The organism is Adlercreutzia sp. ZJ473 (assembly GCF_013185065.1).
Lineage (GTDB): Bacteria > Actinomycetota > Coriobacteriia > Coriobacteriales > Eggerthellaceae > CAAEEV01.
Genome location: NZ_JAAVTO010000006.1, coordinates 1 through 57,671 on the forward strand (window position 1 = coordinate 1; position 57,671 = coordinate 57,671).

Below are 57,671 nucleotides of genomic sequence, written 5' to 3' on the forward strand. Positions count from 1 at the left end.
GCGGGCAGCTCGCCAGGCGGCCCGCAACGCCGGGACCGCCGCGGCCGACGCCGCCAAGCAGGCTGCCGAGGCGGCGCGCGAGAACGCCCTGGCCCGCCGCGAGGCTCCCCGCCCCGCCAAGCGCCCCGGCCTCCTGAGCCGCCTGCTCGGCGCCCTGGGAAGGCGGAAGTAGCGAATGCTCAGGCGCGGCGTCGGACCCAAGGCCCCGACGCCGCGTCGCGCACGACATCCCCTGACGCAGGAAGGGGGCGGAGCTGCAAGATGCGGCTCCGCCCCCTTCCTGCTAAGCGCCTCCATGCGAAGAGATCGCCTAATGCTCAGGCTTCTTGCCTTTCACCCCGATCCTGCCGCCAGGCGCCTCGAGCCTGCGCGTTGCAAGCTTGTAGACCCGCTCGTCGTCACGCTGCCCGATCGCTATGATCTCCACGACCTCAACGGTATTCTCGTCGACAATCCTGAACACCATGCGAAGGCCGGCATTGCGCCACTTGAGCTTCTTGCAGCCCGACAGCTCACGCTCGAGAGGGGTGCCGATTTCGTCAGCCCGCGTCTCCAGCTTCTTGAGCGCTACGTTGACCAGCTTCTTCGTCGAGCCGTCGAGCTTGCGGTACTCCTTGGCGGCGGCCTCGTTGTAGAAGACCACCTGGAATCTGCCGCTCATTCGAACAGGTCCTCGTCGGAAACGGAGTCAGCGTCGCAGGCCAGGTACGCGGCGTAGCCGTCTTCGCCCATGGCGTCTTCTAAGCTGACGCGCTCGCGGCCCGCGTCGACGTCACCCTCGGCGATGCGCGCGGCAGCGACGGCGAGCAGCTCGCGTTCGCGGTAACCCGCAAGCTCGCAGTACATGGCCTCGAACTCTTCATAAGACATGATGACGGAGTCGACCGCATTGCGATCCGTTATGAACTGAGGCTCCTTCTTCGCGCGCTTGCGCACCTCGGAGAATCTCTTCGCCGCCTCGGTGGCAGAAGTGAGCTGATCGACGTTGAACCTCGGCTTCTCGAGAACAGCAGGCGTCATGTTGATCCTCCTTGTAATGCACTGTAGATTGCATACTATCTTCCGTATTTTAATATGCAATTTCAAGGAGATCAAGAAGACGGTCTGCCTATGCGAGCGTCGCCCCGACACCGCATAGCTTGCTTGCCGCGCATCTGCACCATCGATGCCCCAGAGCACAGGTGCCTCCAGTGTCATGAGCAAGATGCGCAAAAAGGGCCGGGATCGCAGATGCAATCCCGGCCCTCACGCCTTACGCGCCTTGCAGGCGCTCCGAACTCGCACGTCGAGCTGGCGTCGTGGCTAACCCTCCACGCCGGCGACCACGGCGGCGATCGCCTTCGCGTGCTCGTCGGCGGCTGCCTCGTCGAGCGCCTCCACCATCACGCGCACCACCGGCTCGGTGCCGGAGGGGCGCAGCAGCACGCGGCCGTCGTCGCCGAGCGCGGCCTCCGCCGCCGCCACGGCCTCGGCCACCTGCGCGCTCTCGCCCACCGCGTGCTTGTCCTTCACGCGCACGTTGATGAGCACCTGCGGGAACCTCGTCATGACCTTGATGGTCTCCTCGACCGGCACCCCCGAGCGCTTGACCGCGGCCAGAAACTGCACGGCCGTCATGAGGCCGTCGCCCGTGGAGTTGTGCTCGAGCAGGATCATGTGCCCCGACTGCTCGCCGCCGATGGCGTAGCCGTGCTCGCGCATCTCCTCGAGCACGTAGCGGTCGCCCACCTTGGTCTGCACCACGTCGATGCCGGCGTCGCGCATGGCGTGCACGAACCCGAGGTTGCACATCACCGTCGACACGGCCGTGTTGCCGGCGAGCACGCCGCGCTTCTTCATGTCGAGCGCGCACACGGCCTCCACGATGTCGCCGTCGATCTCGTCGCCCGCCGGCGTCATGAGCATCACGCGGTCGGCGTCGCCGTCGTGCGCGATGCCCACGTCGGCGCCGCTCTCGGCCATGAGCTCGCGCAGGGGCTCGAGGTGGGTGCTCCCGCACTTCACGTTGATGTCGGTGCCGTCGTAGTCGTCGTTGATCACCACCACGTCGGCGCCGAGGCGCTTCAGGGCCGCGGGGCTCGTGAGCGAGGAGGCGCCGTGCCCCGTGTCGAGCGCGATGGTCATGCCGGCGAAGCTGATGCCCTGGCGCTCGATGGAGCGCACCGCGTGCTCCACGTAGATCTCGCAGGCGTCCTCGACCTCGACGGCAACGCCCAGGTCAGGGCCGGAGGGCATCGCGGCCTCCTCGTCGCCCGCCGCGCGCGCGGCCGCCACGCGGCCCTCGAGGCCGCCCGCCGTGATGAACGCCTCGATCTCGTCCTCCACCGCGTCGGGCAGCTTGAAGCCCTCGGCGTCGAAGAGCTTGATGCCGTTGTACTCCGGTGGGTTGTGCGAGGCCGAGATGACCACGCCGCCCGCGGCGTTGAGCTCGCGCACGAGCAGCGCCACGCCCGGCGTGGGGATCACGCCGGCGAGCAGCGCCGTGCCGCCCGCGCTCGTGATGCCGGCCACGAGCGCCGCCTCGAGCATGTCGCCCGACAGGCGCGTGTCCTTGCCCACCACGATGGTCTTGCCGAGAAACTCGGCGGACGCCTGCCCCAGGCGGTAGGCGATCTCGTTCGTCAGCTCGACGTTCGCCACGCCGCGAACGCCGTCAGTTCCAAAAAGACGGGCCATTACTTTCCCCTTCTCACAAATTCGTCGTGCAAGCGGACCGCGCCCTGAGGGCGCTCCGCGTCGGTCATGCGGTTGTTGAGCTCGGCGGCGAACTCGTCGATCGAGACGTCGAAGCGCTCCATGACCACCATCAGGTGGTATACCACGTCAGCCGCCTCGTAGCGCAGGTGGTCGACCGCTGCGCCGCGGTCGGCGCCCTGAGCGGCGTCGGCGTCCTTCGCCGCCAGGCCCACCTCGACGGCCTCCTCGGCCACCTTCTTCAGCGGCCGGTCCAGCTCCCCGCACAGAAGCTGGTGCGTGTAGCTCTCCGCGCCCGCGCTGCGGCGCGCCGCGATGGTGGCCGCGAGCGCCTCGAGCGTCGCGCCGATCTGCGAGGCAGGCGCCGCCTCGCCCTCAGGTACATAGGTCTTGTCCGCCATAGTCATTCCTTCGTCAAACGCTTCGGCAGGGAGACGCCCCCACAGGGAGGCGGGGCGGTGCTCACCAAGCGAGTTCCGCACGAGCCGAACAGCCGAGGGCTGTTCGCGCGAGCAGGACTGTCCGAGCGACTGAGCTCTGCCCCGCCTCCCGCACCGGCAGATCCCCCCGCCAAAGCAAGGGGGCGCGCAAGCTCGCGCGCCCCCTTCTGCTAGCAGCTAGTCGTCCAGCCTGTTGGACGCCTCTTCGTCCTCCTTGCTGGTGAGGCCGAAGCCCAGGCCGCCCACGGACCCCAGGAGAGCGTCGAGCTCCTCGAGGTTGCGCTGGTAGGAGCGCGGGGGCAGCGCCTCGCCGAGCATCTCCTCGCCGTCGGTGTTGAACGTCGGGGGCTCGTCGCCGCCGATGAGGATGGTGTCGTCGGGCGAGAACACCATGTCGAGCAGCTGCGACATGTCGTCGCTCGTCGCCGCCAGGTCGTCCTCGATCACGTGCATGAGGCCGCGTTCCTCCAAGCCCTCCTTGAGCTCTTCGATGGCCTTCACGCCGATGCCCTCGATGCGCAGCAGGTCCTCCTCGGTGTGCCCGAGCAGGTCGGCCACCGTCTCGATGCCCGCCTCGGAGAACTTGTTGGCCCAGCGCTGCGAGACGCCCAGGTCGTCGTAGATGTAGAGGCGCGCGTCCTCGTCGGAGAGGTTGTGCCCGCGATGGCCCATCGACAGCGCGCTGTAGTAGCCGCCGAAGCTCGAGCCGGCGTTGAAGTACCCGTCGGCGTCAAGCGACCAGTCCTGCGGCTGCGGCAGCAGGTCCTCGATCTCGCGCAGCGCGTCGGGGGCGTAGTCGGGCAGCACGTCGCCCGCAACCGGGCTCACCGGGCGGCCCTTGTAGGTCAGGCGCACGTCGCGGTAGCGAGAGAGGCCCGTGCCGGCCGGGATCGGCTTGCCGATGATGACGTTCTCCTTCAGGCCGGCCAGATGGTCGGTCTTGCCCTCGATGGCGGCGTCGGTGAGCACCTTGGTGGTCTCCTGGAACGACGCGGCGGACAGCCACGAGTCGGTCGCCAGGGACGCCTTGGTGATGCCCAGGAGCAGCGGCTGGCCCACCGGCGGCTCCTTGCCCTCGGCGATGAGCTCGTTGGCCGCCTTCTCGAACTCGAAGCGGTTGACCTGACGCCCCGGGAGGAAGTCGGAGTCGCCCGCGTCGAGCACGGCCACCTTGCGCAGCATCTGGCGCGCGATGACCTCGATGTGCTTGTCGTTGATGTCCACGCCCTGGGACACGTACACGCCCTGGACCTGGCTCACGATGTAGCGCAGCGTGGTGTTCGGGTCGGTCAGGCGCAGCAGGTCGTGCGGGTTCACGGAGCCCTTGGTGAGCTGCTGGCCCACCTTGACCTCGCAGCCGTCGGTCACGCCCGGCAGCATCTGGGCGCGCGCCGACACCACGTACTCGCGGAAGTTGCCCTCCTGGTCGTGGATGGTGAGCGTCTTGGACGTCTTGTCGCCCGCGATCTGCAGCGTGCCGGCGATCTCCGCGAGCACGGCGAGGCCCTTCGGCTTGCGCGCCTCGAACAGCTCCTGGACGCGCGGCAGGCCGTGCGTGATGTCCTCGCCGGCGACGCCGCCGGTGTGGAACGTGCGCATCGTGAGCTGGGTGCCCGGCTCGCCGATGGACTGGGCGGCGATGATGCCGACCGCCGTGCCGATGTTGACCGGGCGCGCCGTGGCGAGGTCCCAGCCGTAGCACTTCTGGCAGACGCCGTGCTCGGCATGGCAGGTCATGATGGTGCGGATGACCACCTCTTCCACGCCCGCGGCCTGCATTTTCTTGAGGTCGGCCATCGAGGTGACGTAGGTGTCGGCGGCGAAGAGCACCTCTCCGCCCGCGGTCTCCACGTCCTCGAGCAGGCAGCGCCCGATGAGGTTCTCGTCGAGGTCGCCCTTCTCGTTGAGGATCGGGTAGGGCACGCCCTCGGGGGTGCCGCAGTCGATCTCGCGGATGATGACGTCCTGAGCCACGTCCACCAGACGGCGGGTCAGGTACCCCGAGTCAGCGGTGCGCAGGGCGGTGTCGGCCAGGCCCTTGCGGGCGCCGTGCGTGGAGATGAAGTACTCCAGCACCGACAGGCCCTCGCGGAAGTTCGCCTTGATCGGGCGGTCGATGATCTCGCCCTTCGGGTCGGACATCAGGCCGCGCATGCCGGCGAGCTGGCGGATCTGCTTGATGTTGCCGCGGGCGCCGGAGAACGCCATCATGTAGATGGGGTTGAACTTGTCGAAGTTGTCGGCCATGGCCTCGCCGACCTCCTCGTTGGCGGCGTTCCAGATGTCGACGATCTGCTTGTGGCGCTCGTCTTCGCTCATCAGGCCGAACTCGTAGTCCTCGTCGATGGCGGCGACCTTCTCGTCGGCGGCGGCCAGGATCTCGGCCTTGTTCGGCGGCACGGTCGCGTCGTACACCGAGACGGTGACGCCCGCGCGCGTGGCGTAGTGGAAGCCGGCGTCCTTCAGGCCGTCGAGGATCGGCGGCACCTCGGACAGCTCGTAGGTGTTGGTGACGTCCTCGACCAGGCGGCTGATCTCCTTCTTGTTCATCTCGTAGTTCAGGAAGGGATAGTCCATGGGCAGCACGTTGTTGAAGATGATGCGGCCCACCGTGGTCTGGATGCGGTCGCCCGCCTTGTGCTCCTCGAACACGCCGAAGGCCGTGGCCACCTTGCAGTCCACGCGCAGGCGCACCCAGATCTTGGCCTGCAGGTCGAGGTCGGCGCGGGCGTCGTAGGCGTTCATGGCGTCGTCGATGTCGATGAACGCGCGGCCCTCGCCCGGGAAGCCGTCGCGCGCCGCGGTCAGGTAGTACAGGCCGATGATCATGTCCTGGGTGGGCACGGTCAGCGGGCGGCCGTGGGCCGGCGACTTGATGTTGTTGGAGGACAGCATGAGCACGCGGGCCTCGGCCTGGGCCTCGGCGCCGAGCGGCACGTGCACGGCCATCTGGTCGCCGTCGAAGTCGGCGTTGAAGGCGGTGCACACGAGCGGGTGCAGCTTGATGGCCTTGCCCTCGACGAGCACCGGCTCGAAGGCCTGGATGCCGAGGCGGTGCAGGGTGGGCGCGCGGTTCAGCAGCACCGGGTGCTCGCGGATGACCTCTTCGAGCACGTCCCACACGTAGCTGGCGCCGCGGTCAACCGCGCGCTTGGCAGCCTTGATGTTGGCGGCGTACTCGAGCTCCACCAGGCGCTTCATGACGAAGGGCTTGAACAGCTCCAGGGCCATCTGGCTCGGCAGGCCGCACTGGTGCAGCTTGAGCTGCGGGCCGACGACGATGACCGAGCGGCCGGAGTAGTCGACGCGCTTGCCGAGCAGGTTCTGGCGGAAGCGGCCCTGCTTGCCCTTGAGCATGTCGGAGATGGACTTCAGCGGACGGTTGCCCGGGCCCGTGACGGGGCGGCCGCGGCGGCCGTTGTCGAACAGCGAGTCGACGGCCTCCTGCAGCATGCGCTTCTCGTTGTTCACGATGATCTCGGGCGCGCCGAGGTCGAGCAGGCGCTTCAGGCGGTTGTTGCGGTTGATCACGCGACGGTACAGGTCGTTCAGGTCGGACGTGGCGAAGCGGCCGCCGTCGAGCTGGACCATCGGGCGCAGATCCGGCGGGATGACCGGGATCACGTCGAGGATCATGTCGGAGGGCTTGTTGTCGGACTTGAGGAACGCGTCGACCACCTTGAGGCGCTTGATGGCCTTGGCGCGCTTCTGGCCCTTGCCCGTGGCGATGACCTCGCGCAGGTCCTCGGCCGTGGCCTCCAGGTCGATGGCCTCGAGCAGGTCGCGCACGGACTCGGCGCCCATGCCGCCCGTGAAGTAGTCGCGGTAGTTCGCGCGCATCTCGCGGTAGAGCGCCTCGTCGGGGACGAGCTGCTTGGACTCGATCTTCATGAAGGCGTCGAAGGCGTCCTGGCGCAGCGCCTTGCGCTCGTTGAACTCCTCGTAGATGTCGGCGATCTCCTCCTCGACCTCCTCGGGCGTGAGGCGCTCGTCCTCGTCGACGTCGTCGACGAAGTCGTCGTCCTCGGGCACGTAGTCGGTCGAGAGCTTGCGGGTGGCCTCGATGATGCGGTCGCGCTCGGCGTCGAGCTCCTCGAGGTCGGCGGCCAGCTCGTCGCGCAGGTCCTCGGCGTCCTCCTCGCGCGCCTCCTTGTCGACGCTCGTGATGATGGAGCTGGCGAAGTACAGGACCTTCTCAAGCTCCTTCGGCGGGATGTCGAGCAGGTAGCCCAGACGCGAGGGCGAGCCCTTGAAGTACCAGATGTGGCTCACGGGAGCTGCCAGCTCGATGTGGCCCATGCGCTCGCGGCGCACCTTGGAGCGGGTCACCTCGACGCCGCAGCGCTCGCACACGATGCCCTTGAAGCGCACGCGCTTGTACTTGCCGCAGGCGCACTCCCAGTCCTTGGTGGGACCGAAGATCTTCTCGCAGTACAGGCCGTCCTTCTCGGGCTTCAGGGTGCGGTAGTTGATCGTCTCGGGCTTCTTCACCTCGCCGCGCGACCAGCTGCGCACGTCCTCTGCGCTGGCAAGGGAGATGCGCAGGGCATCGAAATTGTTCACGTCGAATTCCGTGGTCATCTTTAAGCCTCCTCTCCCTCACCGATGAGGTCGTTGCCGGTTGCCTGGGAGACCTCGCTCATGAGCTCTCCCAGCTCCGCCGCGATGTCGTCGATGGCGCTGGTGGTCTCCTCTTGTTCGGTCTTGCGGGCGTCGGCGGCGATTGCCTCGAACAGCGCCTGGTCAAGATCGTCCTGCCCGGTCTCGTCCTCGCTCAGGACCTGGTTGTTGCGCCCCTCGAGCTCGATGTTGAGGCACAGCGACTTCATCTCCTTCACGAGCACCTTGAACGACTCGGGCACCTCGGGCGCCGGGATGTTCTCGCCCTTGACGATGGCCTCGTAGCTCTTCACGCGGCCGGCCGTGTCGTCGGACTTGACCGTGAGGATCTCCTGCAGCACGTTGGAGGCGCCGTAGGCGTAGAGCGCCCACACCTCCATCTCGCCGAAGCGCTGGCCGCCGAACTGGGCCTTGCCGCCGAGCGGCTGCTGGGTGATGAGGCTGTAGGGACCGGTCGAGCGAGCGTGGATCTTGTCGTCGACCATGTGGCCGAGCTTCAGGATGTAGGTCTGGCCGACCGTGATGGGCTCGCGGAACTGCTCGCCCGTGCGGCCGTCGTACAGCCACGTCTTGCCGGTGCGGGAGAGCTGGGGGACCAGCTCGTCGCGGGCCATGTCGCCGTACTTCTTGTGGTTCATGTTGATGAGGTTGCGGTTCGCCTTCTCGATGGCGTCCGAGATCTCGTCCTCGGTGGCGCCGTCGAACACCGGCGTGGCCACGTACATCGGGCCCTCGACCACCTCGTCGGTCTCCTCCTCGTCAGACCAGCCCCACTTCGCGGCCCAGCCCAGGTGGTTCTCGAGCAGCTGGCCGACGTTCATGCGTGAGGGAACGCCCAGGGGGTTCAGGATGACGTCGATGGGGGTGCCGTCGGCGAGGTAGGGCATGTCCTCCACGGGCAGCACGCGCGAGATGACGCCCTTGTTGCCGTGGCGGCCGGACAGCTTGTCGCCCTGCTGCACCTTGCGCTTCTGGGCCACGTAGATGCGCACGAGCTCGTTCACGCCCGGCGCCAGCTCGTCGCCGTTGTCGCGGGAGAAGCGGTAGATGCCGATGACGCGGCCGCCGCTTCCGTGCGGCACCTTGAGCGAGGTGTCGCGCACCTCGCGGGCCTTCTCGCCGAAGATGGCGCGCAGCAGGCGCTCCTCGGCGGTGAGCTCGGTCTCGCCCTTCGGGGTGACCTTGCCCACGAGCACGTCGCCCGGGAACACCTCGGCGCCCACGCGGATGATGCCGTCGGCGTCCAGGTCGGAGATCATGTCGTCGGAGATGTTGGGGATCTCGCGGGTGATCTCCTCGGGGCCGAGCTTGGTGTCGCGCGCGTCGACCTCGTACTCGGAGATGTGGATGGACGTGAGCAGGTCCTCGGCCACCACGCGCTCGGACACGATGATGGCGTCCTCGTAGTTGTAGCCCTCCCACGGCATGTAGGCGATCATGAGGTTCTGGCCGAGCGCCAGCTCGCCGCCGTCGCAGCTCGGGCCGTCGGCGAGCACGTCGCCCGCGGCCACCTCGTCGCCCTTGCGGACGAGCGGGCGGTGGTTGATGCAGCCGGACTGGTTGGAGCGCTGGAACTTCGGGATCAGGTACTCGTCGTACTCGCCCTCGTCGTTCAGGATGATGATGGTCTGGCCGTCGACGTAGTCGACCACGCCGGGGCGCTGCGCCACGAGGATCTCGCCGGAGTCCACCGCGATGCGGTGCTCGATGCCGGTGCCCACGAGCGGCGCCGTGGGGCGCAGCAGCGGCACGGCCTGGCGCTGCATGTTCGAGCCCATGAGGGCGCGGTTCGCGTCGTCGTGCTCGAGGAACGGGATGAGCGAGGTGGCCACGGAGGTCATCTGGCGCGGGGACACGTCCATGTAGTTCACGAGCTCGGGCGCCACCTCGTCGGGCTCGCCGAACTCGCCGGCGGCGTTCTTGGTGCGGCAGAGCACGCGGGCGGCCTTGACCCAGTTGCCGTCCTTGTCGAAGGAGCCGTACTCGCGCGTCTCGGGGTCGAACAGGTCGTTCGCCTGGGCGATGACGTAGTTCTCCTCCTCGTCGGCGGTCAGGTAGTCGACGATGTCGGTCACCTTGCCGTCGACCACGCGGCGGTACGGGGTCTCGATGAAGCCGTAGGGGTTGATGCGGCCGTAGGTCGCCAGCGAGCCGATCAGGCCGATGTTGGGGCCTTCAGGCGTCTCGATGGGGCACATGCGGCCGTAGTGGGAGGTGTGGACGTCGCGGACCTCGAAGCCGGCGCGCTCGCGCGACAGGCCGCCCGGGCCGAGCGCCGACAAGCGGCGCTTGTGCGTGATGCCGGCGGCGGGGTTGGTCTGGTCCATGAACTGCGACAGCTGGGAGCTGCCGAAGAACTCCTTGATGGCCGCCACGATGGGGCGGATGTTCACGAGGCTCTGCGGCGTGATCTCGTCAGGCTCCTGCATGCTCATGCGCTCGCGCACGACGCGCTCCATGCGGGACAAGCCGATGCGGAACTGGTTCTGGATCAGCTCGCCGACCGTGCGGATGCGGCGGTTGCCGAAGTGGTCGATGTCGTCGGTCGCGAAGCCCTCCTCGCCCTCGTGCAGCGCGATGATGTAGCGCATGGTGCGCACGATGTCCTCGTCGGTGAGCGTGGAGGAGACGTTCTCGTCGGGGTCGTAGCCGAGCTTCTTGTTCATCTTGTAGCGGCCGACCTTCGCCAGGTCGTAGCGCTGCGGGTTGAAGAACAGGCCCTCGAGCAGCGTGCGGGCGCTGTCGATGGTGGGCGGCTCGCCGGGGCGGAAGCGCTTGTAGAGCTCGATGAGGCTCTCTTCCTTGGTGGTGGCGGGGTCGCGGTCGAGCGTGCGCAGCACCATCTCGGAGTTGCCCAGAAGCTCGATGATCTCCTCGTTCGTCTCGGCCAGGCCGAGCGCGCGCACGAGCAGGGTCGCCGGCTGCTTGCGCTTGCGGTCGATGCGCACGGAGAGCAGGTCACGCTTGTCGGTCTCGAACTCGAGCCACGCGCCGCGGCTCGGGATGACCTTCGCGTTGTAGATGGTCTTGTCAGACGTCTTGTCGCGCTCGGCGGCGAAGTAGACGCCCGGGGAGCGCACGAGCTGGGACACGACGACGCGCTCGGTGCCGTTGATGATGAACGTGCCGCGCGGGGTCATGAGCGGGAAGTCGCCCATGAACACGTCCTGCTCCTTGATCTCGCCCGTCTCGCGGTTGATGAAGCGGATCTCCACGAAGAGCGGAGCCTGGTAGGAGACGTCCTTCTCCTTGCACTCATCGACCGTGTACTTGGGGTCGCCGAACTCATGCCTTCCGAACTCGACGCACATGTCCTTCGTGTTGTTCTCGATGGGACAGACGTCGGCGAAGGCTTGGGTCAGGCCCTCTTCTTTGAACCACTCGAAGCTATCCGTCTGGATGCCGATCAGATTCGGGACGTCCATGACGTCGGGAATCTTGGCGAAGCTTCTGCGATTCCTATAAAGGCTGGTGGAAGCGGTATTTTCTCCTTGAGCCACGAGGCTTTTCCTCCTTCACGCGCATCGCAAATCTGCAAAAAGTTGCAATTTGCTAAAATACAACGCCCCTGAGGCGCAGTCAAGAAAAATTTTAACGAGCTGTGGAAATTTGCTGGAGTTTGAGGCCGGAAAACCCCGCGCGATCAGGCAAGACGGGCGTCGTTCGCCCTCCCGGGGCGTGCTGACGGCATGCGCTTCCCCGAAGCAGACCGTCGCCACATGCCCCGGGAGGGCTGCTGTCATGAGCCTCGCTAGGGAGGCTGCTGCCACATGCCCCCGGGGAAGGCTGCTGCCATGCGCTTCCCCGAAGCAGGCTGCTGGCATCCGTCTCCCAAAGAAGATCTTCTCCATCAATCTCCCTGGGGATGCCATCCCCCCTTCGCCCTCCACCAGGGCAAGCTGCTCCCATTTGCCCTCCCTGAGGCGAGCTGCCTCCGCCTGCTCTCTCTAGGCAAGCTGCCTCCATTCGCCCTCCCCAGGGTGAATCGCCGATAACGGCTGTTTTCCATCCACCCGTTGGCGATTCTGGATGAAAAGAGGCCGTTATCGGCGATTTCCCGGAGAAAACGGCTGCAAAACCCGCGTTGTCGGCGATTTCAGAGGTTCAAACCACCGACAACGAGCGTTTTCCATCCACCTTCCCCAAACAAGTGGATGGAAAAACGCCGTTGTCGGTTCCGCAGCTTTCGGTCTCACGGTCCTCGGTTCCACGGCCTTTAGCTCCACAGCGGCCTTCGGCCCCATGGCCTCCACGGCCTTCGAGTTTTCGGTTCCACGGCCTCCGTGCTTTCGGGCTTTCGGCCCCACGGCCCCCGGGCTTTCGGGCCTTCGGCCCCACGGCCTTCGGTTCCACGGCGCTCATCAGCAGGCTGGCAGCGCAAGCAGCTATGCCCGCACGGAGAACAGGGCGCTTTGACACTGCCTGAAGTCGGCAGCTTGCGGACGAAGACGAACCCCCAGACGGCGAGCTATCGCCCGTGCGATCCGGTCCATCTCAACCAGGTTGTCAAGCTGGAGCCTCGTCACCGTGATGACCTTGTACCCAGCCGCCTCCAGCGCGCGGCGCTTCGCGGCGTCATGGGCAATCCCTGACGAGGTGAGGTGAAGGTCGGAATCATACTCAACGACCAGCTTCTTCTCCGGCCAGCACACATCGGCTACGTAATAGCCCTGGCTTGTCTGCGACCGAGCCCGAGCCCCCATGTCAATGCGAAGGTTCAGCCGCGCTCCGCCAATGCCGTAGCCTCCCCATTTTCCCGGAAGCGTTATGCGCATCGCCAGATCGGTCTCGCGAGGCGATGCGGAGCCGTCGCGAACCTGGGCAAGCACCCGTCGCGCCGACGGCAGCCCGCGCAAACCAGGGCTCCTGCTCAGATAGTCGCCGATGGCAGCCGTCGTGGTGAGCGGCGCACGTCCCGAGAGGCCCGACTCCTCGCCTGCGTCAACCGCATAAGCTCCACACAGCTCGTAGCCCCAGCTCACTGCGTTGAGGAAAGGCTCGCTCGCCGACAGCTGCACGAAGCAGAGCTCCGGGCATGCGACGTATAGGCCGTTCGCCACGCGGATGAACGAGCCCGCACCGTACCGAAACGCAGAAACATGCGTCTCGACGCCTTCGGCCTTCCTCGTATCGCATTTCGAAGGGACGAGAAGCTGGTAGGGCTTCTCCACGTAAGGCACGGCCTGCTCAAGGTACTTCAAGGAGGAAGCCGTCGGGGAGCAGCCGGCAAGAGCCTGGTAGTCGAAGGCGTTGGAGGGCAAGCCTCGCGTCTGAGCGCGCGACCACCATTGAGCTGCCGATATGCCAGCGAGGAAAAGCTTCATGCGGAAACAGTACCACGAGACCGTTTCGCACGTCTTGCAAGAAGGCTCCATCGAAGCATGACGCGAAGCCGTCGAAGAGCGCGTCCCAACCTGGCGGATATCTGGCGAATCTTCTCAGCAATCCAGCGGGAACATGGCGGGGAGTGGCGCCGCAGCCTCACTCTTCAGAGCAATCTTTGCAGCATGCCGTTGTCCTAGGACAATTCAACGGCATTGTACGCCATGAGAGCCCCTGGAGCTTGGCGCAGCGACAAGATTTCCCATTTGAGCGAAGGGAGGCATGGAAAAGGCGTACTATTTACCTGGCAAGCAAAGGCTGCGAGAAAGACCAGCTAAATGATGTCAAGGGGTTTCCGAGACATTTTTAGATAGAACTTTGACAATCGAATATGGGATAAAGGGCGCCCATCGGGCCGGCTTCGGGCGCACCTGTCCGAGCCGCGCGCTTCAGCGGCCGTGAGGGAATTCGATGCCGGAGTTGCGAACTTCAGCTAGACGTCAGCTCCTTTTGCTGTGCTTGGACGGAGGGCCGCCTCTCGTAAGGCCGTCTCTCCTTCATCACCGCCAGTATCACGCCGCATAGCTTCCTCGCAACGCCCGACACCGCGACGTAATGATGCTTGCCGCGCGCTCTCAGGGAGTCGTAGTAGTCGCCGAAGTACGGGTCGCGCATCCTCGCCTTGTCGGCAGACACCATGAGCGCATAGCGCAGATACGACGACCCGCGCTTGGACATGTGCTGCTCGGTGCCGTCGAACTTGCCGGATTGGAACTTCGAGGCGTCGATGCCCGCGTAGGCGTAGAGCTTGGAGGGCCCCCCGAAGCGGGCAGGGTCCCCGACCTCGGCCAAGATGACGGCGGCGTTCACGGGCCCTATCCCCGGGATCGTCCGCAGAAGATCGGCCATGGGGCCAGCGACGATCTCGGCTATCTTGGCATCGAGGGCCGCGATCTCCTCGTCCATGTGGTCGATGAGGGCCGTGATGTGGGCAAGCTCGAAGGCAAGCGCGTCAGTTGCCCAGACAGACCCCACCGACGCCTTCGCCGCAGCCTTGACCTCCTCGGCCTTCTCGCGTCCGTGGCGTCCATGGCTGGCTTCCCGGATCACGCGCGTGAGGGTGCGGATGTCGGTGGCCGCCACGCGGGCCGGCGTGCCGAACTCAGCCAGTACCGCCCGGCTCGTGGCGGAGTGCTTCGACGAGAAGCATCCTTCCAGCTCGGGGAACACGCGGTCGGCCGCGGCGGCCGCGCGGTTCTTGAGGGCGGTCCTCTCGGCGACGAGATGGGCGCGGTAGCGCGTGAGGATCTTGGCGCTGTCGGCGACCTCGGGCGCGATCGGCGTGGGCCCCAGGGACTTGAAGCGGGCGTACTCGGCGATGAGGAGCGCGTCGATCGCATCTGTCTTGGTCTTGCGCACCGAATCCGCCTTGCGGAACGCGTCGGTCATCACCGGGTTCACCACCGCGACGGGGTATCCGTGATCGTCGAGGAACGACCACAGCGCCAGCCAGTAGTGGCCGGTGGACTCCATGGCGACGATGCAGTCGTTTCGCTCCACCCCGAGCTCGGCGAAGCGATCGAGCAGGGATCTGAACCCGCGCTCGTCATTCGCGAACTGGAATGCCTTGCCATGTGGCGTTCCGTCCGCCATGCGCGATGCGACGACATGGGCGTTCTTGGCGACGTCGATTCCGATGTACTGCAAGGCTCGCTCCCTTCGCTCGATCCGTCCGAGCGAAGGTCTCCTTCGGCATCCGCAGCACGCAGCCTCGTTGGACATGCGACCCCTGAAACGGTCATCCAGCCTTATTCGCGTCACGCTGCGGGCCGGAGGCGCAATCCTTTCTGACAGAGCCGGACTCTAGGACAAGCGCTGCGCCCTCCGCCCATGATGCGTTCTTTATCCCATATTCGTTGTCGAGAGTAAAGAAACGCTGCCGCTGCGTTGGAAGCGGTGGGTGCCACACCCCAAAACAGTGGCAGAAAGAATATACGAGGATGAATCATGGCCGTTATGCCGCAGGAAGTCAAAGAGCTGTTCGAGAAGGTGCCCGCCGTCGCGTTCGCCACCGCGACCGCCGACGGGCAGCCCAACGCGTCGATCGTGGGCATGAAGTGGGTCATCGACGACGAGACGATCTACCTGTCCGACCAGTTCTTCAAGAAGACGCACGCCAACGTGCTGGCCAACGCCAAGGTGGCGGTGGCGTTCTGGGAGGGGCACGACGCCTACCAGATCCACGGCACCGCGCGCATAGCCGAGGGAGCCGAGCTCGAGGAGCAGAAGGCGAAGGCCGACGCGAAGTTCGCGCAGATCGGCATGCCCATCAAGGCGAAGGGCGGCGTGTTCGTGCACGTTGACGCCGTCTACACCTCGGCGGCCGGCCCCACCGCCGGCGACCAGATCGCCTAGCGCAGCGCCGATAAGCAAGGCGCCGACGGCAACGCCCCTAAACGGACATCTCGCACAAAACAAGGAGCTGCAGCAAAAGCCCCATCAACAAGAAACCCGCCGCAATTGTGGCGGGTTTCTTGCATCTCCTTTCAAAATGCAGCGGCTCAAAACGGCTGCTCAGGACTTCTGTTACAGCACCCTCGTGCATCTTGCTGCACGCCCCGCGCCCTGCAGAAGCCCCGCACCGCCCGCGCCTGCCCTCCGTCCGGCAAGACCTCAAGTCCGGCGAGGGGCAGGCGCGCTAGCTGGCGTTGAGCGCGACGCGGCCGCTTACGATGCCGAAGTCGAAGCGCGCCTTCCCGTCTCCGTAGACGTAGGTGTTCCCGCTCTGCCGTGCGTCGAAGTCACACGAGAACGAGCCCGACACCTTCTCCACGACCGCCGTGAAGCCGCCTTCGTCGGGAAGAGCCAGGTCGACCCGCCCACTCGCCACGTTGACGCGCGCGTCGCCCGGCATCACCTGCTCGCACGCCACGCTGACGTGACCGCTCGCCACGTCAGCGCGCACGCTCTGCGAGAAGACGCCGGCGACGTCCACCTGCCCGCTCGCCACGCCGAGGTCCAGCACGTCGGCTCGCACGTCGGCCACCTTGACGCCGCCCGACCCCACGTTGAGGCTCAGCGTCTCGCACGCGAGCCCCGACAGGTCGTAGGAGCCCGACGCGCCGTTGACCTTTACCGTAAGCAGCTCGCCAGCCGTGCTGCGCGGGATGACCACCTCCAGGTGCCTCACGCCGCTCACGGCCATGCAGCCGAAGAAGCCACCCGGCATGCCGTACCGCACGCTCAGCACCCCACCTGATGCCGACCACTGCATCTGCTGCGAGCGCGCGATCATGCCCGCCTGCCGCTCCACGAGCTTGACGCGGCCGTCCGTCTCGCTGTCGTCAGCCACGCGCACGATGACCGAGCCCGCCGCCCAGTCGATGTCAAGCGAGCGCACCTCGCCAGCGTCGACGTACCTGGTGGAGACTTCCTTCGTGTTCGCCGCGACCTCGCCCGCCGGCGCGGGCGCGGCCCACAGGCCCCACGGCCCCAGATGAGCCCATCCCGCCATGCAGGCGCCCAGCCCGCCGATCACGAGCACGCCGCACACCACGATGGCGATGATCTTGTTGCGTGATTTCCTCGTCAGCTTGGTCATGGCGCCTACTCCTGTCCGTTGTGCTCAGCGCGATAGTTCGGGTCATCCTCGATGATGCGCGCGATCCAGTAATACAGCGGGATGGTGAGGAACACGAGCCACCCCGGGTGCCACCATCCGAACAAGCACCCCGTCAGCAGGTAGAACAGCGCGCACGCCACCGGATAGGGAAAAGAGCGCCACGCGCCACGCGAGGAGCGCGAAGGGGCAGGGGCGGGAACAGACGCGACAGGCACCGACGCGGGCGCGAGTGCGGACACGGCAGGCACCGGCGCCCTCCCCTCTTCCCCTCGCACGAGCCTGTCGAGCGTCACCTCGTAGAGGTCGGCGAGTGCTACGAGGTTGCCCGTGTCGGGCGCCGCCTCGCCGCGCTCCCACTTCGACACGGCCTGCCGCGACACGCCCAGCTGCGCGGCAAGCTCCTCCTGACTCAGGCCCTTCTCCCGCCGCAAGCTGGCAAGGCGCGGGGCGATCTCTCTGTTCATGCGGGAACCTCTCCTCTTCGCGACTGTCATGTTGGTCTCGCCTTCCCAGATTACGGTAGCGTTCAGCCACCTGCCAGCAACTCTGATAGCCATTTTGCGCAACCGCTGGTAGCAATCGCCCCTGACCAGGTGTTTCGCGCAAAATAAAAATGCGGGCCCCCTCTGGAAGGGCCGGCGCTGAGAGGACGCATGATGACGCGAGCGCCCGCGTTCCGTGCTTGCGCTCGCATTCGCGCTCGTGCTTGCGCTCGCGTTCGCAAGCGCGTTCGCGCTCACGTTCGCGCCCGCGCTTGCGGCCAGGCCCTTCGACTCGCTTCGCTCGCTCGGGACGACCGGGGAGAAGCGGCGACGCCGCGTGCCCTACCTGCCGTCCCGGAGGGCCTTGAGCTTGGCGAGGGCCTCGGGGCTGATGCGGTCGGCGACCGTGTTCTTCCGCGCCACCTTCGGGGCCTCGTCGAGGCGCGCCTCCGTGTAGTACATGCCCACCTCGTGGGAGAACCCCTCGGCGCTCATGCGGTCCACCCCGCCGCCGAACACGGTGTCCTGGATGGTGGCGTCGGAGGTGACCACGAGCGTCTCGATCATGCGCTCGCGCGCGTCGTGCGCGAGCTTCTCGATCACCTTGTCGGCCGACTGGCCCGCCGGCGAGAACATGATCTGCACGCCGCCGACCGTCTCCACCTCGCCCTGGGAGAACTCGTTGTACGCGCCGTCGAACACGATGATGGCGCGCCACTCGCGCCCCGCGTAGTTCACCACGTCGTTGATGAGGCGCTCGCGGGCCGTGTTGAACGTGTCGTCGGTGTAGTCGGGATGCGTCGCGGAGACCAGCTTGTAGCGGCTGCCCGAGCGCAGCACGTTGTAGCCGTCGACGATCAGCAGCTTTTTGCGTTGGCGCGGCACGCTACCCTCGCAGCCCCTCGGCCGCCGTGCGGTTCTGCCGCAGCCACTCGTACATGCAGGCGGTGGACGCCTGCGCCACGTTGAGCGAGGAGATGCCGCCCACCTGCGGCAGCTTCACGCCGAAGTCGCAGTTGCCCAGAACGAGGCTCGACACGCCCTCGCCCTCGTTGCCGAGCACGAGCGCGATCTTGCCCTTGAGGTTGGCGTCCCAGATGTAGTCGGCGGCGTGCTCGGTGGCGGCGGCCACCCAGAACCCCTCCTTCTTCAGGCGCTCGAGGCAGCTCGAGATGTTGGCCACCTGCGTCACGGGGATGTGCGCGATGGCGCCCGCCGAGCTCTTGTAGGTGGCGGCCGTCACGCGCGCCGCGCGCTTGTTGGGGATGACGATGCCCGCGGCCCCCACCGACTCGGCCGAGCGCGCGATGGCGCCGAGGTTCCCCGCGTCGGTGATGTGGTCGAGCACCACCACGAGCGCGCGCCCGTCGTGCTCCTCGGCGCTGCGCTGCGCGGCCTTGAGGACGGCGGTCACGTTCACGTACTCGAACGGCTCGGCCTCGGCGACGACGCCCTGGTGGCTGCCGTGGTCGGACAGCTCGTCGAGCTTCTTGCGCGGGACGCTCGCCACCGGCACGTCGAGGTTGCGCGCCTTGCGCAGGATGTCGGTGATCAGGCCGTCGCGCTGGACGTTGTCGGCCATGAGGATGCGCTTCACGGGCACGTGCGTGCGCAGCGCCTCGACGACCGGTCGCTTGCCTTCTATGTAGTCTGCCATGGGACTGCCTCTTCGAAACATCGGGAACGGGAGCCAAACGTGAGCCGTTAGTGTAACACGCCGCCCTACTTCCGTCGCCAGATGTCGAGCACGATCCAGACCGACAGCAGAAACGCGCTCACGTAGCCGACGGCGGCGAGCACGGGCACGCCGAGCACGCGCGGCTCCATCGACGACAGCGACAGCATCGACGACCCCATGAACAGCCCCGCCACGATGAGCGCCAAGGTCACGCGCGTGAACAGCTTCGACAGTTTGCGGAAGGGCTCGTCGGAGCCGGTCATCTCCATGTTCACCTTGAGCTGGCCGCGCGTGAGCATCTTGAGCGTCTCGCCCGCGTAGGCCGACGCCTCGAGCGCCCCCTTGCCCGACGCGCGCAGCGCGAGCGCGAGCTCCTGCAGCGCCGACGCGAGCATCTCGGACTTGTCCGCCTCGCGCTTGAGGTGGTCGTTGATGATGGACACGATGTTCTGGTCGGCGATGTAGGCAGCCACCGTGCCCTCCACCGTCACCAGCCCGCGCGCCACGTTCGTCACCGAGCTCGGCAGCATCACGCGGCACGAGCGCGTGAGCGCCATGATGTCGTTGAGCATGTTCCCCACGTCGATCTGGCTGATGTCGACCGAGCCGTAGTCAGCCAGAAGCCCGTCGAGGTCGGCGAGGAAGCGCGTGTGGTCGATGACGGAGTTGTCCTTCTGCACGGCGAAGCGGATGAGCGCCTCCTTGAGCTCGGCGGCGTCGCGGTTGCCCACCGCCTTGATGATGCCCGTGAACCCCGCGCGGTCGCGGTCGCTCAGGCGCCCCATGATCCCCAGGTCGATGTAGACGATCTGCCCGCCGCGGATGATGAGGTTGCCGGGGTGCGGGTCGGCGTGGAAGAAGCCGTGGTCGAGCACCTGGGTGGCGTAGTTGTCGAGCAGCTTGACGCCGATCTCCTCGAGGTCGTAGCCCGCGGCGAGAAGCCGCGCCGACTGGTTGATGGGGATGCCCTCGACGTACTCCATGACGAGCACGTACTCGGTGCACAGCTCGGAGTACACGTGCGGCGAGCCGATGAACGCGCACTTCTCGTTGAGGCGCGCGAACTCCTCGAGGTTCTCGGCCTCGCGGCGGAAGTCCGTCTCCTCCAGAAACGTCTGCCACATCTCCTCGACCACCTCGCGCAAGTCGAGGAACTGGTCGTCCTTCATCACGCGCGAGGCCCGCCGCGCCAGCATGCGCATGATGTCGATGTCGAGCGCCATGGTGGCCTTCACGCCCGGGCGCTGGACCTTCACCGCCACCTGGTCGCCCGTGGCCAGGCGCGCGCGGTACACCTGCGCCAGGCTGGCGCTGCCGAGCGGCGTGGGGTCGATCTCGGCGAAGATCTCCGGGCGGCGCGGGCCGTACTCGGCGTCGAGCGCGGCGAGCATGTCCGCGAAGGGAAGCGGCTCGCACTCGGCCTGCAGCTTGGAGAGCTCGTCGCAGTACGCCTGCGGGAGGATCTCGGAGCGCGTGGAGAGCGTCTGCCCGATCTTCACGAACGAGGGCCCCAGGTCCTCGAGCATGGCGCGGAACTCCTCGGGCGTGACCGAGCTCATGAGCTTGTGCTTGCGCACGATCTTCAGGATCTCGGCCATGCGCGCGCGGCGCGTCTTGGGAGACAGGTCGAAGCGCCCCTCGGGGTCCACCTCGACCTGCTCGCTGAATATGTACTTGAGCAGCGTGTTGTCAGCCATGCGGTGGCCTGCCTACTGGGCAGGCGCCTCTCCTTGCGGGGCCTCGGCTTCCGCAGGCGCGGGCTCGGCTGCGGCGTCGGCTGCGGCTGCGGCTGCGGCAGCGACGGGCGCGGCGTCAGCGGGAGCGGCCGGCTCAGCTGCGGCAGGCGCGGGCTCGGCGGCGGGCTCGTCCTTGAGCGCGTCCTTGGCGTTGGCCGCGGCGGCCATCTCAGCCACCTTGGCGGCGAACGCCTCGCGCTCCTGCGCCGTCATGGCCGACAGCTGCGCGGCGATCGACTCCTCGCGCAGGGTCGTGGTCGCCGTGACGGCCTGGTGCTTGAGCTCCTCGTTGAGCTGGCGTCCCTGGTCGACCGTGATCTCGCCCTTCGCGATCAGCTGCTCGACCAGCTCCTTCGACTTCTCGGCGCCCATGGCTACCGCGCCTACGCCAGCGAGAAACGCGTCCCTGAACCCATCGGTGATGCTCGACATGGTGTGCCTCCGAATCCTCGTGACTCATTCGCCTGGGGGAGCGCCACGTGCGCAGGCCCCGCCTCCCATGTTACCACCTCGCGCAGCGCAGGCTCGCGGGGCGGCGAAAAACCACGCCCGGGAGCGAGCCGTTGCCGAGGCAGCATGCGACCCGCGAACGAGCGCGGGGCCCGCAGGCCCGCAATCCGCGAGGACGAGCCGCCTTACAGCCGCGCGAGCAGGGCGGGCAGCTCGGAAATGGAGGCGAGCGTGAAGTCGGGGCCCTCGGCGGCGAGCACCTCGGGCGGGAACATGCCCCAAGTGGCGGCGACCGTCACGCACCCCGCGCCGTTGCCCGCCTGCATGTCGAACGGGCTGTCGCCCACGTACAGGCACGTCTCGGGGCGCAGGCCGAGCAGGTCGCAGCCGTGCTCCACCGGGCCGGGGTCGGGCTTGTGCGCCGGGTAGTCGTCGGGGCCCACCAGGAACTTGAAGTTCGACGCGATGCCGAGCACGTCGAGAGCGCGCTGCGCGAGCGCATGCCGCTTCGACGTGACCACGCCCATGGGGCACCCTTCCGCGGAAAGCGCCTCGAGCACCTCTTTCACCTGCGGGAACGTATGCACCATGGCGTCGTGGACGGAGTGGTTGTGCTCGCGGTAGGTGCGCACGAGCAGCTCGTGGGTGGCGTCGTCGTCCGCGAAGTCCCACATCTGCACCACGAGCGGCTGCCCCACCTTCTGCATGAGCACCTCGTCGGGAAACTCCCTTCCGAGCACCTCTCGCGTGGCGTGGCGGAACGATGACAGGATCAGGTCATGGGTGTCGATGAGCGTGCCGTCCAGGTCGAACAGCACGCCCTGTATCTCATGTGACATGCAGCGGCTTTCCTCCTGCCTTCCGGCGGGCGGCGTCCGCGTCGCGGGCCGTCCGCCGGAAGCGCGTCATAGGCGGGCTTACGAGAAGATCGTGCTGAAGCTGCCCAGGCCGTCGGGGCGCGCGTTCTTCAGGTTGCGGTGCGCGAAGGCCATCAGCTCGGCGATGGAGGCGAGCGGCACGTTCTTCTTCTGGCCCGTGCGGCGCAGCTTCACCTCGACCATGCCCTCGGCCAGGCCGCGCTTGCCCACGATCACCTGCAGCGGCCAGCCGATGAGGTCAGCGTCGGCGAACTTCACGCCCGCGCGCTCGTTACGGTCGTCGATGACCACCTCGAAGCCCACCTCCGCGAGGTCGCGCGCGAGCTTCTCGGCGGCGGGCTGCACCTCCTCGTCGCCCACCGTCAGCGGGACCACGCAGATGTGCGCCGGCGCCACCGACATGGGCCAGATGATGCCGTGCTCGTCGTTGTGCTGCTCGACCACGGCCGCCAGCGTGCGCGACACGCCCACGCCGTAGCAGCCCATGATGAAGGGCTGCTCGTTTCCGTCCTCGTCGGCGAAGGTGGCGCCCATCGTCTCGGAGTACTTCGTGCCGAGCTGGAACACCTGCGACACCTCGATGCCGCGCGCGCCCTCGAGCGGCAGCCCGCAGGAGGGGCAGCAGTCGCCCGGCTTCACCACGCAGAGGTCAGCCCATGCGTCAACCTGGAAGTCCTCGCCGAGGCGCGCGCCGACGAAGTGGAAGCCCTCCTCGTTCGCGCCGACGACCCACTGGGGCACGGCCTGCAGGCTGGTGGCGGCCACCACGCGGGCGCCCGCGGGAAGGCCGACCGGGCCCATCGAGCCCTTGTGCAGGCCGAACGCGAGCATCTCCTCGTCGGTCAGCAGCGTGAACCCGGGCACGGCGCGCTCGGCCTTGATCTCGTTGAGCTCGTGGTCGCCCGGGATGAACATGACCACCAGCTTGCCCTCGGCGTCCTTGCCGGAGAGCGCCTTGACCGTGGACGTGGCCGGGATGTCCAGGAACTCCGCGAGGTCCTCGATGGTGTGGACGCCGGGCGTGGAGATCTTCTCCATCTGCGCGACCTCGCACACCGTGGGACGGGCCAGGCAGTCGCCCGCCTCGGTGTTGGCGGCGTAGCCGCAGGTGCAGTGCACGAGCTCGGCCTCGCCCGCCTCGGCCAGCGCCATGAACTCGGTGGTCACCTTGCCGCCGATCTGGCCCGAGTCGGCCTCGACGGGACGGTAGTCCAGCCCGCAGCGCTCGCAGATGCGCCCGTACGCGCCGCTCATGTCGTCGTAGGTCTCCTGCAGCGACTCCTGGGTGGCGTGGAAGCTGTAGGCGTCCTTCATGATGAACTCGCGCGAGCGCAGAAGCCCGAAGCGCGGGCGGATCTCGTCGCGGAACTTGACTTGGATCTGGTACAGCGAGCAGGGAAGCTGCTTGTAGGAGCGCAGCTCGTTGCGGATGAGCGAGGTGATGAGCTCCTCGTGGGTGGGCCCGAGGCAGAAGCCGTGGTCGTGGCGGTCGACCAGGCGCATGAGCTCGGGGCCGTAGTCGTTCCAGCGGCCGCTCTCGTGCCACAGCTCGGAGGGCTGCAGCGCCGGCATCATGATCTCCTGGCTCCCGATGCCGTTCATCTCGTCGCGCACGATGCTCTCGACCTTCGAGAGCACGCGCTGGCCGAGCGGCAGGAACGTGTACACGCCCGACGCCGTCTTGCGGATCATGCCCGCGCGCAGAAGCAGGCGATGGCTCGCTATCTCCGCGTCGGTCGGGTCCTCCTTGAGCGTGGGTGCGTACAGCTTGCTCATGCGCATTACATTGGTCATAGCTTCTCTATCTCCTCCATCAGGGCGTCGACGATTGCCGACTCGTCAACTTTTCGGACGATTTTACCATGGGAGAACACCACTCCCGCGCCGTCTCCGCAAGCCACCCCGATATCAGCATCGGCGGCCTCGCCGGGGCCGTTGACCACGCACCCCATGACGGCCACCTTGAGCGGCTCGGGGATGGCGGCGACGCGCTCCTCCACCTGCTGCGCGAGGCTGATGAGGTCCACCTGGCAGCGGCCGCACGTGGGGCAGCTGATGAGCTCCGGGGAGCGCTGGCGCAGGCCCAGGGCGCCGAGCAGCGTCCAGCACGCGCGCACCTCGAGCACGGGGTCGTCGGTGAGCGAGATGCGCATGGTGTCGCCGATGCCCTCCTCGAGCAGCACGCCGAGGCCGCACGCGCTCTTGATGACGCCCTGGAACGCCGTGCCCGCCTCGGTGACGCCGATGTGCAGCGGGACGTGCGGGATCTCGGCGGCGAGCAGGCGGTACGTGTCGATGGTGGCCTGCACGTCATGCGCCTTGGCCGACACCACCACGTCCGTGAAGCCCCGCTCCTCCTCGAAGTAGCGCACGTAGTCGGCCGCCGACGCGGCGAGCTTCTGCGGCAGCGTGAGGTCGGCGCGCTCCTTGAGCGCGCGGTCGAGCGAGCCCGCGTTCACGCCGATGCGGATGGGGATGCCCGCCGCGCGCGCCGCCTCGATGACCTCGTCGGTCTTGGACAGGCCGCCGATGTTGCCGGGGTTGATGCGCAGCTTGGCCGCGCCGCGCCGCGCCGCCTCGATGGCGATCTGCGCGTCGAAGTGGACGTCGGCGACCACGGGCAGAGGCGACGCCTCGCAGACCGCCGCGAACGCGTCGACGCAGTCGATGTGCGGGATGGCCATGCGCACGATCTCGCAGCCCGCGTGCGCGAGCGCGTCGATCTGCGCGAGGTTCGCCGCCACGTCAGTCGCGGGCGCGTTCAGCATCGACTGCACCGCCACCGGCGCGCCGCCGCCCACGCCCACATCACCCACCATCACCTGGCGGGTGGAGAAGCGCGGCTTCTCAGTTCTCGTCTCTCCCAACTTCGTCAGCCTTCCTTTCCGATGCGAGGGCGCCCGATGCGAGGGCGCGGGCGGCGCACGGCGATGCCGGCGCTTCGCTCCGGCGCGGGACGCACGGCCCTGCCGCTTCGCTCCAGCAGGCGGCGCCCCGTCGCTTCGCCCCGCCTTCCTATGAGTAGAATCCCGTGAAGAGCCGCTGCACGTCCTGGCTCAGCATAATCGCGAAGAAGCCCAGGAACAAGACCATGCCCGCGACGGTCAGGTACCCCATCACCTTCGTCGGCACCGTCTTGCGCGTGAGCTTCTGGAACACCTCCACCGCGAAGCGGCCGCCGTCGAGCGGCGGGATGGGCAGCAGGTTCATGATGCCGAGCGACACCGAGATCATCGCCATGAAGAAGAGGCTGTCCACGAAGCCCTTCTCGAAGAAGTTGCCCGACATGGCGACGATGCCCACGATGGACGCCGAGCTCTCGACCGTCTGCGCCGCCGTCGCCGGGTTGAACAGCCCCGCGACCGCCTGCACCACCATCCCGATGTAGGCGAAGCCCGCCTGGACGGACTGCAGCGGCGTGGCGTGGAAGTGGATCACCTCGCCGGTGTCGACGTAGCGCAGATCGACGCCGATGACCGAGTAGATCACGACGAACGCGACCATGGTGAACAGCAGGTTCACGAGCGGGCCTGCGAGCAGGATGACCGAGCGCTTCCAGAAGGGCAGCGAGCGGTACTGCTGGGCGTACTCGCGGTCGAAGAGGGCCTGCGGGTCGTCGACGGGGCGCGGCTCGCCGAGCGCGTAGGACGCGAGGGCGGGAGCCGCGGGGATGAGATCGGCCGCAGACGCTGCGGGGACGGGATCGACCGCAGGCGCCGCGGGGGCGGAGCCAGCCGCAGGCGCCGCGGGGGCGGAGCCAGCCGCGGGCGCCGCGGGTCGAACGGCGAGCGAGGGGTCGACCACGCCGGCGGGATGCGCGGCGCGCGCGGCTCTGAGCTGCTTCCCCGTGGGCCGCACCTCAGGCGCACGATACGTGTTGAACTGGTCCTTCTTCGTGGGGCCCGAGCAGCTGCCCCACTCGACGAGCTCCTCGAGCGCCTCGTACGCCTCGTCGTCGGTGATGCCGCAGTCGGCGGCGACGTCCTCCATGGTGGCCGTGCCCCGGCGGTACAGCGCCGCCAGCGCGTCTCTCAGATGCGGGCTCATCTCGCCGGCCTCCATGCCGCACACGCGCGCGTAGCCGCCCAAGAGCACCGCGGTCACGCCGTAGCGCGTGCCGCCCTTCGTGAACCCGATGCCCGGCCCCGGCAGGCCCAGCATGAGCTCGGTCACGCGCACGCCGAAGGCGCGCGACGCCAGGAAGTGCCCCGCCTCGTGGATGAACACGAGGAAGCACAGGGCCAGAACGGCGCAGACGATCATAACGAACGTGGTCATGGGCCTCGCTTTCCCGAACAGCACACGCCTTTGCGCAAGGCGCGCCAGGCGAGCGGCGCGCAGGGGCCGCGTCAGGCCCCTGCGCTCTCGCCGTTGCGTTTTCGCTGATCATTATAGGGAAGCGAAATACCGCCCGGCCCGCATGCGAGAAAAACCTACAAGCGCTGCGCTATTTTGCCAGAAGCGCGCCCCGAAGCAGAAGCGCCATGTCTTGTCCGACTGAGGACGTAGCGCATCGGCTCCTGCCGCAGCGCCCGGTTGCGCCAGCGTCCTGCTTGATATGCGCCAGATTGTGATGGACTTCTACCAGATCTGCGATGGCCGAAGAAGGGTCTCTGCCAGACGCACGCCCGCCGCGCGCGCATCCTCCTGCCCACGCGCACCCCGCGCGCGCAGGCGCCCTCTCCCCCACCGCGGCGATTACCCATCAAACCTCGCGCGACAATCCGCCAACTCCCCGCCATGCATCTGCCAGGCGGGCCCTCTACGCTTGAGGCAAAGCGAACATCCCTCAGCGCAACCGCGCAGAAAGGAGCGACCATGCAAGCAGCGCAACGGCAGACGGCCTCAAGGGCGATGAGGCTGTTCATGGCCCTCGCGATCGCAGCGGGCCTCATCCCGCTCACGAGCTTCGCGTGCTCGCGGCAAGCTTACGCCGACACCAGCTGGCTTTCCGTGGGACGCAACGTCTACTATGACAACTACAACACCACCCGCTTCTCCGACGGCAACGGCTGGACGGCCTACTGCGCGCAGCCTTCGAAGCCCACGCCCGCGTCCGGCGCCTACCAGAAGCTCTCGCTGCGCGACGTCTACGAAGGCGTGTCGAGTGTGGAGAGCCCCACGGCTGTTCTGTACTTCGGCTACGGCGGCCCGGGGTTCGACCCAGCCATGTGGCCATCTACCTGGTACGACGGCTCGCCCATGACCGACGACGACTACTACGCCATCACGCACATCCTCGTCGCCGACCGCATGTACGGGGACGCCGAAGCCGCCCTCACCGGCTGCTCCACGGCGTTTCGGCAGTACTACGGCTACTTCTGCCAAGGGCAGGAGTGGTGGGTCCGGTACGTGAGCATGGGCGAGTCGGCGAACCCCGACGGCACGTACCTGCGCATGATCGCCGCATGGCAGGCGCTGCCGGGCTCGGCGCGCAAAGCCTACGTCGACTCCTGCTACGCCTTGCGCACCGGAAAGACGCAGAACATCGTCGTGACGTGCCCCCACAAGCCGACAGGCAGCCTCGAGCTGCAAAAGACCTCGACGAACCCCTCCCTCACCGAAGGAAACGCTTGCTACTCGCTCGCAGGCGCCACCTACGGGGTGTATCGCGACAGCGCATGCGCGTCAGAAGCCGCCACGATCACCACGAACGCCGACGGCGGGGCACGCGCCGAGGGACTTGCCGTGGGCACCTACTACGTCAGGGAGAAAGCGCCTTCCGAAGGCTACGCGCTCGACAGCGCAACCCATGAGGTGCGCATATCGGGCGGGCAGACCACGCGCCTCGACGTGGGGGAGATCCCGCAAAGCAGCCCCGCAGACCTCTGGCTCGCCAAAGCCGACCTCGAGACGAGAGCCAGCCTCTCGCAGGGCGCGGCGACGCTGGAAAACGCGCAGTTCTCCGTCCGCTACTTCGACGGCTACTACAACACGCCCGCCCAAGCCGAGGCGTCGGGAGCACTCACGGCAACCTGGCTCGTGAGCACTGACGAGAGCGGACGCGCGCCGCTCGGCAACGCGCGCACGTCGAGCGGCAAAAGCCTGCCCCGCAACTCGCGCGGGCAGGCGGCCATCCCCTTGGGAACCGTGCTCATCCAGGAGGTGAAGGCGCCCGAGGGCTACCTCGCGAACGACGGCGAGGTGATCGTCCGCCACGTCACGAGCGAGGGCATCGGCGAGGACGTGCGAACCTACCGCGCGCCAACCGTATCCGAGCAGGCCATACGCGGCGGCGTGTCCGTCGAGAAGCGCGATGCCGAGAGCCGGCTTCTAACGCCTTTGGGCGCAGCTTCGATTGACGGGACCACCTTCGCCGTCACGAACAAGTCGGCGCGCGCCGTCTACGTGAACGGCACGTGGCGCGAGCCCGGAGAGGTGGTCGCCACCATCGTCGCGCATGGCGGCGTGGCTGCCACCGCCGCCGACGCGCTGCCCTACGGGACGTACGCGGTCAAGGAGATGGCTGCGGGCACGGGGTATCTGCCCACCGACCAGGCGGAGCGCACGTTCGCAATCCGCGATGAAGGCGCGATCGTGGCGCTCGGGGCGAGCGGAAGCTCAGATGGCGCCGCTTACGACCAGGTCAAGCGCGGAGACTTGGAGTTCGTGAAGACACGCGAGAGCGACCAGAAGCGCCTCTCGGGCATCCCCTTCAAGATCACCTCGCAGACCACGGGCGAGTGGCACGTCATCGTGACCGACGACAACGGCGAGGCCAAGACGAGCGCGGCGTGGAACGCCCATGCGACCCGCGCCAACGCCAACGATGCCGCGCTCAACGCTGACGGAACGGTGGACGAGGCGAAGCTCGACGCGTCAGCGGGCGTGTGGTTCGGGCTCACCTCAACCGGATCGCTGACCAAGGCTGACGACAGCCTCTCAGCGCTGCCCTACGACGTCTACACCGTCGAGGAGCTGCCCGTCGCGGCGAACGAGCACCTGGAGCTCGTCGAGCTTGCCGACGTGGCCATCGCGCGCGACGGCTACAGCGTCAACCTGGGAACCCTCGATGACCAGTCAGCAGGCGAGGTTTCGATCAGCACCGCCGCGCGCGACGCGCTTGACGGCGACAAGGTGCTGCTCGGCGCCGCTGACGCACGCGTCATCGACCGCGTCGCATACGGAGGGCTCACCGCCGGCAAGCCCTACGTGCTCACGGGCACGCTCATGGACAAAGCCACCGGGGAAGCCGTCCTCGATGCCGACGGGCAACCTGTGACAGCTTCGAGAGAGCTCACGCCCGAAAAGACCACCGGCTACGCCGAGCTTGCCTTCACGTTCGACGCGCTGGCGCTCGGCGGACGCGACCTGGTGTGCTTCGAGCAGATCGCCGCCGCAGAGGCGCCCGGCACCGCGATCGCCGCACACGAGGACTTGGACGACTACGAGCAGACCATCCGCGTGGAGGCTCCCGCGATCAGCACGAAGGCCGTCGACATGCAGGACGGCGACGGCACCGCCTCAGCCGACGTCGACGCCGCCATCATCGACACGGTGAGCTACCGCAACCTCGTAGCCGACGGGCGCGCATACGTCCTGCGCGGCACGCTCATGGACAAGGGCACGGGCAGCGCCTACCTCGACGCCGACGGCAACGAGGCGACCGCCCAGGTCGAGTTCACGCCCGAGGAGCCGAGCGGCACCGTCGAGGTAGCTTTCGCGTTCAACGCCGCAGGGCAAGGCGGCGCGCAGGTCGTCGGCTTCGAGGAGCTGCGACAAGGCGAGCGCGTCCTCGCGACGCACGCCGACCTCGAGAACGCCGCGCAGACCATCGAGCTTGAGAGTCCCGCGGTCTCGACGACGGCCGCTGATGCCGCCGACGGCGACCACCTCGTGTGCGCTGATCCCGAGAGCAGCGTCATCGACACCGTGGCGTACGAGGGCCTCGTCCCCGGCAAGGAGTACGTCGCTTGCGGCACGCTCATGGCAGCCGGCGAAGGCGCAGGAGACACGCCCGACGTGTCGGGATCGCCTGAGGTCACGCCGCTGCTCGACGCCTCAGGTGCGCCCGTGGTCGGCAGCACCGCCTTCACGCCCGAAGCGCCGAGCGGCACCGTCGAGGTCGCCTTCGACTTCGACAGCACGGGGCTTTCCGGACGCTGCCTCGTGGCGTTTGAGAAGCTGACCCGCAACGGCGTCGAGGTCGCCTCCCACGAGGACCCTGCTGACGAGAGACAGCGCGTAGAGGTGGTGGCGCCTCGCCTGGAAACCGAGGCAACCGACGCAGCTGACTTCGACCACGAAATCGCCGCAAAAGGAGAGGCGGCCGTTGTCGACGCCGTGACGTACGAGAACCTCGTCCCCGGCAAGGAGTACCGCCTGCGTGGGACCGTCATGGACAAGGACGCGGGAAAGGAGCTTGCCGTGAGCGGCCGCATCGTCCAGGAGGAGCTTTCGTTCATACCCGAGGAGCCGAGCGGCGTCATCAGCCTCACGTTCGCCTTCGATGCGAGCGACCTCGCCGGCAAGACGCTCGTGGCCTTCGAGAAGCTCTCACGCGAGGGTGAGGTGGTGGCCGAGCACGCCGACCTCGAGAGCGAGAGCCAGACCGTCTCCGCAGGCTCCGCGGAGGAGGGGCATGAGGCCGCCGTCGCAAGCCCGCCTCCCCCAGGCTCCCTGCCCCGAACCGGCGACAGCTCTCGGCCCTTCCAGCTCGCAGCCGCCCTCGCAGCCGTCGCCGGGGTCACCCTCGTCGCAGCCCGCATCAGGTCACGCCGACAGCGCTAGCAGGGAAAGCCCGGGGCGGCATGTCCGCCGCCCCGAAGACAACGGCACCATCTCGTTGACGGCCTTCTACTTTCGTCTTATAATACTATTGTAAGACGAATTAAGGAAACATTTTGTCTTACCTTGCCATTGCGGAACACGCCCTCAAGCACGGACTCGACGAGAGCCAGATCGCACACGCATGGAAGAACGCAGTGGTCTGCACGCGAATCGAGCGAAAAGACGGCTTCGTCGACTATGTGGCTGTCGGGCCAGACCAGAATGGCCGAGTAATCGAGATGACCGGGCGAGCGAAGGACTTCGGGATCCTGATCTACCACGCGAACACTCCTCCGACCACACGGTCGCTCCGCGCGCTCAATCTGCAGAGGAGAACGAGGAGGCTCAAATGGAAGCCGTCGTACTGACCGACAAGGATCTCATGGAAAAGCTCGGCATGACGCGAGAGGAAATCGAGCAGCTCAAGCGCGATGCCGATGCTTACGATCGCGGAGAATGGCCCGAAGCCAAGTCTGTCACCGTCCGCTACGGCCGGCCTCCCCTCTTTGAAGATGACGAGCTCGTCAGCGTCACCTTCAAGATAGGAAGATCCCAGTTGAAGCGCGTCGACGAAGCCGTCAAAGAGCAAGGTTGCTCGCGCTCCGAGTTCCTTCGCTGTGCAGTGGAGGACGCCCTCAGGCTCCTCGAGAGCGAGGAATCCGAGGGCGCTGGCGATGGAGCCTAGCGGGCCTTGACCCAGGCGCGGGCCCTTGCCCTCGCCCAGGCGTTGACCTCCTCGAGCTGGCCGAGGCTCTCCACCTGCTGGACGCCTTCGGCCGCATGGGCCTCCATGACGGCCTCCACGCACGCGGCGATGCCGAGGTAGGTCCCCTCCTCGGCCAGAAACGCCGCCACGGCCACCTCGTTCGCAGCGTTCATGGCGCAGGGCAGCGTGCCGCCCGTGCGCCCCGCCTCGCGGGCGAGCGCCAGGCAGCGGAACGTCTCGGTGTCGGGCGCGGCGAACTCAAGCGAGCCGAGCGTGCGGAAGTCGAGCGGGGCCACCGGCGCGCTCCAGCGCTCGGGGTACGAGAGCGCGAACTGGATGGGGATGCGCATGTCGGTGGTGCCGAGGTGCGCCTTCACGCTGCCGTCCGAGTACTCGACCATGGAGTGGATGGCGCTCTGCGGCTGCACCACCACCTCGATCTTGTCGTAGGGCATGGCGAACAGGTGGTGCGCCTCGATGACCTCGAGGCCCTTGTTCATGAGCGTCGAGGAGTCGATGGAGATCTTGGCGCCCATGTTCCACGTGGGATGCGCGAGCGCCTGCGCAGGCGTGATGCCCTCGAGCTCGGCGCGCTTCCTCCCGCGGAAGGGGCCGCCCGAGGCCGTCACCCACAGACGCGACACCCCGCGCTCGTCCTCGCCCAGGAGGCACTGGTAGATGGCGCCGTGCTCGGAGTCGATCGGCATGAGCGCGCCCGCGGGACCCGCCTTCGGGGCCGCGCCGCACGCGCGGCGCTGCTCGTCGACGCGCGCCGCCAGCGGCATGATGAGGTCGCCCCCCACCACGAGCGACTCCTTGTTGGCGAGCGCGAGCACCTTCCCCGCGCTGAGCGCCTCGAAGCTCGCGCGCAGGCCGGCAGCTCCCACCAGCGCGTTCACCACCACGTCGGCCTCGGGCAGGTGCGCGAGCGCCGCCACGCCCTCGGGCCCGAACGCCAGCGAGCCTGCGCCTGAGCCTGAGCCCTCGCCGCCACGCGCCTGCGCGAGCAGCTCGTCAGCCACGGGCAGGCCCGCCGCCTCCTCGCGTCCCACGGCCAAGTGCCGCACGCCGAGCTCACGCGCCTGCGCGAGCAGCTCGTCCGTGCGCGTGCCGACCGCCAGCGCCACGACCTCGAGCTTGTCGGCGTGCTGGCGCACCACGTCGAGCGTCTGCGTGCCGATGGACCCCGTCGATCCCAAAACAACAACGCGCTTCTTAGCCAATGTCATCCCTCCGAAAGCAGCGCGCGCCGCAGGCGGCAGAGCCCGCTCGCAGCGTGCGCCGTCAAAACACTAGAACACCGAATAGGGTATGCACCCGCCTGCGATGAGCAGGATGGACGCGGTGATGGACGCCAGGAAGATGGAGTCGCAGCGGTCGAGCAGGCCCCCGTGCCCCGGCATGATGGTCCCCGAGTCCTTGAACCCCGAGTTGCGCTTGATGCGGCTCTCGGCCAGGTCGCCCAGCACCTCCATGAGCCCGCAGACCAGGCCGAACACCACGGCCATGGGAATGGGCATGGCGATGCCCGGCACGAGCGACAGCACGCACCAGAACGCCACCGAGCCGACCAGGCCCGCGATGAACCCCTCCCAGCTCTTCTTCGGGCTGGTGCGCGGCGCCAGCTTGTGCTTGCCGATCTTGCTGCCCACCAGGTAGGCGAACGCGTCGTTGGCCCACACGCTCACGAACAGCAGCAGCACCGCCACGCCGCCCCACGGGTCGCCGAGCGCCTGGCGCACGATGACCAGCCCGCACAGCAGAAGGCCCGTGTACGCCGCGCCGAAGAAGCTCACGCCCACGTCGGGGATGCGCGCGCGCAGCCAGAACACGTACCAGACCAGAAGCGCCAGAAGCAGCCCGAGGCTCACGATCAAGGCGCCCGCAAGCCCGTAGAAGTACACGCTCGGCGGGTAGAGCACCGCCGCGATGATGCCGAGCATCTCGTTGGGCAGCTTCGCGTCGGAGCGCAGCATGTAGTAGAACTCGCCCGCGCAGATGCCGGCCATCACCATGAGCATGCACAGCATGGGCAAGTCGCCTGCCAGCACGCAGGCCACGGTGACGACCGTGTACACCGCGCCCGTCCGGAAGCGCACCTGGAAGCCCGAGGGGTTCTTCAGCTTCTCGGGCGTCTTGTCGAGCGCGGCCGCCTTGATCTTCTGGCGCTTCTCGGCGCGGTGCCCCTTGCGCTCGAGCAGCTCGGCGCGCTCCTCCGGCGTCATGCCGTAGCGCCAGGGCGGGCCGTCGGGGACGGCGCTGGCAGCGTCGGAGGGCAAGGCCTGCGAGGATGCGTCCTCGTCGAGCTCGACCAGGTCCTTCGTGGTCGGGCGCGTGCTGAAGGGCGGCAGGTCGGACGACGCCTGCGCGCGCAGGCACGCCGTGCGCGTGCGCAGGCGGGCGCGCGCCTCCCGCTGCTTCTCGGTGAGCTGGCCTTTCGCCTCAGGATCCCTCACTTGACTCCCCCGAAGCGACGGTCGCGCCGCTGGTACTCCAACAGGCAGCGCAGAAGCTCGTAGCGGTCGAAGTCGGGCCACAGCACGTCGGTGCACACGAACTCGGAGTACGCGATCTGCCACAGCAGGAAGTTCGACACGCGCATCTCGCCCGACGTGCGGATGAGCAGCTCGGGGTCGGGGATGCCGGCGGTGTAGAGGCCGCGCTCGAACAGCTCCTCGGTGATGGCGGGCACCTCGCCCGTCTCGCGCGCCACCTCCACGGCATGCTGGGCGCACGCCTGCGCGGCATGCAGCATCTCCTGGCGCGATCCGTAGTTCACGGCCACCACGAGCGTCATGCCGTCGTTGCCCTTTGTCTTCTCCCACGCCTCGTCGAACGCCGCGCGCGTCTCGTCGGGCAGCGCCGACGCGTCGCCGATGGTCATCACGCGCACGTGCTCCTCATGCAGGCCGTCGACCTCGGCGAGCATGGTCTTGGCGAACAGGTCCATGAGGCCGATGACCTCGTCTTGGGGCCGCCTCCAGTTCTCCGTGGAGAACGAGTAGATGGTGAGATAGCGAACTCCCAGGTCAGATGCGCAGCGAATCGTCTCGCGCACCGCCTCGATGCCCGCCTTGTGCCCGCGCAGGCGATTGAGCGCGCGCTTCTTCGCCCAGCGCCCGTTGCCGTCCATGATGACGGCGACGTGCTCGGGGATGTTCGCGCAGTCGAGCGCCGTCGGGTCAAGCCCGGCAGGCGGGTTGGGGAATATGTAGTCAAGCGTCCTGTTCACAGCACCATCACCACCTCAAGGTGTCAGAGGGGACGAGATCCCGGCCTGCCGCTGCGAAGAGACAGCAGGCAGAGAGACCCTGGTCGTTCGCAACGTCAGCGAGAAGCGCTCCGAAGCCCCTTAGATCTCCATGACCTCGGCTTCCTTCTTCTTCAGCAAGGCGTCGACCTCGGCGACGAACTTGTCGGTGGTCTTCTGCACCTCGACCTCGGCGCGCTTGGCCTCGTCCTCGGGCAGGTTGTCGTTCTTCTGCGCCTTGTCGATGGCGGTGTTCGCGTCGCGGCGGGCGTTGCGCACGGCCACGCGCGCCTCCTCCGCGAAGGTGCGGCACTGCTTGACCAGCTCGCGGCGACGCTCCTCGGTGAGCGCCGGGAAGGGCAGGCGGATGACCGAGCCGTCGTTGTTGGGGGTCACGCCCAGGTCGCTCTCGAGGATGGCGTGCTCGATGGCGCGCAGCATCGACTTGTCCCACGGCTCGACCACCAGCAGGTGCGCCTCGGGCGTCTTGACGCCGGCCATCTGGTTGATGGGCGTGGGCACGCCGTAGTAGTCAACCTTGATGCGGTCGAGCAAAAGGGCGCTCGCGCGGCCCGTGCGGACGGAGGCGAAGTTGTCGCCCAGCGCGTCGATCGCCTTCTCCATGCGCTCCTCAACTTGAAGCATGATCTCGTCAATGTCGGCCATGATGCCACCTTCCCCTGTTCTCCAAAGGGCGCGCCGCACCTCTCGGTCCGCGGCGCGCATGCTGTCAGTCAGATGTCGGCTATTCCACCGTGGTCCCCACGGCCTCGCCCTTGAGCGCCGCCTTGATGTTGCCGCGCTTGGTGAGGTCGAACACGATCATGGGGACGTTGTTGTCCATGCAAAGCGACGTGGCCGTGGCGTCCATCACGTTCAGGCCGCGGTTGAGCACCTCCAGGTAGGTGATGCGCTCGAAGCGCTTCGCATCGGGGTTCTTCTTCGGGTCGGAGTCGTACACGCCGTCGACCTTCGTCGCCTTCATCAGGCAGTCCACGTCGAGCTCGCACGCGCGCAGCGCCGCCGTGGTGTCGGTGGTGAAGTACGGGTTGCCCGTGCCGGCGGCCAGGATGACCACGCGGCCCTTCTCGAGGTGGCGGATGGCGCGGCGGCGGATGTAGGGCTCGGACACTTCCTGCATGTTGATGGCGCTCTGCACGCGCGAGAACACGCCGTGGCGCTCGAAGGAGTCCTGCAGCGCGAGCGCGTTCATGACCGTGGCCAGCATGCCGATGTAGTCGGCCTGCGCGCGGTCCATGCCCTCCGCCGAGCCCGCCAGGCCGCGGAAGATGTTGCCGCCGCCCACGACGACCGCCAGCTGCACGCCGTCGTGCACGATCTCGGCGATCTCGTCGGCCAGGTCGTCAACGACCTTGGGATCGATTCCGTAGCCGAGGTCACCCGCCAAAGCCTCGCCGGACAGCTTGAGCAGCACGCGATCGTACTTGTATTCGTTCGACATGAAACCTATCCCTTCGTCGAGAACGTTTAATCTTATATATAGTACCCGAAGCCGAAGGCCCGCGCAGCCTCGCAGGTCAAAAACAGCAGCCCCGCCGCACAAAAAGCCCTCCCGCCCCAGCCGACAGGCTCAAGCGGGAGGGCTCCGGAAAGGCGCGAAGATGAGGCGTCGGCGCGAAGCTGGCGTCGCAGGGCGCCAAGGTCCAGCGAGGTCAGGCCCCGCGCGGGGCGCTTCGGACGCCCGCGGCCGCAGGGCAGGGCGTCAGCCCCTACCGCACCTCGGAGAGGTCCTTGTTCGCGTGCTCGTGCGAGGCGATCATGGCCACCAGCGCGATCACCGCGATGAACACCATGTAGAACGCGGGCGCGATGTCGCTGCCCGTCACCGAGATCAGCCAGAACGAGATGTAGGACGCCGAGCCGCCGAAGATGGCGTTGGCCAGGTTGAAGCTCAGCGCGAAGCCCGAGTAGCGCACCTCGGTGGGGAACGTCTCGGTGAGGTAGCTCGCCAGCGTGCCGTCGTTGATGGTGAGGATGAGGCACATCAGGAGCTCCACCACCAGGATGACCATGAAGTCGAGCGTGCCGAGCAGCATGAACGCCGGGATGGTGCACACGATGAAGCCCACGCACGCGATGATGAGCATCTTCTTGCGGCCGAAGCGGTCGGACACGCGCCCCGACAGGAAGATGAACGCGATGTAGACCACCAGCACGATGGTGGTGATGGTCGACGCCGCGCTCGCGTCGTAGCTGAGCGTAGTCTCCAGGTAGTTCGGCAGGTAGGTGAGCACGGCGTAGAAGCCCACGGCGTTCAGGACGCAGGCGCCGAACGAGATGACGAGCACCTTGAAGTGCTTGGTGAACAGCGTGCGGATGGGCTGCTTCTCAGGCGGGTTGCCCGTGTACTCGAGCTTGCGCTGCATCTCCGCGTACACCGGCGAGTCCTCCAGGTGCGTGCGGATGTAGTGCGTGATGTAGCCGAGGGGCAGCGCCAGCAGAAACGGGATGCGCCAGCCCCACTCGATCACGAACGACGAGGTGGCGCCCCAGGCGTTGAACATGAACGTGGCGAACATCGAGCCGATGAGCAGGCCCGCCGCCGTGGAGGCCGGCACCATGGAGCAGTAGAAGCCGCGGTGGTTCTTCGGCGCGTACTCGGCGATGAACGTGGCCGCGCCGGCGTACTCGCCCGAGGCCGAGAAGCTCTGCAGCATGCGCAGCAGCAGGAGCAGAAGCGGCGCGCCGACGCCGAGCACGGCGTAGCCCGGCAGGCAGCCGATGAGGAACGTCGCGCCGCTCATGAGCAGGATCGAGATGGACAGCGCCCACTTGCGCCCCTTCTTGTCGCCCATGTTGCCCCAGAATATGGCGCCGACGGGGCGCACCAGGAACGACAGCGCGAACACGCCGAACGTGCTCATGACGGCGACGGTCTTGTCCGCGTCGGGGAAGAACACCAACGCTATGACCGTCGCGAGGTACGAGTAGCTCGCGTAGTCGAACCATTCGATAAAGTTTCCCAAGAACGAGGAGAAGACCACCTTCTTGAGGGTCTTCTGCTGTTCGTCGGCAGTGTAGGCCGCCGATGGGGCAGCCTTGGTGCTCTCGCTCATGAACCGCTTCCCTTCCCTGTTGCCTCACGGCGCGCGCAAGCGGCCGCGTCTCGCGGCGCGCCCCTCGCACCATCTCGAGCTTTGGCAAGGGAAAGTCAACCAACCAGTCTACGAATCGCTGGATCCCGCAAGCTGAAGACTCAGCCCAATGCACGACGAACCTTCTGCCGTGCTCACACCGATCTGCTGACTACCTGTTAGCCCGCCCCCTGCGCGTACTCTTCCACGAGGATACCCTACCATACCCGCCTTTCAACGGCGCTTTACACTCCCCTAATGGGAAAAATGCGGGGGGTATGGCAGGTCAGCGGCGCTTCGCGGCGGGTCAGCGGCGGGTCAGCGGCGGGTCGCGGAGCTGCGCAGCGCCTGGATGGCGGGCAGCGCGCCGCCGACCAGGATGAGCGCGCCGCCGATCACGGTGCCCGCCGTCATGGCCTCGTGGAACACGAGCACGCTGGCCAGAAGCGACACGACGCACTCCCAGTACGAGATGGTGGAGTACTCCACGGCCGGCAGGTTGCGCCCCGCCACGAGCAGGAGCCCGAGGCCCACCGGCCCGCATATGATCCAGAGCGCCAGGGCAAATCCCCAGTTCGCAGGCGCCATCGCCACCTCGCCGAGAGGCCACGTCCCGCACATGGCGCACGCGACGGCGAGCGACCCCGCCGTCGCGAACAGGAAGTTCCACACGCCGCGCACCGTGGAGTCGCAGTCCTTGCGGTAGCCGTTGAAGAACAGCGACAGCCCGTAGAACACGCCCGACAGAAGGCCGAGCGCGTCGCCGAGCCCCTTCTGCGGGAACTCCGGCGTGGAGGCGGCCAGGGCAAGGCCCACGTTCACGCCGCCCGGGCCCACCGAGACGACGCCCGAGGTGAGCAGCATGCCCGCGAACACCGCGCAGAGGCACAGCCCCTGGAAGCGGCTGATGGGCTCCTTGCGGAACGCGCGCGCGAGCAGCGTGCAGAACAGCGGTCCCGTGTAGATGAGGAACACCGCGTTGGCGAGCGAGGTGAGCAGCGCGCTCACCAGGTAGAATGCAAACGACACGCCCACGGAGAGCCCGCCGAGCACGATGGCGGGCGAGATCCGCGTGCGGCGGAAGAGGGCTGTCTTGCGCGTGAGCACGAGCAGGATGGCGAAGAGCAGAAGCCCCATGCCCATGCGGCCGACCGTCATGAACGCGCCGATGGACTCGCCCGCCACGAGCTCGCTGCCGAAGAAGTCGACGCGCGTGGCGCCGCGGTTGAGCAGCCCCGACAGGCCCATGCCCGTCGTCGCCGCGAGCAGCGCGACGACGCCGCGCCGCTTGTCCATCTGAAAGTCGCCCCCGCCCTTGTCGCCGTCGCCGCCCACGAAGCCCCTTCCCTTCTTCAACAAAAAAATCTGGCACGCAGCGCAGCCACGTGCCAGATCATCATAGCAAACCCACGGCAAACCCGCCTGTCGTTCGTAACGTCAGCGAGGGTTCCTGCGGTGCCTGGAATAGCCCCGCCTTGGGGCCAAGTGGGTTTCGCCCACGCCGCGCCCCAAACAAGGGGCTAGGTCAGGTGCCGCAGGAAGCCGCAGCGTCGAGCGGTCCGCCCGCTCCGTCAGGACGGGCGGAACGAAATTAGTCGTTCCACATCTCCGGACGCACGAGCGTGCAGTCCTTGACGCGGTTCGGGAAGTAGTCCTCGCAGCCGCCCTCGCGGTAGACGTCAGCGGTGCAGCAGTGCAGGCCGCCGCCGAACGGGTAGGCGTCGCGCAGGTCGCAGGGGATGACGTTCATGCCGAGCTTGTCCATCTGCTCCATCTGGTAGACCTCGGAAGCCTCCACGACGACCGTCTTCGGGTCGAGGACCAGGCAGTTCATGGACAGCCACACGGAGCTGTAGCAGAGCTCGGGCGGCTCGGTGTGAGCCGGCTTGGCCGCCTCGACGATCTGCCAGTCGTTCGCCTCGAAGATGGCGCGCTGCTCCTCGGGCAGCGGGCGCACCGGGTTGTTGATGATCAGGCCCGGGCGCAGCGGCACGAAGGTGGCGTCGATGTGGATGGGGTACGGGTCGCCGGGGAAGTTCACGGCGTGGATGCGCAGCTCGGGATGGTAGCGCTGCATCCAGTCCATGGCGGCGCGGTTGGTGGTCAGGCCGTGCTGGACGAAGATGTCCTTGCCCATGCGCATCCAGTCGGCGGCGTCCCACATCGGCTCGACCTCGGTGGTCACGAAGTCCTTGTTGGCGGTGCGCACCAGGCGCTCCTCGAGCGTGATGGACTCGTCGTAGTAGTTGTGCTTGTAGGACTTGTCAGTCAGACGAGGACGCGGGGCCTGGGTCCACTTGAACTCGGGATCCTCCTCGAAGTACTTCTCCATCAGCGGCCAGTACGCCAGGTACTCGAAGTAGCGGCAGCGGAAGGACTGCGCGGCAGCCATGATCTCGTTGCCGATGGTGAGCAGCACGTCACGCGGCGGCATGCAGCCCATCATGGAGTCGTTCGTGAAGTCAGGCGTGGCGATCTTCTGGTTCCACTGCAGAGGCGTCGGGCGGTCGACCTTGACGCCGCGGTCCTCGAGGATCTTCACCAGGCGGTCGAGAGCCTCGTTGCCCTTCTCCACCGTGCGCAGCGGGCGCAGGCCCCACATGCCACGCATGTCGGAGTCGACCGGAACCTTCTCGGAAGTCGCGGGCTCCTCGGGCGGGATCATGCCGTTGTCGCAACGGCCGACGATCACGTGCTTCAGCGGATCCCAGTCATTCCAGGAATTAACGATTTTCGCCATGAAAATCTCCTTTCGTTTTACTAGCCTCCGTCGTTATACCACCTTTTGCCGAAGAGTGCATTAACAAACCGCCACGTCACAGGGAAAAAGCGGCCGGCTGGGAGAGGAGGGAGGCAAGCATCGCGACGTGCTCTAGGAGATGTGGCCCAGGAAGTCCTTCGTGCGGTCGGACCGGGGGTGGTCGAAGACCTCCTCGGGCGTGCCCTGCTCCACGATGTAGCCGCCGTCCATGAAGATCACGCGGTCGGCCACGTCGCGGGCGAAGCCCATCTCGTGCGTCACCACGATCATGGTCATGCCCTGGCGCGCGAGGTTCTTCATGACGCCGAGGACGTCGCGCACGAGCTCGGGGTCGAGCGCGCTCGTGGCCTCGTCGAAGAGCATCACGTGGGGGTTCATGGCGAGCGCGCGGGCGATGGCCACGCGCTGCTGCTGGCCGCCCGAGAGCTGCGCGGGCTTGAAGTCCACGCGGTCGGCCAGGCCCACCTCGCTCAGCCGCTCCACGGCGATCCGCTCGGCCTCCTCCTTGGAGCGCTTGAGCACCTTCTGCTGGGCCAGCATGACGTTCCGCTTCGCCGTGAGGTGCGGGAACAGGTTGAAGTTCTGGAACACCATGCCCACGTTCGCACGCACCTTGTTGATGTCGGTGCCCTTCGCCGTGATCTCGGTGTCCTCGAAGAAGACCTTGCCGCCCGTGGGGACCTCGAGCAGGTTGATGCAGCGCAGCATGGTGGACTTGCCCGAGCCGGACGGGCCGAGCACCACCACCACCTCGCCGCGGTGCACCTCCAGGTTCACGTCGCGCAGCACGACGTTGTCGCCGAACGCCTTCTGCAGGCCCTCGATGCGCACGACCACCTCGTCGGTCACGTGGCTCGCGCGGGACGGGGCGCTTGCGGCGGCTTCGGACTGCGCGGCGCCGGTCGTAGCGCCTGCAGCAGCTTCGGGCGTCAGGGCGCCGGAGGTCTTGATCTCGCTCATAACCGCTCCTCTACTTCGTGTTCTTCATGCCGAAGCCGTGATCGCCAACGCCGCCCAGGCCGTCGCCGGGCTCGTTCTTGAGCAGCGGCTGCGCGGTGAGCACGTCGGTCGCGAACCCCGTGACGCCCGCCGAGTCGGTGCCCGTCACGGCCGCGCCTGCGCCCACGTTCGCGCCCGCGGCGCCTGCGCCCTCCACGCCTGCCGCAGCGGGCGCGCCCTTCTTCCTGCGCTTCTTCGGCGCCGCCGTGCCCGCCAGGCGGCTCTCGAGCTTGCCGACCACCTTCGCGAGCGGCAGCGTGATGATCAGGTAGAAGCACGCGGCCACGATGTAGGGCGTGATGGAGCCCGTGGAGGCCACGATGGTCTTCGCGTACATGACCACCTCCATGACGCCCACGGCCGCCAGCATCGAGGTGTCCTTGTACAGCAGGATGAACTCGCTGGTCATGGTGGGGATCACGCGGCGCACGGTCTGCGGGATGATGACGAACACCATGGTCTGCGCGCCGTTCATGCCGAGGCTGCGCGACGCCTCGAACTGGCCCTTCGGGATGGACTGGATGCCGGCGCGAAAGATCTCGCACAGATACGCCGCCGAGTTCATCGACAGCACGATCACGCCGAGCGGGAACGACGGGATCTGCACGCCCGCCAGCGGCAGGCCGAAGAACGCGATGTAGATCTGCAGGAACAGCGGCGTGCCGCGGACGACGTTCACGTACGTGGTGGCGATGCCGCGCAGCACGCGCCACTTCGACATGCGCATGAGCGCCAGGACAAGGCCGATGGGGATGGCCACGGGAAACGCCACGGCCACGATGCCGATGGCCATGAGGAAGCCGTTGAACACCACGGGGATGCTCGACACGATGAGCGGCGGGTTGAAGAACAGGCGCAGGAACTTGTTGGAGTTCCACTGCTTCACCCAGTCCTGCTGCTCGAGGCTGCTCACCAGCTGGTCGAACGCGCTCTTGCCCGTCACCTGGATGGGCGCGATGTCGTCGATGGGCAGCGTGTCGCCCTCGGCGGTGGTGTAAGAGCCCGCAAGGCCCATGGCCCCGCCCTCCGCGGGGAAGAATACCTCATACACCTCGACGCGCACGTAGGAGCCGGGGGCCGTCGGCTCGGCGAACACGGCGCGAAGCGTGTTGCCGTCGGCGGAGAACTCGACGTCGGGGATGTCGCGCGTCATGAGGTTGTCGCCCGACAGCAGCATCACGCGCGCGTCGTCGAGGCCGAAGGTGGTCCCCTCGGGCATGGTGAGCTCAAGGGCGGTCAGCGACTCGCCGGGGGCAGCCTGGCCCTCCCAGGTGACGCGCGTCTCGGTGGCGCCGTAGACCTCCGAGCCCGTGTCGCCGTTGGGGCGCGCGGTGCACTTGGCAGTGTCGAGCGCCAGCGCGTCGGCGGGCTGGGCGGCCTGCGCCAGCACGGCGCCGCACAGAAGCGCGAGCGCCATGAGCACGCCGACGAAGAGGCGGCGGGCGGCGGCGAGGCGCGCGTCGCGCGGACATGCGGCGCGGGCCGTCACGCGCGAGGCGATGGCGTTGGAGCGACGGGCGAATGCGGTTGGATCAGTCATGACGGCTCCCCCGATCGGGTGTGAGAGAAAAGGAGGCCCTTCCCGCCCGACTCAGGAGGGAAGGGCCCTGAATTCCACGTGAGGAACTGCGGAGCGCTAGAACCACTTGTTGGTCAGCTCGTCGAGCGTGCCGTTGTCCTTCAGCGTCTTGAGCGCGGCGTTGACGGCCTCGGTCAGCTCAGGGCTGTCCTGGGAGACCACGGCAGCGTACTCCTCGCCCGTGGCTACCTCGATGACGACCTGCGCGTCAGAGTAGGCGCTCTCCAGCATGCGGTTCACCACCGCGAGGTTGGTGCACACGGCGGTGGCGTTGCCCGACTGCATCGCGGCGAAGCAGTCCGTGGAGTTGCCGTAGCCCTTGACGGTGGCATTCGGGAAGTTCTCCTGGGCGTACGTCTCGCCGGTGGTGCCGGACTGGACGGCGATGACCACGCCCTCCTTGTTCAGCTCCTCAGCGGCGTTGTCAGGCGTGATGGCACCGCCCTTCATGGCGGCGACGGCCTGGTCGTCAATGTAGTAGGAGTCGGTGAAGTCGATCTCCTTGGCGCGCTTGGGATCCACCGAGATGCCGGAGAAGCCCACGTCAGCCTGACCGCCCGCGGCGATGGCCGGGGTGATGCCGTCAAACTGCAGGCTCACGAACTCGCACTCGAGGCCCATCTCCTCGGCGACGGCCTTCGCGAGGTCGATGTCGAAGCCCACGTACTCGCCGTCTTCGAGGTTCTCGAACGGCGGGTAGTCCGGCGACGTGGCCACCGTGAGGGTGCCCTCCTTCAGCAGCGTGAGGCCGCCTGCGCCGCTCTCGGCGGCCGCAGAGGAGCTCGCCGAGCTCGCGGCGTTGTTCGAGGAGCAGCCGAACAGGCCGAGCGCCGCGACCAGCGCGCCGCAGGCGACGAGCGCGCCCCACTTCTTGATCTTCATCTTTCTTCCCCTTTCCCTGCGCCCCTGCCCCGGGCCTCCCGGCGGGGCGCGTCGATCATCTCAACAAGGGCAATTATAAGGCGTTTGCCCGCAAAACGCGCCCATTCGTTGCATTCGTGTAAGGTTTGCGAGCGAACGAGCGCCGCTGCTCGCAGGCGGCGACGGCTGGCGCGGGCCTGCGGCGCAGCGCCAGCCGGCAGCATGGCTCGTGCCGCTGGCCTCGGCGCCCCGCGCCCGGCGCCTCGCGCCCGGCAGCCCGCTCCCGGCAGCTCCGGCGCGCCGCCTCAGTGCGGGCCCAGGTAGCGCAGGGGGACCACCGTGCGCGCGGGCATGGGAACCTTGTGCTCCTCGCCTTCGGGAATCTCGATCTCCGCCTTGAGGTCGAGCGTCTTCGCCCTGTTCACGGCCTTGGGCTTCGGATGCGCGCGCCGGTCGGACTCGAGCGCCTGGGCGAGCACCTGCATGCGCTCCTCCGCGCTCTGGATGATGCGCGAGCACTCCTTGAGCTCCCCGCTGATGTCGACCCCCTCCAGCTCGCGCACCGACTTGTACTTCAGGTCGTGCTCGAGGCTGGCCCAGAAGTCCATGGCGATGGTGCGGATCTGGATCTCGACGGGGATATCCTCCTTCGCGTCGAGGAAGTACACCGGGATCTTCACGATGAGGTGCAGGCTGCGGTAGCCGTTGGGCTTGGGGTTGGCGATGTAGTCCTTCACCGTGACCACCGTGAGGTCGTCCTGGTGCTCGAGGTAGTTCAGGATGTCGTAGGCGTCCTGCACGTACGACACGATCACGCGCAGCCCCGCGATGTCCATGATGTGCTCTTCCATGGCCTCGAGCGTGGTGGACTTGCCGTAGCGCTCGAGCTTCTCGAAGATGGACGGGATCGACTTCATGCGCGACTCGATGTGGTGGATGGGGTTGCGGCGCTGGCGCAGCTTGAGGTCCTGGTCGAGCGTCTCGAGGCGCACCTCCATCTGGCGCATCGCGGCGTGGTACTTCTGCAGGATGTCCTGCGCGGCGTACTCGAGCACCGCGAGGGCGTCGATGTCGTTCCCTGTGAGCATGCGGCTCTGGGTGAGCTTGCGCGAGCGCTGCTGCGACACGTCGTCCATCCCCTTGTGGTAGCCAGCTGCCGCGCTCGTGCGGATGACCTCGAGCGATCCGTCTGCCGTCATCGCGCCTCGCCCCCTTCCAGCATCTTCGCCATGCGCCACAGCTCCTCGAGCTCCTCGGTCGGCAGGTCCTCGACGCGCCGGCCCTGCCCCCAGGCGGCGCCTTCCATGAAGGCCCAGCGGCGGCGGAACTTCACGCACGTGGCGCGCAGCGCGTTCTCGGCGTTCACGCCCATGCGCCGCGCCACGTTCACGAGCGCGAACAGCACGTCGCCGAACTCGAGCTCGACGGCGTCGGCCGCCGCGGCGGCCTCGGGCGTCGCGCCCGCGTCGCCGCTCTTGACGATCTTGCCGCTCTTCGACCGGGGAGCCGCGGCGTAGGCCTCCTTCAGCTCGCCGACCTCCTCGGCCACCTGGCCCCAGATGTCGTCGAGCGCGTCCCACTCGAAGCCCGCGGCCGCCGCCTTGCGCGAGATCTTCTGCGCCTGCATGAGCGCTGGGAAGCTCGCGGGCACGCCGTCGAGCAGCCCCTCGGGCGCGCCGTCGCCCGCGTCGGCGGCGGCTGCGTCGGCCGCCTCCTTCTCGGCGAGCTTCACCTTCTCCCACAGCCCGAGCACCTCGCCGGAGTCCGCTGCGGCCTCCTCGCCGAACACGTGCGGGTGGCGGCGGATCATCTTCTCGTTGACGTCGCGGCACACGTCGTCGATGGTGAACGCGCCCGCGTCGGCGGCGATCTGGCTCTGCAGCACCACCTGCAGGAGCACGTCGCCGAGCTCCTCGCGCAGATGCGCGACCGAGCCGCGCTCGATGGCGTCGACGGCCTCGTAGGCTTCCTCGATCATGTTGTGCGCGATGGAGCGATGCGTCTGCTCGCGATCCCACGGGCAGCCGTCGGGCGCGCGCAGCGCCTCGATGGTGGCCACGAACGCATCGAAGTCGGGGTGGCGTTGCGCCGTCACCTCAGCTACGCTCTTGCTGGTCATATGCTTCTGAGCCTTTCGGTTTCTGCCCTGCCGCGCGCCAGACGGCGCCGCGGCCTCGATTGTCCCCCCTGTGCGAACCCCCATTATACCCCGCAGCGCAGCAGGGCGCCCCCGCACGGCCGTTCCGAAGAAAACTAGTGCATTTCCCCGCATGTTCGAGTACCATCAATTCTGTTTATTCATCAGAGCGCGTCCGCCTCACCCCACGTGACGCGGCTTGACGCGCTCTCGTCGGAAGCTGCCGGGCACCTGCTCGGCGGCCTTAGAGAAAGAGTTGACATGGCTGCACCTACCATGACCCCCGAGCAGCGCGCCGCTGCGCTTGAGAAGGCCCGCGTCGTCCGCGCCCAGCGCTCCGAGATCACCCAGAAGCTCTCCATGGGCATCATGACCCCGGCGGAGGTCCTCGGCAAGGCCGACGACCCGGTGATCGGCCGCATGAAGGTCAAGGCTTTCGTGAGCGCCATCCCCGGCTTCGGCAAGGTGAAGACCGAGAAGCTCCTCGAGGAGCTCGGCATCCCGGCCGACCGCCGCATCCAGGGCCTCGGCTCCAACCAGATGAAGAACCTGCTCGAAGCGCTCTCCTAGATCCGACTCTCATACGTCGGCGGAAGCTGCCTCAAGGGGTGCGCATCGGACGAGATGCGCACCCCTTGCGTTTTCCCGCCGCCGTTTTGGCAGAAATCTTCAGATGTTTGTCAATTTGAGGGGGAAATCTCGTCCGCGTGGATGCATGAGATAGCGGCGGGCAAAACTGACCTGGTGTTTTGCCGAGCACGTCAGGGACAGGAGCCCCAAAAGGCCCCAACAGCACCCTCAAAATGACAAACATCTGAAGATTTCTGCCAAAACCTCCCTCCGAACATGCAAGGAGTCCCGTCATGCCCCTGATTCACGTTGACACGCTCGACGACGCGCGGCTCGACGCCTACGCGCGGCTCACCGAGGCGCAGCTGCGCAGCCGCCTCGAGCCCGAGCGCGCGCTGTTCATCGCCGAGGGCGCCAAGGTGATCGAGCGCGCCCTCGAGGGCGGCATGGAGCCGTTGTCGCTGCTCATGGAGGAGAAGTGGCTGCACGCGACCGACGGCCTCATCGCGCGCATGGAGGCGGCCCGCCCCGATCTACCCGTGTTCGTGGCGCCGCACGCGGCGCTCGAGGAGCTCACGGGCTTCGAGCTCACGCGCGGCGCGCTCGGCGCGTTCCACCGCCCCGCGCTGCCGAGCGTGGAGGAGGTGGTGCGCGACGCGCGCCTGGTGACGGTGCTCGAGAACATCACGAACCACACCAACGTGGGCGCCATCTTCCGCTCGGCGGCGGCACTCGGCGTGGACGCCGTGCTCGTGAGCCCCACCTGCTACGACCCGCTGTACCGCCGCGCCGTGCGCGTGTCGATGGGCACGGTGTTCCAGGTGCCTTGGACGCGCATCGGCGACGACGCAGCGCCCGCGAAGGGGCGCCCCGGCCGCCCGTCGGCCGCATGGGCGAGCACGGGCATCCCGCTTCTGCGCGAGCTGGGGTTCACGGTGGCCGCCATGGCGCTCGAGGACGACTCGGTATCGCTCGACGACGAGTCGCTCGCGCGCGCCGAGAGGCTGGCGCTCGTGTTCGGCACCGAGGGCGACGGGCTTGCGCCCTCCACCATCGCGCAGTGCGACTGCACCGTGCGCATCCCCATGGCCCACGGCGTCGACTCGCTCAACGTGGCGGCCGCCTCCGCCGTGGCGTTCTGGCAGTTCCGGAATCTGGCGGGGCTCTCGCGCTAAGCGGGCCGCGACGGCTCGGAAGCGGGATGAAGCGGGGGGCGCGAGCGGGCAAGCGGCGGGCGCACCGCGGCAGCAAGAGCGCCGCGGCAGCAAGCACGCCGCGACTGCAAGCGACGGGCGCGCCGCGGCAGAAAGCGCCCCCGCGGCAGCAAGCGACGGGCGCGCCGCGACGACAAGCACGCCGCGGCAGCAGGCGCCCGCCACCCCCTACTTGTCGATGTGCTCGCGCGGGTCGTGCAGGTCGTTCGGCATCACGCGCACCTCGTCCCAGCCCATCTGCGCGAGCGCGTCGGCGGTGCGCCACGGCGGCGTGTTGCCGTCGAAGGGCGCGCAGTAGTTGAGCGCCTCCACGAGCGTGATGTTGTGCATGAGGTCGGCCATGGTGTCCACGTCGGGGATGGGCGGCAGGTAGAGCGCCGGCAGCCCGAGCGCGCGGGCCTTCTGGATGTAGGCGGGCAGCACCGTGAGGCCGTCGGAGTTGTAGAACACGCCTGAGTGGTCGAAGTCCGTCGCGCGCGTCCACCCGATCACCGACACGCCCATCTCCTGGTCAGGCGCGAGCACGATGCCGCCGCCGTCAACGCCGTCGAGCTTGTGCAGCGCCTCGAACCCGGCGAGCACGTCGTTCACGGTGAGCGCAGGCATGTCGGCGCCCATCGACAGGATGCAGTCGGCGCCGCGCTCCCACGTCTGCTCGAACGCGTGGTTGTAGTGCTCGTCGAAGCTCGCGCCCTCGTCGGCGATCATCACCAGCTCGCGCGGCCATTCCCCCGCGTCCGCGAACAGCTTGCGCATCGCCTCCACGTTGCCCGCGGGCGTCGTGGAGATCACGAGCTCGTAGACGTCGCGCACGCCCTCCTCGCCGCGCGCCTCGGCCGCCGCGCACGCCGCCTCGGAGCGCTCCTCGAGCGCGGAGAGCGCCGCGCAGCAGATCTCCACCACGTCGAAGAGCATGCAGTGGTACAGGGCGCTCGCCACCTCGGGCGCAAACGCGCCGTCCTTCAGCGTGGTCAGGCGCGTCTTCACCAGCCCGGCCTCCGGCACCTTGCTGAACAGCAGCAACGCGTTTCTTCGCTCTCTTGTCTCCATGCTCCCTCGCGCCTCTCGCCTCGGTTTTCGTGCGGAACCCATGCTAACACGCCCGCACCGCCCTCGCACGGAGCAGCAGCCCAGCGCAGGCTAGCCGTAGTAGCCGCGGTCGAAGGCGGCGTCTTTCGAGCCGCAGCCGCACTGGTAGCAGGTGGGACGGAAGTCGAGCACCTTGAGGTAGACGGCGGGGTTCTTCCGCAAGTTCGCCATCATGTTGTACACGGCTGCGCCGTCGATGGCCACGATGCGGTCGTTGTGCGCCTTCATGGCGAAGTAGACGTCGGCCGCCGTGTAGCCCTCCACGCGCAGCGGGTTCTCCAGGGCATCGAAGTACCGCGGCTCAGGCAGGTCGACGTAAGAGCAGAACTCCCGGTAGAGGTCGTCGTTCTCCGGCGCGAAGAGCGTCTTCGAGTAGTCGGGACGATGCGACAGGTGCGCTGTCTCGTCGGTGAGCGCCGCGTCGAGCTGCGCGAAGTAGTCACGCGCCGTCTGCCCGCGCTCGCACTCCCCCGCTGCGACCATCTGCTGTTCCCGCTCGTAAGACCCCATGCGAAACACCTTCCTCACTCGATGCGTCGCCCTCCCGCCAGCCGGTGGGAGGACGACGCCCATTATACGCGCTACTTCATGAGCGCGGTCACGGCCTGGGCGAACGCGATGGGATCCTCCACGGGGAGGCCCTCCATGAGCATGGCCTGGTCGTAGAGGATGCCGGTGTAGGTCTTCACCTTGTCGTCGTCGCCCGCCACGTGCGCGGCCTTCAGGGTGCCGAACACCGGGTGCTTGGCGTTCACCTCGAGGATCACGTGCAGCTCGGGAGCCTCGTCGCTGCCCACGGCGTTCTCCTTGAACATCTGCGCCATCTTGAGCGAGACGGCGCCCTCGGTGGTCAGCACCACCGGCGCGTCGGTCAGGCGCGTGGACACGACCACCTTCTCGACCTTGCCCTCGAGCGCCTCCTTCATCACGTCGAACAGCGCGGAGTTCTCCGTGGTGGCCTCCTCGGCCTCCTTCTTCTCCTCGTCGGTGGTCAGGCCCAGGTCCTCGCCGCCGACGTTCTTGATCGTGAACACCTTCGGCTCGGCCTCGGCATCGCCCTCGGCGTCCATCGACACGATGTCCTTGCTGGAGTAGGTGCCCAGCGCCATCATGCAGAACTCGTCGACGTTCTGATCGCACAGAAGCACGTCGTAGCCCTTCGCCAGAACCGTGGTCACGATGGGCATCTGCGCGAGGCGCTCGAGCGAGTCGCCTGCGGCGAAGAAGACGGACTCGGCGTCAGCCGGCGCCTGGCTGAGGTACTCGTCGAGCGTGATCATCTTCTTCTGCTTCGCCGAGTAGAACAGCAGGAGGTCGGCCAGCACGTCCTTGGCCATGCCGTAGCTCGAGTACACGCCGTACTTCATGGTGCGGCCGAACTCGCCGAAGAACTTCTCGTACGCCTCGCGGTCGTTGTCGCGCATGTCGGCCAGGTCGGACTTGACCTTCTTCTCGAGGCGGCGCGCGATGGCCTTGAGCTGGCCGTTGTGCTGCAGCGTCTCACGCGAGATGTTCAGCGTGAGGTCAGCCGAGTCGACCACGCCGCGCATGAAGTTGAAGTAGTCGGGCACGAGCTCCTCGCACTTGTCCATGATGAGCACGCCCGAGCTGTACAGCGCGAGGCCCTTCTTGTACTCCTTGGAGTACATGTCGTAGGGCGCGTGGCCCGGCACGAACATGAGCGCGTCATAGGTCAGCGTGCCCTCGGCATGCAGCGAGATGGTGCGCGCCGGGTCCTCGAAGTCGTGGAAGTCGGTCTTGTAGAACTCGTTGTACTCGTCTTGGGAGACGTCAGCCTTCTTGCGCTTCCAGATGGGGATCATGGAGTTGATGGTCTCGACCGCCGTGTAGTTCTCGAACTCGGGCTTGTAGTCATCGGGCGCGTCGGCCGGCTTCGGTTTCATGCGCGACTTCTCAAGCTCCATCTGGATGGGGTAGCGCACGTAGTTGCTGTAGCGCTTGATGAGGTCGGTCAGGCCGTACTCGCTGCAGTAGGTGTCGTAGCGCTCGTCGTCGGTGTTCTCCTTCAGGAACACGACGACGTCCGTGCCGTGCTCGGCGCGCTCGGCGGCCTCGATGGTATAGCCCTCGATGCCGTCAGACTCCCAGGCCCAGGCCTCGTCGCTGCCGTAGGCGCGCGAGACGACGCGCACCTTCGAGCCCACCATGAAGGCGGAGTAGAAGCCCACGCCGAACTGCCCGATGATGTCGACGTCAGCCGTGGGCTCCTCGGCGTTGGCGGTCTTGAACTCGAACGAGTCGGAGTGCGCGATGGTGCCGAGGTTCTTGTCGAGGTCGTCCTTGCTCATGCCGATGCCGTTGTCGGACACGGTGACGGTGCGCGCGTCGGCGTCGAACGCCACGCGGATGGCGAGGTCGGCTCGGTTGATCTCGACGCTCGAGTCCGTGAGGCTCTTGAAGTAGAGCTTGTCGACCGCGTCGGACGCGTTCGAGATGAGCTCGCGCAGGAAGATCTCGCGATTGGTGTAGATGGAGTTGATCATGAGGTCGAGCAGCTTCTTGCTCTCGGTTTTGAACTTGCGCATGGGCATCGTCCTTCTTTCGCTTGCGGGTGGCTGAGGTGTTTTAGCAGTCACAGCCTTCGAGTGCTAAGAAGGAATTCTATAGCGCAGGAAATCTCTGTCAAGCGCCATCAGATTTTCGCCATGTGCCGGACGGCGCTTTGCGCCTCATCCCCTCCGCCGCCTTCCCCTCTCTCCCTTCCTCCACGTCGCCTCTTCTACATCATGCCCTCCGCCCCTTCCTCCCGCCCGCCTCTTCCGCCTCATCCCCTCTGCCGCCTGTTAATCTTTTGTTACGCGTGGCCGACCTGCACCCGCCATGCGTCCACGCGCGCGTTAGAATATGCGGTTACAAAGAGTTGACCGATTAGTACGGGAGATGAGCAACCGTGGAAAAGAAGGACATCGACTGGGGCAACCTCGGCTTCGGCTACATGGAGACGAGCTACAGCTACGTGTGCAACTACAAGGACGGCGCGTGGGAAGAAGGCGGCCTGACCACCGACCACAGCGTCACCGTGAGCGAGTGCGCCGGCATCCTGCACTACTGCCAGGAAGTCTTCGAGGGCCTGAAGGCGTACACCACCGAAGACGGGCGCATCGTGTGCTTCCGCCCCGACCTGAACGCCGCGCGCATGGCCGACTCCGCCAAGCGCCTGGTCATGCCCGAGTTCCCGCAGGACAAGTTCGTCGAGGCCGTGAAGATGGTCGTCGAGGCGAACAAGGAGTGGGTCCCGCCCTTCGGCTCGGGCGCCACGCTGTACGTGCGCCCCTACATGTTCGCGACCGGCGTGGTCATCGGCGTGAAGCCGGCCACCGAGTACCAGTTCCGCATCCTCGTCACCCCGGTGGGCCCCTACTTCAAGGGCGGCAAGGAGGCCATCACCATCACCGTGGCCGACTACGACCGCGCAGCGCCGCGCGGCACCGGCGACATCAAGGCGGGCCTCAACTACGCCATGAGCCTGCACCCCTACGAGGAGGCGCACAAGCGCGGCTACTCCGAGAACCTCTACCTCGACTCCGCCACGCGCACCTACGTGGAGGAGACCGGCGGCGCGAACGTGCTCTTCGTGGACAAGCAGGGCAACCTCGTGGTGCCGCAGTCGCACACGAACTCGATCCTGCCCTCCATCACGCGCCGCTCGCTCGTCACGGTCGCCAAGGACATCCTGGGCATGAGCGTCGTCGAGCGCCCCGTGAAGTTCGAGGAGGTCACCAACGGCGACTTCGTGGAGTGCGGCCTGTGCGGCACTGCGGCCGTCATCTCGCCGGTGGGCCACATCGAAGCTGAGGGCGTCGACGTCACGTTCGTCGACGGCGCCGAAAACGCCGGCCCCGTCATGAGCAAGCTGCGCCGCACCCTGACCGACATCCAGAGCGGCGCCATCGAGGGTCCCGAGGGCTGGATCGTCGAGATCTGCTAGCGCACGAAGCGATCGCAGGAGCGCTCTCATTCGCGTTTGACGCGAGGCTCGCCGTTTGCAGCAAGCCTCGCGTCAAACGCCGGCAAGCGCCCCTCGTCCACGGGCGGTGCGACGCGGCTGCGTCGCACCGCCCGTTCGCTTGCTAGATCCCCAACTCCTCGTAGAGCCCTTCGAGCAAGGATGGGTCTTCCGCGACCTGCTTGAGGTCATCTAGGCGACCGTCGGCAAGCAGCCGCGAGACCAGCTCGCCATAGCGCTTCTCCGCCTCGGCACGTCCCTCGGCACGCCCCTCAGCACGTCCTTCGGCACGCCCTTTGGCACGTCCCTCGGCAAGGCCTTCCTCAATGCCCATCGCAAGCCCTTCCTTGCGGCCCTCGGCACGACCTTCCTTGCGTCCTTCGGCAAGCCCTTCCTTGCGGCCTTCTTCCAGACCCTCTTTACGGTATACGCGCTTCGCCATGCGGACCTGCATGGCGGCGTCTTCTTCGACAGTCATGACTGAGAACACCTGCTCCACCCACCTTCGGTCTCGATTGGCCTCGCTTACCTTGCCGTCGATCATCCTGACCAAAGGGTCAGCGCCGACAACTCCGTCTCTCACGTATTTTAGCAGGCTCCGCAAACGGCTGTCCTCAACGCCTTGGTAGGCCGCCGCGTTCAGCACGACCCAATGCGACCCGCACCCCGAGAGCAGCGACGGATGCTCCACGCACACGCGCTCGAAATCGTAGCGCGGCAGACCGTCCTCATAGGGGTCATCAGTGCAGATAAATATGATGAAACTGTCAGGCAGGAGGTCATAGTCCTCCCCCTTGCGCAAAAGCCCCACGTCGATGACGGACTGGTAGTAGCGGAAGCGCTTGTCGATGCACATGCGGCCGTATGCTTGCATCTCGACGTCGTAGACCGCCTCCTCGCCGACGAGGTAGGCGTCGAGGCGCACCCCGCGCCCGTCGATCGTAGGCTCGATGACTTGCTCGACGTTATGGTACACAACTCGGCCCACCTCAACGCCGAGCACGACTTCCACCACCTCCCGGCACACGGCTTCATCAGACATGACGCGATCGAACATGGGCGCATCTGCGAACGTCAGATTCCTCGTCTCCATCGGGTCCTCCTGCCCTCTCGTTAACATGGGCATATTATAGCGTACTTTTGTACGAAAAACAAACGTTTGTTTGTAAAATGACTACAAGACATCGCGACAAAACAAGGCATAAGAATCTTTTATTGTTCGATAAAGAAAAAGGCTTCGAACTGGGCTTTTGCTCGAAAAAAGACCAGAGCAGAAACCCAAGGCGGCCAGCCTGGACTACCCTGCATCGAAGCAAAGCGCAGAGGGCCCGCCACATGGTGGCGGGCCCTCTGCTGTCAGAGCTCTTGTCGCCGCCCCGAGCGCTTATGCGAGCTCGTAAGCGAACGTGATGTTGTAGAGCTGCACGCCGCCCTTCTTGTACACGCGGATCGACGTGAGGTTCCCGTGCTCGTCGTATTTGAAGTCGTAGTACTTCACCTCGACGTCATCTTGGTAGTAGCGGACCTTCGAGTACTTGCCGCCCGAATACTGGATCACGTACTCGTCACCCGAAAGCTGCACCTCGTCGCCTTCCCACGTGCCCCTCTTGAGCGACACGAGCTTGTTCGCGCCGTCGTAGGTCGGCGCCAGGTACGCGCCAGCGCCCTTTCCGTCCTCGGACAGCTTCAGCGTCTTGGGCACCTTCTGCGCCGTGACGTAGCTGACGTCGACGGCCCACTCGTGCTTGCCCTTCGAGGCTACCGTGTTCAGGTTCTTGTCCTTGTCGTAGGTGAACAGCACCGTGTCGTTCGACGTGGTGTCGTCATGCACGACCGTGAACTTGTTCGCGCCGTAAGCGCTGCCCGAGAGCTTCTCGTTCACGATGGACGTCTCGAAGTCATGGCGCACGACGCCGCGCCCGTCTCCCTCGTCGGCGTACGTCCAGCCGATCACCTTCGACGCCGAGCCGTGCGCGTCGTAGGACAGCTGCACGCGCGAGAGCTCGTTGGTGCTCTTGTAGAAGGTGGCCGTCTTCACGTTGCCCGCGTCGTCGTACTTCCACTCGCACTTCTCCACGAACTTCTCCGTGGGAAGCGGGAAGCGGCAGTCGCTCACGAGCGCCTCGCGCACGTTCAGGAAGAACGGGTTGCCCTCCACGAACGACAGCCCCTCGAGCAGAGCCCCGGACGTGCTCTCGATGGCCGAGTCAGCCTCCGCCGAAGCCGTGCAGTCGGAGAGGGTGGCCTTGGCCAGGCGGTATGCGGGCTCGCTTGCGCCCGCGCCCGCAGCAGCGCCCAAGGCCGCCGCCACCGCGACGCAGCACGCGATCACCGCCACCACGACGGCGGCTCTCGTGCGCGCAAGCTCGCACGGCGTTGCGCCTCGTTCGGCGTGCGTCGTCTTTCCCGACATGAGAGCCCCTACAGGTTCTTCTCGATGGCCGCGATCTCCTTGTTGGCGATCTTGTCGCACGTCTCGCCGCCGCAGGCGTGAGCGTCAGGGCAGGGCGTCTCGCCGTCGATGACGCACTGGCAGTGCATCGGCATCAGGATGAACTTGTACACGAGCGCCGCCAGGACGCCGCCGACGAGCGGGCCGACGGTGTACACCAGGATGGCGTCCCAGCTGAACGCCAGGTTGCCGAAGCCCACCATGTAGCCGACCAGGCGCGGGCCCAGGTCACGCGCGGGGTTCAAGCCGGCGTTGGTGAGCGGGCCCACCGTGCCGATGATGATGGAGACGGTCAGGCCGATGAACAGCGGCGCGAGGTGGCTGTTCGGGCGGCCGGTGTTCTCGGTGGAGGTGAGCGAGAAGATCACGAGCACCAGGATGAACACGCCGAGGCCCTCGGCGCAGGCGCCCACCACGTTGCTCACGATGGCGGCCGAGTTGTTCGGGAACACCTCGCACCAGATGCTCGACGCGGCGTTCTTGGCCATCATGGTCACGCCGTTGTCAGCAAGCCACTTCATGACGGTGTCGGCGAACAGGCCCCACAGCGCCATGGCGGCGACCCACGCGCCCACGAACTGCCCGATGAGGTAGGGGATCAGCTCGCACGCGGGCATGCGCCCGGCGACCACCATGGCCACCGAGACGGCCGGGTTGAAGTGCGCGCCCGAGAAGTGGCGGCACACGTAGATGGCGATGGCGATGGTGATGCCCCACATCAGGCCCACCTGGTAGTTGCCCGTCATGGTGCCGCACAGCGACGTCACCGCCACGGCGCCGATGCCGAAGAAGCACATCATGAACGTGCCGATGAACTCTCCGGTGATGAGTTTCAAAGTCTTGTTCTTCATCATTGATCCTTACTTTTCTGCTTCCTGCATGAGGTTCGTTTCGATCAGAAGGGAGTCCTCCACCAAGACCAGCGGAAGGAGCCTCCCCAGGTTGCGATAGAAGTCGGTTTGCGCGCAGCTGACGACCGAGGCGCTCATCGCGCCCACCCACGGACGCACGTAGCGTGCGAAGAAGTCGCTGGCGAGCCGCGCGAGCTCGTCGGCGCGCGCCGCAGCAGCGTCCCCGCCCGCAGCGTCCCCGTCCGCAGCGGCAGCCTCGCCCGCCAGCGCCGCGTCGCGCAGCACGGCGAACAGAAACTCGCACATCGTCGCCAGGTGGTCGCCCGGCTGCTTGCGGCTCTCCGCGAGCACGAGCCCGAAGCGCTCGTAGGCCCGCTCGACGGCTACCGTGCTCGCGCCGCCCAGACGGCGCTCGCCGTCGAGGTAGTACGACGCGTACGGAGGCGCGAGCATCTCGAACGCCCCTATGAACAGCGACGTGTAGTCGCGCTCAAGCTCGAGGCCCTCCGCGCGCTCGGCGGCTGCAGCCGCCTCGAGCGCCAGCGCGTGCTCGTCCGCCTCGTCGGTGAACAGCCCCGCCAGCTCGCGCGCGCACGCGGCAAGCTCAGGGGCGCCCGCGCCGTCGGCCGGGTAGCGCAGCAGGCGCGCCGTCAGGCGAAGCACCGTGGCTTGGCAGATTAGCTCCTCTTCGGTCATCAGCATGCGGCGCACCCTAGAACTTCCCCACGTAGTACACGTTGGGGCTGGTCCCGTACTCGGGATGGCTCACCGACACGTCGGAGTCGGCCAGGGCCTTCGCGATGTCGGACTCGGGGTCCTCCACGTCGCCCCAGATGCGCGCGCCCGCCGGGCACATGTGCACGCAGTAGGGGTCATCGCCCGCGTCGATCAGGTGCTTGCAGAAGTTGCACTTCTCGGACTTGCCCGCGTCCATGAGGAGCGACTCGCTCGTCACCTTGAAGTTGCCGTACGGGACCGGCGCGCCGGACTCCTTCGCCACCTCGGCGCCCGAGGACGTGCAGCCCTCGATCAGCTCGTCGGTCGACGCGAACTCGTCGAACGCCTTCGGGTCGCGCATCATGGTGAAGCCGTAGGGGCACGCCGCCACGCACGCGCCGCAGCCGATGCAGGCCGCGTCGTCGTGGATGGTGAGCCCGTCTACCTTCTTCTGCGCCCCCACCGGGCACGCCGCCACGCAGGCCGCGTTGTCGCAGTGGTTGCACATCGTGGGGATGTAGCGGTACGTCACCTTCGGGAACGTCCCCGACATCACCGTCTCGTGACGCGAGTAGAAATGCCCCTCGCCCACGGTGTTCTCGATCTTGCACGCGATCTGGCAGGCGCTGCAGCCAACGCATTTGCCCAGGTCGATGAGCATTGCATACTTGGTCATATGCCTACCTCGCCTTCTTGATCGCAACGCGCGTGACGCCGCCGTGACGCGCGGTC

General features: G+C 67.0%; 47 protein-coding genes (1 of these 47 running past the window's edge). 7 read left to right on the forward strand and 40 right to left on the reverse strand.

Translation table 11 applies throughout. From position 1 onward, the window contains the following. Nucleotides 1-310: 310 nt before the first annotated feature. From HRL41_RS01940 to HRL41_RS01975, 8 genes are all read right to left on the reverse strand, one after another. Nucleotides 311-661 (reverse strand): type II toxin-antitoxin system RelE/ParE family toxin, encoded by a 351-nt coding sequence (locus HRL41_RS01940; RefSeq protein ID WP_172135287.1) that lies wholly within the window; start codon nt 659-661, stop codon nt 311-313. Beyond that, entirely contained in the window at nt 658-1,020 is a 363-nt protein-coding gene (locus HRL41_RS01945) for a type II toxin-antitoxin system Phd/YefM family antitoxin (protein ID WP_165170821.1), read from the reverse strand. The genes HRL41_RS01940 and HRL41_RS01945 overlap by 4 nt, the downstream gene beginning before the upstream one ends. Before the next feature lie 282 nt (nt 1,021-1,302). Continuing rightward, nucleotides 1,303-2,676 carry a phosphoglucosamine mutase gene (gene glmM, locus HRL41_RS01950; RefSeq protein ID WP_172135288.1) on the reverse strand — a complete coding sequence of 458 codons (1,374 nt, stop codon included), beginning with the start codon at nt 2,674-2,676 and terminating at the stop codon, nt 1,303-1,305. Beyond that, nucleotides 2,676-3,095 (reverse strand): phosphoribosyl-ATP diphosphatase, encoded by a 420-nt coding sequence (gene hisE, locus HRL41_RS01955; protein WP_172135289.1) that lies wholly within the window; start codon nt 3,093-3,095, stop codon nt 2,676-2,678. The genes glmM and hisE overlap by 1 nt, the downstream gene beginning before the upstream one ends. 216 nt (nt 3,096-3,311) lie before the next feature. Continuing rightward, nucleotides 3,312-7,715: a DNA-directed RNA polymerase subunit beta' gene (locus tag HRL41_RS01960; RefSeq protein ID WP_172135290.1), complete on the reverse strand. Its 4,404-nt coding sequence runs from the start codon at nt 7,713-7,715 to the stop codon at nt 3,312-3,314. A gap of 2 nt (nt 7,716-7,717) precedes the next feature. Then, entirely contained in the window at nt 7,718-11,254 is a 3,537-nt protein-coding gene (locus HRL41_RS01965) for a DNA-directed RNA polymerase subunit beta (protein ID WP_172135291.1), read from the reverse strand. Between the two features lie 885 nt (nt 11,255-12,139). Continuing rightward, nucleotides 12,140-12,955 carry an endonuclease domain-containing protein gene (locus HRL41_RS01970; protein WP_172135292.1) on the reverse strand — a complete coding sequence of 272 codons (816 nt, stop codon included), beginning with the start codon at nt 12,953-12,955 and terminating at the stop codon, nt 12,140-12,142. A gap of 610 nt (nt 12,956-13,565) precedes the next feature. After that, nucleotides 13,566-14,783 carry an IS110 family transposase gene (locus tag HRL41_RS01975; RefSeq protein ID WP_172135293.1) on the reverse strand — a complete coding sequence of 406 codons (1,218 nt, stop codon included), beginning with the start codon at nt 14,781-14,783 and terminating at the stop codon, nt 13,566-13,568. 300 nt (nt 14,784-15,083) lie between these two features. Between HRL41_RS01975 and HRL41_RS01980 the strand changes: the two genes are divergently transcribed. Beyond that, nucleotides 15,084-15,491, forward strand: coding sequence for a pyridoxamine 5'-phosphate oxidase family protein (locus HRL41_RS01980; RefSeq protein ID WP_165170849.1), 408 nt, complete (start codon nt 15,084-15,086; stop codon nt 15,489-15,491). Between the two features lie 283 nt (nt 15,492-15,774). Here the strand turns inward: HRL41_RS01980 and HRL41_RS01985 are convergent, their stop codons facing one another. The 10 genes from HRL41_RS01985 to HRL41_RS02030 form a co-directional block, all read right to left on the reverse strand. Then, nucleotides 15,775-16,677, reverse strand: coding sequence for a DUF4097 family beta strand repeat-containing protein (locus tag HRL41_RS01985; protein ID WP_172135294.1), 903 nt, complete (start codon nt 16,675-16,677; stop codon nt 15,775-15,777). A 5-nt stretch (nt 16,678-16,682) separates the two neighbouring features. Beyond that, on the reverse strand, nt 16,683-17,162 hold the full coding sequence (locus HRL41_RS01990) for a helix-turn-helix domain-containing protein (RefSeq protein ID WP_172135295.1): 480 nt from the start codon (nt 17,160-17,162) through the stop codon (nt 16,683-16,685). Nucleotides 17,163-17,522: 360 nt separating this feature from the next. After that, complete coding sequence (locus HRL41_RS01995) at nt 17,523-18,065, reverse strand: NYN domain-containing protein (protein WP_165170855.1); 543 nt, start codon at nt 18,063-18,065, stop codon at nt 17,523-17,525. Nucleotide 18,066: 1 nt separating this feature from the next. Then, nucleotides 18,067-18,837 carry a 23S rRNA (guanosine(2251)-2'-O)-methyltransferase RlmB gene (gene rlmB, locus HRL41_RS02000; protein ID WP_172135296.1) on the reverse strand — a complete coding sequence of 257 codons (771 nt, stop codon included), beginning with the start codon at nt 18,835-18,837 and terminating at the stop codon, nt 18,067-18,069. Nucleotides 18,838-18,902: 65 nt separating this feature from the next. Further along, entirely contained in the window at nt 18,903-20,555 is a 1,653-nt protein-coding gene (locus tag HRL41_RS02005; RefSeq protein WP_172135297.1) for an AarF/ABC1/UbiB kinase family protein, read from the reverse strand. Between the two features lie 12 nt (nt 20,556-20,567). Continuing rightward, nucleotides 20,568-21,026 (reverse strand): hypothetical protein, encoded by a 459-nt coding sequence (locus HRL41_RS02010; RefSeq protein ID WP_172135298.1) that lies wholly within the window; start codon nt 21,024-21,026, stop codon nt 20,568-20,570. Between the two features lie 203 nt (nt 21,027-21,229). After that, on the reverse strand, nt 21,230-21,883 hold the full coding sequence (locus tag HRL41_RS02015) for an HAD family hydrolase (protein ID WP_172135299.1): 654 nt from the start codon (nt 21,881-21,883) through the stop codon (nt 21,230-21,232). 78 nt (nt 21,884-21,961) lie between these two features. Continuing rightward, nucleotides 21,962-23,716 carry a proline--tRNA ligase gene (locus HRL41_RS02020; protein ID WP_305792293.1) on the reverse strand — a complete coding sequence of 585 codons (1,755 nt, stop codon included), beginning with the start codon at nt 23,714-23,716 and terminating at the stop codon, nt 21,962-21,964. After that, entirely contained in the window at nt 23,713-24,789 is a 1,077-nt protein-coding gene (ispG, locus tag HRL41_RS02025) for a flavodoxin-dependent (E)-4-hydroxy-3-methylbut-2-enyl-diphosphate synthase (RefSeq protein WP_255465897.1), read from the reverse strand. Before ispG ends, HRL41_RS02020 begins: the two co-directional genes overlap by 4 nt. Before the next feature lie 148 nt (nt 24,790-24,937). After that, complete coding sequence (locus HRL41_RS02030) at nt 24,938-26,200, reverse strand: site-2 protease family protein (protein ID WP_172135300.1); 1,263 nt, start codon at nt 26,198-26,200, stop codon at nt 24,938-24,940. Between the two features lie 540 nt (nt 26,201-26,740). Here HRL41_RS02030 and HRL41_RS02035 point away from each other — a divergent pair. From HRL41_RS02035 to HRL41_RS02045, 3 genes are all read left to right on the forward strand, one after another. Continuing rightward, nucleotides 26,741-30,652 carry a VaFE repeat-containing surface-anchored protein gene (locus HRL41_RS02035; RefSeq protein ID WP_172135301.1) on the forward strand — a complete coding sequence of 1,304 codons (3,912 nt, stop codon included), beginning with the start codon at nt 26,741-26,743 and terminating at the stop codon, nt 30,650-30,652. Between the two features lie 113 nt (nt 30,653-30,765). Further along, complete coding sequence (locus HRL41_RS02040; protein ID WP_172135302.1) at nt 30,766-31,059, forward strand: hypothetical protein; 294 nt, start codon at nt 30,766-30,768, stop codon at nt 31,057-31,059. Then, nucleotides 31,041-31,376, forward strand: a complete 336-nt coding sequence (locus tag HRL41_RS02045; protein WP_172135303.1) for a ribbon-helix-helix domain-containing protein — start codon at nt 31,041-31,043, stop codon at nt 31,374-31,376. The genes HRL41_RS02040 and HRL41_RS02045 overlap by 19 nt, the downstream gene beginning before the upstream one ends. On the opposite strand, the gene dxr is transcribed toward HRL41_RS02045, so the two are convergent. The 13 genes from dxr to mazG form a co-directional block, all read right to left on the reverse strand. Next, nucleotides 31,373-32,620 carry a 1-deoxy-D-xylulose-5-phosphate reductoisomerase gene (dxr, locus tag HRL41_RS02050; protein WP_253904647.1) on the reverse strand — a complete coding sequence of 416 codons (1,248 nt, stop codon included), beginning with the start codon at nt 32,618-32,620 and terminating at the stop codon, nt 31,373-31,375. The genes HRL41_RS02045 and dxr overlap by 4 nt on opposite strands. A 69-nt stretch (nt 32,621-32,689) precedes the next feature. Then, entirely contained in the window at nt 32,690-33,622 is a 933-nt protein-coding gene (locus HRL41_RS02055) for a phosphatidate cytidylyltransferase (protein WP_172135337.1), read from the reverse strand. A gap of 227 nt (nt 33,623-33,849) precedes the next feature. Next, complete coding sequence (locus tag HRL41_RS02060) at nt 33,850-34,629, reverse strand: isoprenyl transferase (protein ID WP_172135305.1); 780 nt, start codon at nt 34,627-34,629, stop codon at nt 33,850-33,852. 120 nt (nt 34,630-34,749) lie between these two features. Further along, the gene (frr, locus tag HRL41_RS02065; protein ID WP_241157231.1) at nt 34,750-35,313 is read right to left on the reverse strand and encodes a ribosome recycling factor; all 564 of its coding nucleotides are present in this window, start codon (nt 35,311-35,313) and stop codon (nt 34,750-34,752) included. Between the two features lie 79 nt (nt 35,314-35,392). After that, nucleotides 35,393-36,109 carry a UMP kinase gene (pyrH, locus tag HRL41_RS02070; protein WP_165170874.1) on the reverse strand — a complete coding sequence of 239 codons (717 nt, stop codon included), beginning with the start codon at nt 36,107-36,109 and terminating at the stop codon, nt 35,393-35,395. 268 nt (nt 36,110-36,377) lie between these two features. Then, nucleotides 36,378-37,724, reverse strand: coding sequence for an MFS transporter (locus HRL41_RS02075; protein ID WP_172135306.1), 1,347 nt, complete (start codon nt 37,722-37,724; stop codon nt 36,378-36,380). A 336-nt stretch (nt 37,725-38,060) separates the two neighbouring features. After that, nucleotides 38,061-39,077 carry a DMT family transporter gene (locus HRL41_RS02080; protein WP_216662461.1) on the reverse strand — a complete coding sequence of 339 codons (1,017 nt, stop codon included), beginning with the start codon at nt 39,075-39,077 and terminating at the stop codon, nt 38,061-38,063. A 256-nt stretch (nt 39,078-39,333) separates the two neighbouring features. Further along, nucleotides 39,334-40,482, reverse strand: a complete 1,149-nt coding sequence (locus HRL41_RS02085; RefSeq protein WP_165170876.1) for a serine/threonine protein kinase — start codon at nt 40,480-40,482, stop codon at nt 39,334-39,336. 132 nt (nt 40,483-40,614) lie between these two features. After that, the gene (locus HRL41_RS02090) at nt 40,615-41,463 is read right to left on the reverse strand and encodes an amino acid ABC transporter ATP-binding protein (protein ID WP_172135307.1); all 849 of its coding nucleotides are present in this window, start codon (nt 41,461-41,463) and stop codon (nt 40,615-40,617) included. A 10-nt stretch (nt 41,464-41,473) separates the two neighbouring features. Further along, nucleotides 41,474-43,042, reverse strand: a complete 1,569-nt coding sequence (locus tag HRL41_RS02095; RefSeq protein ID WP_253904648.1) for an amino acid ABC transporter permease — start codon at nt 43,040-43,042, stop codon at nt 41,474-41,476. Between the two features lie 96 nt (nt 43,043-43,138). Continuing rightward, complete coding sequence (locus HRL41_RS02100; RefSeq protein WP_172135308.1) at nt 43,139-43,963, reverse strand: ABC transporter substrate-binding protein; 825 nt, start codon at nt 43,961-43,963, stop codon at nt 43,139-43,141. Nucleotides 43,964-44,247: 284 nt separating this feature from the next. Next, nucleotides 44,248-45,141, reverse strand: coding sequence for a GTP pyrophosphokinase family protein (locus HRL41_RS02105; protein ID WP_253904649.1), 894 nt, complete (start codon nt 45,139-45,141; stop codon nt 44,248-44,250). Next, complete coding sequence (gene mazG, locus HRL41_RS02110) at nt 45,138-46,061, reverse strand: nucleoside triphosphate pyrophosphohydrolase (protein WP_172135309.1); 924 nt, start codon at nt 46,059-46,061, stop codon at nt 45,138-45,140. Before mazG ends, HRL41_RS02105 begins: the two co-directional genes overlap by 4 nt. Before the next feature lie 279 nt (nt 46,062-46,340). On the opposite strand from mazG, the gene mihF reads away from it, so the two are divergent. Further along, entirely contained in the window at nt 46,341-46,649 is a 309-nt protein-coding gene (mihF, locus tag HRL41_RS02115) for an integration host factor, actinobacterial type (protein ID WP_172135310.1), read from the forward strand. Nucleotides 46,650-46,942: 293 nt separating this feature from the next. Further along, complete coding sequence (locus HRL41_RS02120) at nt 46,943-47,824, forward strand: RNA methyltransferase (protein WP_172135311.1); 882 nt, start codon at nt 46,943-46,945, stop codon at nt 47,822-47,824. Nucleotides 47,825-48,031: 207 nt separating this feature from the next. Here HRL41_RS02120 and HRL41_RS02125 read toward each other — a convergent pair whose 3' ends face one another. The 3 genes from HRL41_RS02125 to htpG form a co-directional block, all read right to left on the reverse strand. Next, nucleotides 48,032-48,913: a DUF2064 domain-containing protein gene (locus HRL41_RS02125; protein ID WP_172135312.1), complete on the reverse strand. Its 882-nt coding sequence runs from the start codon at nt 48,911-48,913 to the stop codon at nt 48,032-48,034. A gap of 90 nt (nt 48,914-49,003) precedes the next feature. Continuing rightward, the gene (locus HRL41_RS02130) at nt 49,004-49,462 is read right to left on the reverse strand and encodes a hypothetical protein (RefSeq protein ID WP_172135313.1); all 459 of its coding nucleotides are present in this window, start codon (nt 49,460-49,462) and stop codon (nt 49,004-49,006) included. Nucleotides 49,463-49,533: 71 nt separating this feature from the next. Then, nucleotides 49,534-51,498 carry a molecular chaperone HtpG gene (htpG, locus tag HRL41_RS02135; RefSeq protein WP_172135314.1) on the reverse strand — a complete coding sequence of 655 codons (1,965 nt, stop codon included), beginning with the start codon at nt 51,496-51,498 and terminating at the stop codon, nt 49,534-49,536. Between the two features lie 365 nt (nt 51,499-51,863). On the opposite strand from htpG, the gene HRL41_RS02140 reads away from it, so the two are divergent. Continuing rightward, the gene (locus tag HRL41_RS02140) at nt 51,864-52,901 is read left to right on the forward strand and encodes a branched-chain amino acid aminotransferase (protein ID WP_172135315.1); all 1,038 of its coding nucleotides are present in this window, start codon (nt 51,864-51,866) and stop codon (nt 52,899-52,901) included. 142 nt (nt 52,902-53,043) lie between these two features. Here HRL41_RS02140 and HRL41_RS02145 read toward each other — a convergent pair whose 3' ends face one another. The 6 genes from HRL41_RS02145 to HRL41_RS02170 form a co-directional block, all read right to left on the reverse strand. Next, nucleotides 53,044-53,976, reverse strand: a complete 933-nt coding sequence (locus HRL41_RS02145) for an Rpn family recombination-promoting nuclease/putative transposase (protein WP_172135316.1) — start codon at nt 53,974-53,976, stop codon at nt 53,044-53,046. 327 nt (nt 53,977-54,303) lie between these two features. Next, the gene (locus HRL41_RS02150; RefSeq protein ID WP_172135317.1) at nt 54,304-55,332 is read right to left on the reverse strand and encodes a hypothetical protein; all 1,029 of its coding nucleotides are present in this window, start codon (nt 55,330-55,332) and stop codon (nt 54,304-54,306) included. An 8-nt stretch (nt 55,333-55,340) separates the two neighbouring features. After that, entirely contained in the window at nt 55,341-56,222 is an 882-nt protein-coding gene (locus HRL41_RS02155; protein WP_216662462.1) for an MIP/aquaporin family protein, read from the reverse strand. A 9-nt stretch (nt 56,223-56,231) separates the two neighbouring features. Next, nucleotides 56,232-56,924 carry a molecular chaperone gene (locus tag HRL41_RS02160; RefSeq protein ID WP_172135319.1) on the reverse strand — a complete coding sequence of 231 codons (693 nt, stop codon included), beginning with the start codon at nt 56,922-56,924 and terminating at the stop codon, nt 56,232-56,234. 10 nt (nt 56,925-56,934) lie between these two features. Continuing rightward, complete coding sequence (locus HRL41_RS02165; RefSeq protein WP_172135320.1) at nt 56,935-57,615, reverse strand: 4Fe-4S dicluster domain-containing protein; 681 nt, start codon at nt 57,613-57,615, stop codon at nt 56,935-56,937. 4 nt (nt 57,616-57,619) lie between these two features. Then, a protein-coding gene (locus HRL41_RS02170) for a molybdopterin-dependent oxidoreductase (RefSeq protein WP_172135321.1) crosses the window boundary here: on the reverse strand, nt 57,620-57,671 show its end. Its footprint extends 2,576 nt past the window's final position; 52 of the gene's 2,628 nt are visible here — the last part of the coding sequence; its start codon lies off the right edge, out of view — the gene reads right to left on this strand; the stop codon is at nt 57,620-57,622.

Bases quoted from the DNA above. Each gene is read 5' to 3' on its own strand.
- HRL41_RS02160 (WP_172135319.1), bottom strand. From the start codon at position 56,924: ATGCTGATGACCGAAGAGGAGCTAATCTGCCAAGCCACGGTGCTTCGC.
- HRL41_RS02075 (WP_172135306.1), bottom strand. From the start codon at position 37,724: ATGAGCGAGAGCACCAAGGCTGCCCCATCGGCGGCCTACACTGCCGAC.
- HRL41_RS02100 (WP_172135308.1), bottom strand. From the start codon at position 43,963: ATGAAGATCAAGAAGTGGGGCGCGCTCGTCGCCTGCGGCGCGCTGGTC.
- HRL41_RS01960 (WP_172135290.1), bottom strand. From the start codon at position 7,715: ATGACCACGGAATTCGACGTGAACAATTTCGATGCCCTGCGCATCTCC.
- HRL41_RS02085 (WP_165170876.1), bottom strand. From the start codon at position 40,482: ATGGCGAAAATCGTTAATTCCTGGAATGACTGGGATCCGCTGAAGCAC.
- HRL41_RS02035 (WP_172135301.1), top strand. From the start codon at position 26,741: ATGCAAGCAGCGCAACGGCAGACGGCCTCAAGGGCGATGAGGCTGTTC.
- HRL41_RS02020 (WP_305792293.1), bottom strand. From the start codon at position 23,716: ATGACCAATGTAATGCGCATGAGCAAGCTGTACGCACCCACGCTCAAG.
- HRL41_RS02005 (WP_172135297.1), bottom strand. From the start codon at position 20,555: ATGGCTGACAACACGCTGCTCAAGTACATATTCAGCGAGCAGGTCGAG.
- HRL41_RS01990 (WP_172135295.1), bottom strand. From the start codon at position 17,162: ATGAACAGAGAGATCGCCCCGCGCCTTGCCAGCTTGCGGCGGGAGAAG.
- HRL41_RS01945 (WP_165170821.1), bottom strand. From the start codon at position 1,020: ATGACGCCTGCTGTTCTCGAGAAGCCGAGGTTCAACGTCGATCAGCTC.
- hisE (WP_172135289.1), bottom strand. From the start codon at position 3,095: ATGGCGGACAAGACCTATGTACCTGAGGGCGAGGCGGCGCCTGCCTCG.
- HRL41_RS01980 (WP_165170849.1), top strand. From the start codon at position 15,084: ATGGCCGTTATGCCGCAGGAAGTCAAAGAGCTGTTCGAGAAGGTGCCC.
- HRL41_RS02125 (WP_172135312.1), bottom strand. From the start codon at position 48,913: ATGGAGACAAGAGAGCGAAGAAACGCGTTGCTGCTGTTCAGCAAGGTG.
- mihF (WP_172135310.1), top strand. From the start codon at position 46,341: ATGGCTGCACCTACCATGACCCCCGAGCAGCGCGCCGCTGCGCTTGAG.
- mazG (WP_172135309.1), bottom strand. From the start codon at position 46,061: ATGACCAGCAAGAGCGTAGCTGAGGTGACGGCGCAACGCCACCCCGAC.
- HRL41_RS02045 (WP_172135303.1), top strand. From the start codon at position 31,041: ATGGAAGCCGTCGTACTGACCGACAAGGATCTCATGGAAAAGCTCGGC.
- frr (WP_241157231.1), bottom strand. From the start codon at position 35,313: ATGGCCGACATTGACGAGATCATGCTTCAAGTTGAGGAGCGCATGGAG.
- HRL41_RS02150 (WP_172135317.1), bottom strand. From the start codon at position 55,332: ATGTCGGGAAAGACGACGCACGCCGAACGAGGCGCAACGCCGTGCGAG.
- glmM (WP_172135288.1), bottom strand. From the start codon at position 2,676: ATGGCCCGTCTTTTTGGAACTGACGGCGTTCGCGGCGTGGCGAACGTC.
- HRL41_RS02010 (WP_172135298.1), bottom strand. From the start codon at position 21,026: ATGTCGAGCATCACCGATGGGTTCAGGGACGCGTTTCTCGCTGGCGTA.
- HRL41_RS02030 (WP_172135300.1), bottom strand. From the start codon at position 26,200: ATGACCACGTTCGTTATGATCGTCTGCGCCGTTCTGGCCCTGTGCTTC.
- HRL41_RS02145 (WP_172135316.1), bottom strand. From the start codon at position 53,976: ATGTTCGATCGCGTCATGTCTGATGAAGCCGTGTGCCGGGAGGTGGTG.
- htpG (WP_172135314.1), bottom strand. From the start codon at position 51,498: ATGCGCAAGTTCAAAACCGAGAGCAAGAAGCTGCTCGACCTCATGATC.
- HRL41_RS01940 (WP_172135287.1), bottom strand. From the start codon at position 661: ATGAGCGGCAGATTCCAGGTGGTCTTCTACAACGAGGCCGCCGCCAAG.
- HRL41_RS02120 (WP_172135311.1), top strand. From the start codon at position 46,943: ATGCCCCTGATTCACGTTGACACGCTCGACGACGCGCGGCTCGACGCC.
- HRL41_RS01985 (WP_172135294.1), bottom strand. From the start codon at position 16,677: ATGACCAAGCTGACGAGGAAATCACGCAACAAGATCATCGCCATCGTG.
- HRL41_RS02165 (WP_172135320.1), bottom strand. From the start codon at position 57,615: ATGACCAAGTATGCAATGCTCATCGACCTGGGCAAATGCGTTGGCTGC.
- HRL41_RS02055 (WP_172135337.1), bottom strand. From the start codon at position 33,622: ATGACGCCGGAGGAGCGCGCCGAGCTGCTCGAGCGCAAGGGGCACCGC.
- HRL41_RS02090 (WP_172135307.1), bottom strand. From the start codon at position 41,463: ATGAGCGAGATCAAGACCTCCGGCGCCCTGACGCCCGAAGCTGCTGCA.
- HRL41_RS02105 (WP_253904649.1), bottom strand. From the start codon at position 45,141: ATGACGGCAGACGGATCGCTCGAGGTCATCCGCACGAGCGCGGCAGCT.
- HRL41_RS02095 (WP_253904648.1), bottom strand. From the start codon at position 43,042: ATGACTGATCCAACCGCATTCGCCCGTCGCTCCAACGCCATCGCCTCG.
- HRL41_RS02015 (WP_172135299.1), bottom strand. From the start codon at position 21,883: ATGTCACATGAGATACAGGGCGTGCTGTTCGACCTGGACGGCACGCTC.
- HRL41_RS02155 (WP_216662462.1), bottom strand. From the start codon at position 56,222: ATGAAGAACAAGACTTTGAAACTCATCACCGGAGAGTTCATCGGCACG.
- pyrH (WP_165170874.1), bottom strand. From the start codon at position 36,109: ATGTCGAACGAATACAAGTACGATCGCGTGCTGCTCAAGCTGTCCGGC.
- HRL41_RS02130 (WP_172135313.1), bottom strand. From the start codon at position 49,462: ATGGGGTCTTACGAGCGGGAACAGCAGATGGTCGCAGCGGGGGAGTGC.
- rlmB (WP_172135296.1), bottom strand. From the start codon at position 18,837: ATGGCAGACTACATAGAAGGCAAGCGACCGGTCGTCGAGGCGCTGCGC.